The following is a 57671-nucleotide window of genomic DNA, read 5'->3' as shown; positions in this document are numbered from 1 at the left end:
CCTGGTCGCACATGGCGAAGGCTTCTTGCTGATCGTGAGTGACCAGAATAGCGCTGATTCCCAGGGTCTTCAGAATCTCACGAACATCGAGACTCAGTCTTCGGCGGAGATCGGTGTCCAGGTTGGAGAAAGGCTCGTCGAGCAGAATAAGTGTTGGTTCAGGCGCGAGCGCCCGAGCCAGAGCAACCCGCTGTTGTTGGCCGCCTGACAGCTCGTGAGGATAGTTGTCTGCCAGGTCCTGCAGGTGAACCACGTGCAGCAGTTCCATCACTCTGTTGCGCTTCTCGGTCTTATCCAGCCCACGCAAACCGAATCCTACGTTGTCGGCAATGCTTAAGTGCGGAAACAGGGCGTAGTCCTGAAATACCATGCCAATGCGGCGTTTCTCAGGCGCGAGCGTGCGGCCAGGGAGGCTGATAGGGTGAGACTGCAACCGTATCTCGCCGCTGGTCAGTGGAAGAAAACCGGCCAGAGCGCGCAAAATTGTGCTTTTCCCGCAACCGCTAGGCCCGAGCAGGCAGCCGATATCCCCATGGCTGAGCGCGAAATTGACGTCTTTTACAACGGCATCCCCTCCATAGCCACAGGTCAAATTGTCTACTTCAAGCAACCAGGTGTCCGCAGTCGTTATCGGCGCGCTCATAAATCTTAGTCCAGGCGGTTCAGAATCAGGAATTCCAGCAGGGCTTTCTGAGCGTGAAGCCGGTTCTCAGCTTCGTCCCAGATGACGGACCCCGGGTGCTCTATCATATCAGCTGCGATTTCTTCACCGCGATGAGCGGGCAGGCAGTGCATGAGGAGCGCGTCCTTTGCTGCCATGTCCATCAATGCCTTGTTGATCTGGTATTTGCTGAACGCCTTCTCACGGGCTTTCTGTTCGTCTTCCTGACCCATGGATGCCCACACATCGGTGACCAGGAGGTTTGCGTTGCGTGCCGCCTCCTCTGGTTCACGCATTAACGTGATGCGTGAACTGTGGGCCTTTACCAGTTCCGGATCCGGCTCGTAACCCTCGGGGGTTGCCACGTTCAGGTGAAAATCGAACTGGGTGGCGGCATTGATGTAAGAGTGGCACATGTTGTTGCCATCCCCGATCCAGGCCACTGTAGCGCCCCGGATGCTGCCGCGATGCTCGCGATAGGTTTGCATGTCGGCCAGCAGTTGGCACGGGTGGAAGTCATCAGTGAGCGCGTTGATAACCGGTGCCCGCGAAGCACGGGCAAACGTTTCAACGGTTTCGTGGGCGAACGTGCGAATCATCACCGCATCAACCATGCTGGAGATGACAATGGCAGAGTCCTCTATGGGTTCGCCGCGGCCAAGTTGCGTGTCTCGCGGGGAAAGGAACATCGCTGAGCCCCCCAGCTGAGCCATGCCTGCCTCAAAGGAAACCCGGGTACGGGTTGAGGACTTTTCAAAAATCATCGCCAAAACACGGTTTTTGAGTGAATCCCTGACCTTGCCTTGGCGCCATTCGTTCCGGAGCCTGGTGCCATGATCCACCAGATCTTCCAGTTCGGTTGTGGACATGTCATTCAGTGTCAGAAAATGCCTTACTGCCATGGGGTGGCCCTTACTAGATGAAGCCCTGGATGAGTATAAGTACTGGTGAAAAAAACGGGGGGATCAAGTCTAGCCCTTCGCGCGTTTGATGACAACGCTGCGGGTATTAGGCTTGCTCTGTATCAAATTACACGGTTTGTTGAGTAGCCTGCCCGACGTGTACAATAGGCGCCAGTCAAGGCAGGTGCAATAGCGCAAACCGGCGCGGCAGACTGTTCTGTTTTCAACCAGAGGTGAATGTTCATGGATATTAACGAAACCATTAAAAATCAGCTCGCAGAAAATCCGATTATTCTTTACATGAAAGGGTCTCCTCAAGCTCCGCAGTGTGGCTTTTCTGCTAAAACATCGCAGGCTTTGATGGCGTGTGGCGAGCGCTTTGCGTTTGTGAATATTCTTGATAACCAGGAACTGCGCGAAGGCCTGAAAGTCTACTCAAGCTGGCCTACATACCCGCAGCTGTATGTTAACGGCGAGCTGGTTGGCGGTTGTGACATCATTATGGAGATGTCAGAAAATGGCGAACTGGCTACTTTGGTAAAAGGTGCTGCAAAACAGGCTGAGGCCTGATCTCACCTGCCCCTGCCTGAAGCGCGGGCCTTCAATCAGAGCCGCGACGGAGAAAACACCAGTTTTACTTCGAAGCGGCTTTTGCTTCTCTGGTCAGGCGGCGGCTCCGGGTAAGGGCTCGCTGAAAGCGCGGCTTGGTAGGCTGCAAGATCTATTTGTTCAATGCCTGTCGATTTGACCACTCTCGCCCGTGTTAACGCCCCATTGCTCAGTAGCTGAAGCTCTAATGCCATGGTGCTTGTATTCGTCAGCTTCTTGATGGCGGGTATCCTCAATGTTTCAAGTTTCGTTGCCAGATGCGTTGCCAGCTTTATCAGGTAAGGATCCTGTTCGCTGGGCGACAGAGTGATTTTGGTGTCATCTTCTGTTGTTTCCTTGTTCGAAACCTGAGTGCGGACACCGGATTTGGACGGTGTCCCTGAAGGAGATGGAACAGAAGCGACTTGGGTCGGGCCAGCTTCATTCTTTGTGGCAGCAGCTTGCTTGTTGTCACTGGCAGCCGTTTTTTGTTGAGAGGTGGTTGTTGTGAGCGCAGGTGTTGCCAGCCCGGGGTTGTTGTCGGGCGGCACCTCAAAAGGCGGGTTGCGGATGATGGGCGCTTCGTTTGACCGCTGTGTGTCTGCAGATGCAGGTGCTCCCTGAGCGCTGTCGGCTGCCACCAATTCCAGATTCATTTGCTGTCGATGCCGGGCGGGGGGATCAGGAAGGATAGCTGGAAATCCAGATAATAGCAGCGTATGAATCAGGAAGGCGGTTGATAAGGCCAGGGCGATCCGATGCTTCGCCGGAAGGCTGTTGTTGCTGCCATGCTCCAGCATTGAACTCAGGTATCTCCTTTACTGCCAGATGAACACTGCGCTAGAGGCGCTGGACCCGCATGGTAATTGCGGGCCCAGGCCAGGTCAGGCAGTTTTACTACGAAGGGATCCGACGACGGCGTCCAGTGCCCGATCGATGAGGGCCCCTTGTTCAAGCCGTGTCATTCTTCCGCGTCGCATTTCATGGGCAAGGTCAGTGCGGGTTTTTTCGATGACCTTTAGCCCCATACGATTTACAAAGACAAAGCAGTCCGCTTCGTCAATGATGGCGGAAAGCTTGCAGCGGAAGCTTGCACCATTAACCAGTCTGAACTCAACCCAATGACCAATTTCCAGCATATCAATCTGGGCCATGAACTCGGCAATCACCGCATCTTCAGGCTGGGGCTCAGTTTGGTTCTTTGTTTCACTCAGGGTCTCTTCATGAGCAGGTGGCGCTTCGGCTGCTTCCATGTTGGAGCTTGCGCGGAAAGCTTCTGCCAGCTCATGCTTGAGTAAACTCATTGTGTCGTCAAGCTTGGTGGCGTTATAGGAAACTTCTTCCAGCCCCGCCCTAAGCGATTTGAGAAGGCCGGGTACCACGCGAACCCACTGATCTCTTTCAATGTCTTCCTGGTGCGGATGGAGGCACCAGATAAGATCATCAACAACTTTGACGCTTTCTTGCCAGCGATGTTCTACATCGTCCCGCAGATAAGCGAGGAACATGAATCGGCTCCAGCCATTGATAAGAATGGTATGGACAGATTCCGGGAGACGGTAACGCGCTACGCGTTCTTTTATGACCCGGTCGACCATTTCCTGGGCTTTCTGGGACTTGATGCGGCCACGCTCCGATTCACGGGTACGTTGCTCTACCAGAGACGATTTCCGGTTTTCTCTGGCAAGGAACTCCTCAAACTCTTCGTTCAGAGTTTCGAAAAGTGCAATATCGCCATCAAATTCACACAGGATTCGCTGCACAATGCTGTGAATCTTTTCGTACAGCTTGTCCCGCGCCTTTTCGTCGCTGTTGCTCCAGCCGATGCCTGCGCGGGCCAAACCATTGAGCAGTTTGCGCGCAGGGTGTGTTGTCTTGCTGAAAAAGCTCTTGTCTTTGATAACAACTTTCAGAATCGGAATCTGCAGCCGGCTGATCAGAACCTGAACCGGTGCTGACAAGTTGTAATCGTCAAGAATGAACTCAAATAACATGGATACGAGGTTGATCAGATCCTCATCCATTTCCTCCAGCGCAGGCTTTTTGCCGTCGTTTGTTTTGGCTTGGGCCAGGATCTGTTGCACGACACTAAGGAGATCGATGGTAAGCGGATCGCCCTCGCTGAGGTTGAGCTGAGAGTCTGCCTGGGTATTTAGGGGTAGTGCGGCCAGCAGACTGATCAGTTCATTGCCGCCGACAACGCGTATGTCTGAGCTGTACTGGCGTGATGGTATGCCGGCATTGGCCCTCTGGCGAGCCAGTAACTGATGGATTTGCTCGAAGACGGCGTTGCTGCCTTGGTCGTCACTCGACTGGCTATCATGGGAAGCGCCGTTATCCGCGCTCTCGGAAGACGCTTGGCTCTCCGTAGGGCTGCTGTGCTGCTGCCCGGTTTTCCCGTGATAGCGGAAATTGGGAATAATCCCTGCTTGAACGAGAATTCTGTTGGCTTCATCCAGAAGCATGCCCAGATTGGAAACAACGTAGCGGTCAAACTGCTTAAGCAGAATCAATCGCTCCCGGATTTGAATTTCCAGAGCCTGAATCGCTTCAGTAAATGCGCTGCAAAGATGTTCCGGGGCCATGGGGTTGACCGGTGACTCGTCAGAAGCGCCGTCATAGACATGACTAAAGCGAGTCTGAAGCTGGATGAGCGGTCCCTGGAAGTGCGCTTTAGCTTTGGTGATCATGGCATTCAGAGCTACTTGCTCTTCAAGATCGTCGTTGCCCACCAGTGCCAGATTGTCCGCGTTTGCTTGCCGTCCCAGAGTGTCTTCGTGCAGTTGAATGGTATGGGGGGGATTTGCAAAAAACTGCGCAACAGTATTCTGGAAGTGGCGCTCCACGCCTTTACGCTTGATGCGGATTTCCCGCATGGCTTCAAAATAGCGGTTTTGCTCGTTGTTGCTGCGGGCATTGTTTGCCAGTTCGAACAGCGAATCATCAACGGCATCAAACGCGCCCTGCAATAGATCTCCGAGCCCGGCGACAACTGTGTCGCGGATGCGGGTGACCTCCACAGGAACCGGCTCGCTGCTTCCCGCTTCCCTGTGCTCGCGGAGGTAATGTATGCCGGACTGCTTGTTCATGGCCGACTCCTGTTTGCGGCTCAACCGGGTACATGACCGAGTTATACTATCTGTTTTTTAGTTATAGGCTAAATTTACCGCATTTTCCGCCTGGTTAACATGAATAAAATCTAACCAGTGCGCTTATCTGCAAAAAAAAGGGTGTCCCAATGGAGCACCCTTGGTTGTTTCATGGACATGTAGATATGGAGTAAGCCTGACCCTCAGCTTACATACACCGGACCAATGCCGACGCTCCAGATTACGACACTGATGGCAAGAAGGGCGACAAACATGACCAGCCCAACCGTCAGCACCGCTGTGGCAAACATGAATCCACGGTCTTCGGGGATTTTCATGAGTATGGGGAGCCCTTCATAAAGAAGGTACACCGCATACGCAATGGCAACGAGTCCTGCCAGCATGTTTACCCAGATATTAGGGTAGGCTGCTATAACGCCGATCAGGAACATAGGGGTGGCGGTGTAAGCCGCCATCGCCACGCCTCTCGGCACTCTATCTACCGCATCGTAAGTTGCTGCAAAGAAATCAATGAATTTTCCGAGAATGAATATGCCTGCCAGCATGGCGGCATAGAACAGTACGGACAGGCTTAGCGCGCTGTTTACGGACAGGCGTGTAACCTGTCCGTCACCAATCTGCCAGCCTACCTGGGTGGTTCCAAAGAACCCGGCCAAGGCGGGAATAAGAGCGAGAAGTAGTACGTGCCCTAGATAAAGTTGGGAAATGGACTCGGAATCGTTCCGAATGGCTTTCCATTGCTGATCGGGGTGGGTCAGAAGACCAAAAGTGTTCGACAAGCTCATGGATAAACTCCTTAGCATTATTATTGTTCGGTGTTCCTAATGAGTGTTGGCGGTAGATTGATATGCGTCAAGGGGCTGGTTACATTTTGATCTTTCAAGAAAGGGCACCGCTATAACTGGAACGTCTATAGCGAAGTGAGGGCAAGCTGGGTTAAACGATGGAAAGTGCGCGTTTTTTGCGCTTCTTGGGGTGTACAATAGCGGCCTTCACAACGTTGTCCTTGATCTGGAGGACCTCTACCCGGTGGCCGTCGACCTTTAGGCAAACGTTGGTGTCCGGGATGTTTTCAAGGGTTTCGGTGATCAGGCCGTTGAGGGTTTTCGGGCCGTCGGTGGGTAGTTTCCAGCCCAGGGATTTGTTGATTGTGCGCACGGATGCGGTGCCGTCAATAATAAACGTGCCATCTTCCTGGGGGATGATGTCCGGGCTAGCTGCAGCGTAATCCGTTGTGAATTCGCCAACGATCTCTTCCAGAATGTCCTCAAGGGTAGCGAGTCCAAGTACATCACCATACTCATCGACCACAATGCCAAACCGGCGCTTTCCTTTCTGGAAGTTGATGAGCTGTGTATTCAGAGGTGTGCTTTCGGGAACGAAGTAGGGCTCTTGGCAAAGCTGCATGATCATGGGTTTGCTGATCTCGTCTTGCTGGAGCAGTTTCGTTGCGCTGCGCAGGTGCAGGATGCCCTGAATGTTATTAATGTCGCCTTTGAACACCGGCAGGCGAGTGTGCTGGCTATTTCTTAACTGGCGCAAAATGGTGTCGGTGTCATCATCCAGATCGATGCCGGAAACTTCGTTGCGGGGCACCATGATGTCGTTCACAGTGACCTTTTCGAGATCAAGGATGCTGACCAGCATATCCTTGTGTTTGGTTGGAATGAGGGCGCCAGCTTCGTTTACCAGGGTCCTGAGTTCTTCGCGACTCAGGTGATCGCTGGCGGAGTCGCTGGGAGAGATTCCGAGGATCCAGAGTATCGCACCGGTAAACAGGTTTACTGCCCATACGATCGGATAAAGTACTTTCAGTAGAGGCCCGAGAATATAGCTCGCGGGGAAGGCTATTTTTTCCGGAAAAAGGGAGGCCAGAGTCTTTGGGGTGACCTCGGCAAAAATCAGGATGACGATGGTCAGTAGTAGCGTGGCGATGGCGATGCCGGCATCGCCCCAGATGCGTATGGCTATAACTGTGGCTATAGACGACGCCAGAATGTTGACGAAATTATTGCCTATCAGAATGATGCCGATAAGCTGGTCTGTGCGCTTCAACAATCCTTGTGCCCGTTTAGCGCCTTTGTGGCCGGTTTTGGCCATATGTTTGAGGCGATACCGGTTAAGAGACATCATTCCGGTTTCAGAGCTGGAAAAGAATGCCGACAGCATGATCAGCCCGACGAGAATAATCGACAGCGCAGTAAGCGATGTACCGTCCAAACCAGAGGTGTCCTTATATTGCTGACAAGTAGCGAAAATAGGTTGTGATTGTGCTCGGTGTCAAGAGGTTGTGGCGCAGATGTCAGCCGCCCCTCTGGAATACCAGCTCAAGGGCGAATTTGCTGCCGTAAAAGGCCACCATAAGGAGGGCGCAACCGGCCAGTGTCCAGCGACTTGCTGTCATTCCGCGCCAGCCTTTGGTATAGCGGCCCACGAGCAGAGCTATAAAGACCAGCAATGAAAGTATGGAGAATAGAGTTTTATGGGCCAGGTTTTGGGCAAAAAGATTTTCTATGAATACGGCCCCGGTGACGATGGCCAGGGTTAGCATGACAACGCCTGCCCAGACCATTTCGAAAAGTAGCGATTCCATGGTTTGGAGGGGGGGCAAATTACGGATCAGCGGGCTGTTATAGTTTTGTTTGAGCTGCCGGTTCTGAAAGTAAAGTAAGATTGCTTGTATAGCCGCGAGAGAAAACAGGCTGTAGGCTGTGACGGACAGTGCGATGTGAGACAGTACGCCGTAGCTTTCATCAGATACCAGTCGTGACGGCGTATGCGTAATCAGGGTCATTATGATGGTGAGTGCTGCCAGTGGGTAAACGCCGAGAAACAGGCTTTGAACAGGCTTTCTCAGATTCAGGCCCAGCAGTAAAAATACGATTAGCCAAGAGATCAGCACCGAGCTTTTAAAGAAACCCAGGTCGACACCGCCATCATGGTAGAGGGTCTGCGAGATCAAAAGCCCGTGAGACGTTAGCGCCAGCATGCCGATAAGGGTGGTTATCGCTATGTTGCTTTGCACGCGACCACGGAAGTGGAGCGCCTGCAAAGCGGTGCCGACGCTGTACAGAAAAAGAGAGGTGACCGCGAGAATCAGCGTTCCCATAACTTCCTTTATTAACCGCTGTGCTGGCTGGGGATCAACAGATGTGTCTGTCGATTTGACCGGGTTGGTCGTTTCAGAGCGATAGTCTGGTTATAATGTCGCGATTATGCAACAGGAATCAAGGAGCCGAAGCTGGCTCTGAGGTTTGTGCACTCAATTTATCCGGGGAACGGAAGAGCAACATGTTTGAGAACCTCCAAGACCGACTTTCCGGTAGCCTGCGCAAGATTTCCGGTCAGGCGCGGCTCACCGAAGACAATATAAAGGACACTCTCCGGGAAGTGCGTATGGCACTGCTGGAGGCAGACGTCGCCCTGCCGGTGGTGAAGGACTTTGTTGAGGGTGTCCGTCAGCGCGCTATCGGGCAGGAAGTTCAGCGCAGCCTTTCCCCGGGCCAGGTCTTCATCAAGGTTGTTCAGCAGGAGCTGGAGCGAGTTATGGGCGAGGGGAATGAAACCCTCAATCTTGCCGTTCAGCCTCCCGCCGTGATCATGATGGCTGGCCTTCAGGGTGCTGGTAAAACCACCACAGTTGCCAAGTTGTCGCGTTTCCTTAAAGAGCGCCACAAAAAGACCGTCATGGTGGTGAGTGCTGACGTCTACCGGCCGGCTGCGATCAAGCAGTTGGAGACGTTAGCGGGTGAAGTGGGTGTTGAGTTTTTCCCCAGTACCGCCGATCAAGACCCCGTTGCCATTGCGGAAGGTGCGGTAGCAGCTGCCCGCAAGAAGCATATCGATGTGGTTATTCTCGACACTGCGGGCCGCCTGCACGTTGATGAGCAGATGATGGGCGAGATTGGCCGGCTACATAAGTCTGTTAAGCCGGTAGAGACCCTTTTCGTGGTTGACGCCATGACGGGGCAGGATGCCGCTAATACGGCCAAGGCGTTTAACGATGCCTTGCCATTGACTGGTGTGGTGCTAACCAAAACCGACGGCGACGCTCGCGGTGGTGCGGCGCTTTCGGTCAGGCATATTACGGGCAAACCAATCAAGTTTCTGGGTGTTGGTGAAAAGTCGGATGCCCTGGAACCGTTCTATCCGGATCGGGTCGCCTCCCGGATTTTGGGTATGGGCGATGTGCTCTCTCTTATAGAGGAAGCCGAGCGCAAGCTCGATCAGAAGAAAGCAGAGAAGCTCACCAAAAAGATCAAGAAAGGCAAAAGTTTTGATCTGGAAGATTTCCGCGACCAGCTGCAGCAAATGAAGAATATGGGTGGTATCGGTGGCTTGATGGATAAGTTGCCGGGCATGGGGCAGATGGCTCAAGCGGCGCAACAACAGGTTAACGATAAGTCGATGGGGCAGTTGGAAGCGATCATTTGTTCGATGACTCCGAAAGAGCGTCGCTACCCGGACGTAATCAACAACTCCCGCAAGCGTCGCATTGCCGCCGGCTCGGGAACGCAGATACAGGATGTGAATCGTTTGCTTAAGCAGCACAAGCAGATGCAAAAAATGATGAAAAAGTTTAGCAAAAAGGGCGGGATGGCGAATATGATGCGCGGTCTTGGTGGTATGATGCCGCCGGGCGGTGGCGGCGGTGGAATGCCTCCGTTTGGTCGTATGTAAAAAGCCTTACATCGAAAACATGCAAACAGTCAGTTTGCCTGTTTTCTTTGGCGCTTATTTAGCATAGAATAGCGCCCCTTTCGAGTATGGGTCTCCGCGTCAGCCACTCTAGTGGTCGACGTGAAACGTACAAAGTTCGTATAACAGAACAGGATATTGGTTAAATGGTAACAATCCGTTTGGCTCGCGGCGGCTCCAAGAAGCGCCCGTTCTATCATCTGACAGTCACTGACAGCCGTAATTCACGTGACGGCGCTTTCATTGAACGCGTTGGTTTTTTCAACCCGATCGCCCGCGGTCAGGAAGAGCGTCTGCGTGTTGATCGCGACCGTGTAAACTACTGGGTTGGCCAGGGTGCACAGACCAGCGATCGCGTTGCGCAGCTGCTTAAGACTGCTGAGTAAGCTTTTACTGACTGCCGAGGTTGTTGTATGACGCAGAATTCGCAGGAAACTGTGATCGGTCGGATTACCTCGGTATTTGGGGTTAAAGGGTGGCTCAAGGTTTATTCCTTCACCGACCCCATTGACGGAATACTTGGCTATACCAACTGGGTTCTTGATCTGGACGGTAAGCGCATTCCGGCAAAGCTTGAAGAGGGTCGCCGGCAAGGCAAGGCGATTGTTGTCAGGCTTAAAGGTATTAATGACCGTGATCTGGCGCGCACATACTGTGGTGCCGAGGTTAAAGTTCCCACTGCTGAGTTGCCTGAGCTTCCCGAAGGGGATTTTTATTGGCGCCAGCTGCAGGGGCTTGACGTGTTTACGGTTGAGGGTGAATGCCTCGGACGAGTGGATCATCTCATAGAAACCGGCTCCAATGATGTTCTGGTGGTGCATGCAACTGCGGGCTCCATCGATCAGCGCGAGCGCCTGATTCCTTACCTTCCTGGCCAAGTGGTCCGAGAAGTTAATCTGGCAGAGCACAAGCTGATCGCAGACTGGGATCCGGAGTTCTGACGGGTGTGGATTGGCGCAGTCAGTCTGTTTCCTGAGATGTTCCAGGCGGTAACGGATTACGGGATAACGAGCAGGGCAGTACGCGATGGTCTTTTGACCTTCGAGAGCTGGAACCCTCGCGACTTTACCCAGGATCGACACCGCACCGTTGATGACCGTCCCTACGGTGGTGGCCCCGGTATGCTGATGAAAATTCAGCCGCTAAGGGATGCCATTCACGCAGCGCGGAAATCGGCGCCAGGCAAAGCCTGTGTGGTTTATCTTTCACCTCAGGGTGAAACGCTGAGCCAAGCTGTTGTTGAGTCACTTGCTGCAGAAGAACGTTTGATTCTGGTAGCAGGGCGTTATGAAGGTGTTGATGAACGCCTGATAGCAACAGAAGTCGACCGGGAAATATCACTGGGCGATTTTGTACTGTCTGGTGGTGAACTGGCAGCGATGACTGTTATTGATGCGGTTACACGCCTCATCCCCGGAGCGCTGGGTCATGCGCAGTCGGCAGAGCAGGATTCTTTTGCTGACGGTTTGCTGGATTGTCCGCACTACACCCGGCCCGAAGTTTACGAAGGTCAGGCGGTGCCGGATATTTTGTTGGGCGGTCACCATGATCAGATCCGGCGTTGGCGGCTTAAACAGTCGCTGAGGCGAACCCGGGAACGACGCCCCGATCTGCTTGAAAAGCGGGTGCTTACGGATGAAGAGCGTGAGTTGCTGGGTGAGATTTTAAACGAACCGTGTGCCTCTGAATAATCAGGGCATTAAAAGATTGGGTATCAGGAGCATTACGATGAGCGGCAAGAACAACATCATCAATCAACTTGAAACAGAGCAGATGACCAAGGAAGTCCCCGCGTTTGCGCCGGGTGATACCGTGGTTGTTCAGGTTCGTGTAACTGAAGGCAACCGTGAGCGTCTGCAGGCGTTCGAAGGCGTTGTTATCGGTAAGCGTAACCGTGGCATGAACTCGGCATTCACCGTACGGAAGATTTCCTACGGCGTAGGCGTTGAGCGTACTTTCCAGACCTTCTCCAAGCTGGTCGACAGCGTTGCTGTGAAGCGTCGCGGTGAAGTGCGTCAGGCCAAGCTTTACTACCTGCGCGAGCTCTCGGGCAAGGCAGCACGTATCAAAGAAAAGCTGGGCTGATCAGCTATTTGCTGAGCAACCTTGCAGTGAAAAAGGCAGCCTGACGGCTGCCTTTTTCGTTTCTGGCGAGTCAGAATGCCTTCTTGTGCATGGCGAGGCTGTTAGAGGGTTAGGGTGTGAGAGCCGAAGATGAAACAATAGTTGTCCAGTTTGTTGATGCAGTCTGGCTTGAAGACGGGTTGGGAGAGCAAACCCGCCAAGCTTACCGCAACGATTTGCAGCGCCTGGCTGCATGGCTGGAAGCTCAGCCGGGGCAGCTATTGCTAACGGAGGTGCGGCGAACAGATTTGCTTGCCTGGATGGCCAATGGATTCGCTCAGGGGCTGAAAACGTCTACTGCGGCTCGTCGTCTTTCGGGTATTCGTCGGTTTTATCGCTATCTCCTTCGCGAGCGGCTGATTTCTGAAGATCCTACCTTACGCATCGATAGCCCCCGCCTGCCCCGTCGCCTACCGGACTCGTTAACAGAAGGTGAAGTGGATGCACTTTTGGCTGAGCCGGATCCGGGTTTGCCCATTGAGCAGCGAGACAAGGCTATGCTGGAAATTCTGTATGGCTGTGGCTTACGTGTATCTGAGCTCACCAGTTTGCGTGTGGATCAGGTAAATCTGCGGCAAGGGGTTGTTCGTGTGACCGGCAAAGGCGACAAAGAACGCCTGGTTCCGCTGGGCGAGGAGGCCATAGACTGGCTTGTCCTGTATATGAAAGAAGGTCGCCCGGAGCTTCTGAAAGGGCGTGCCAGTGATGCGCTTTTTCCAGGAAACCGCGCTGCGCCCATGACGCGCCAGACGTTTTGGCACAGAGTTCGCCATTACGCCACGCGCACAGGCATTCGCAAGCACCTGTCGCCCCATACGCTCCGTCATGCCTTTGCAACACATCTGCTTAATCATGGAGCGGATTTGCGTGTGGTTCAGATGCTGCTGGGCCACTCTGATCTTTCCACGACCCAGATCTACACTCACGTCGCGCGCCAGCGTTTACAATCCTTGCATAAGACCCATCATCCTCGTGGCTGACATTGTGATTTTTAGGTAAGGTGGCGTTTTGAACTTTATTGGCAAGCCGGTGTCGCACGGTTTTGATTAAAAGAACTTTTTCATGGCTTGTGAGCTCAGTTTCGCAAGCATCATAAGTACCCTGCTATATAGGTGTGTTTTCCAGAATGAATGTAAAACAATGGTTTATGTTGGTGTCAATGACGGTTGGGGTTCTGGGATCACCCTTCAGTGTGGCAGGTGATGTTGAAGACAAAATTAGCGAGCGCCTATCCAGTGCGGTACCCGGGCTGGAAATATTGTCGATTCGCGAATCCGAAGCCAAGGGGCTTTATGAGATTCAGGCTGCTAGCGGTGAGACCGTTTATACAACCCAGGATGGTCAGTATCTGCTCACCGGTGATCTGTTGAAGGTTACGAGCACGGGCATCGCCAATGTTACGACAGAGGCCAAGGCAGCTGCTCGGCACAAGGCATTAACAGGCTTCGGGAAGAGCGGTGTTATCAGCTACAAGGCTGACGATGAGCGGGCGGTGGTTAGCGTATTTACCGACATTGATTGCCCCTATTGCCGTAAGCTCCATGGCGAGGTGCCAAAGCTCAACGACTACGGCATTACCGTCAATTATTACGCTTTCCCACGGTCCCAGCCGGGTTCCCCATCTTTTGTAAAATACGTTTCAGTTTGGTGTGCCGAGGATCAGCAGTCCGCAATGAATGCTGCCAAGGCTGGTAAAACCGTTCCTGCGGCTACCTGTGATAATCCCGTGCTGAAGCAGTATGAGCTTGGGCAGCGTGTTGGTGTGACAGGCACTCCGGCCATTGTTCTGGAGGACGGCAATATCGTGCCTGGCTACGTGCCGGCCAATAAGCTTGCCGAGGGGTTGGGGCTGCTTTAATCCATTACAGGTCGCGGCTTCCTTCGGGTGGGCGTCGTTATGTGACAGGCTTTTGGTTCAGGGCTTATTCAGCAGGTCCCGAACCGGTATACTATGCGGCACTTTCAGTGTCGCAGAATCAATATGCTGCACTATTACAATACATCAGGACCCCTTCGGGATCAGAGGTGAGAGCTTGAAAGACGTCAGTGTCGGAATCTGCGGACTGGGAACCGTTGGCGGCGGTACATTCAATGTATTGACTCGCAACGCCGCACTTATTGCGGGCCGTGCGGGCTGCAATATCCGGATTACCCGGGTAGCCAGTCGGCGCAACCGTGATGATATAGATCTTGGTGGCGTTGCCTTCAGTACCGAGATCTTTGACGTGGTGAATGATCCCGCGGTTGATGTGGTGGTTGAGCTTATCGGCGGGTACGACACGGCGCGTGAGCTTGTAATGACAGCCATCGCTAATGGCAAACATGTAGTCACTGCCAACAAAGCTCTGATTGCAGTACATGGAAATGAGATATTTGCTGCAGCGGAAAAGGCCGGCGTTGTCGTTGCCTACGAAGCCGGTGTCGCCGGTGGTATTCCCGTAATGAAGGCCATTCGCGAAGGTTTGGCAGGGAACCGTATCGACTGGATCGCGGGCATCATCAATGGCACGGGCAACTATATTCTTACCGAAATGCGTGCTGGCCGCGCGTTTGCTGATGTGCTCAAAGAGGCGCAGGATCTGGGTTATGCAGAAGCCGACCCCACGTTTGATGTGGAAGGTATTGATGCGGCCCATAAATTGACCATTCTGGCTTCTGCCGGCTTTGGTGTTCCGCTTCAGTTCGAAAAAGCCTTCACCGAAGGCATTTCTTCGATCACACCTTACGATATCGCTCACGCCGAGCAGCTTGGCTATCGCATCAAGCATCTGGGCATTGCTCGTCGCCGGGATGACGGCATTGAGCTTCGCGTGCATCCGACACTGGTTCCTCAAAGTCACCTGATTGCTCAGGTAGATGGTGTGCTGAACGCCGTTCTTGTGGAAGGTGATGCAGTGGGTCAGACCATGTATTACGGGCCAGGCGCCGGTGACGAAGCAACGGCTTCCGCTGTAATTGCCGATATTGTCGATGTTGCCCGTATTGTGGCGAGCGGAAGTTCGCTGCGAGTGCCGCATCTCGGGTTTGCTCCGGAAGCTCTGGAAAATCTCGACGTACTGTCGATGGAAGACATCCAGTCAGCTTATTACCTGCGCATAACCGCTCTTGATCGCCCGGGTGTTCTGGCCAAAATCGCCTCGATTCTGAGCGAGCATGGCATCAACATCGAGTCGATCATGCAGAAAGAGTCTGAGGTACAGGATGGCCGCATACCGGTCATTATCCTGACTCACACAGTGCAGGAACGACAGGTAAACCGTGCTATCGAAGAGCTGGAGGCCCTGGCTGATACAGATGGTCCGGTTGTGCGTATTCGCGCCGAAAATTTTAACTGAGAACACCCTAACTAACAGGTACTCACGTGAGATACATCAGTACGCGGGGAGAAGCACCCGCACTGGGCTTTGAAGACGTTCTATTAACAGGGCTGGCTCCCGATGGTGGGCTTTATGTGCCCGAGGCGCTCCCACACTTCAGCCTGGAAGAAATTCGCTGTTGGCGTGGACTTCCTTACACCCAGCTCGCATTCAATATCATGTACCCGTTTGTGGAAGAAGCCATCCCCGAGGCTGAATTCCGGCGGATGCTGGATGAGACATACGCAGCGTTTGCCCATAAGGCGGTCGCCCCATTGGTTCAGCTTGATGCCAATGAGTGGGTGATGGAGCTGTTCCGCGGACCAACCTTGGCATTCAAGGATTTCGCACTTCAATTGCTGGGCCGCTTGCTGGACTACGTACTGGAAAAACGTCAGGAGCACGCTGTAATTATGGGCGCGACTTCTGGCGATACGGGGTCTGCCGCTATTGAAGGCTGCCGCCACTGCGAGCACGTGGATATCTTCATCCTGCACCCATACCAGCGTGTGTCGGAAGTGCAGCGCCGTCAGATGACAACGGTCCTGGGGGACAACGTTCACAATATTGCCATCAAGGGCAATTTTGATGACTGTCAGCGCATGGTGAAAGAGAGCTTCGGCGACCAGTCTTTCCTTGGTGGCAAGGCCAGGTTGGCCGCGGTTAACTCTATCAACTGGGCCCGGATCATGGCTCAGATTGTTTATTACTTCCATGCATCCCTGGCCCTTGGTGGCCCGGATCGCAGCATGGCGTTTTCTGTACCTACCGGGAACTTCGGCGATATCTTCGCGGGCTATCTTGCCAAGAAAATGGGCTTGCCGATTTCGCAGCTGGTTATTGCTACCAACCGGAACGACATTCTTCATCGCTTCATGAGTGGCAATAAATACGAGCAGCATCAGCTTGAGCATACGCTGTCGCCAAGCATGGACATTATGGTTTCGAGCAACTTTGAGCGCTTGCTGTTTGATCTCCATGGTCGCGATGGGCTGGCTGTGAAAGAATTGCTGGAAAACGCAGCCAAAGGTCCGGTCAGCATTGAAGATTACCGCTGGAAGCAGGCTCGCAAGCTGTTCGATAGCGCCGCGGTTGATGATAAGGCTACGTGCGCCACCATTCGTGAAGTGTACGAACAGAATGAATACCTTCTGGACCCACACACCGCCATTGGCGTACGCGCAGCCAGAACCTGTCGCCGGGATGTTGAGATACCAATGATTACCCTTGGTACTGCCCACCCGGCCAAGTTCCCGGATGCCATTACTGAATCCGGTCTTACGGTTAAGCCTGAACTGCCTGCCCATATGGCCGATCTGTTTGAGCGGGAAGAGCGCTACACAGTGCTTGATAATGACCGCGCCGGCGTGCAGGATTTCATAGCTAAACACTGGAAGAATGCCTGATACGGTATGACACCAAAAAAGATCCTGCGTCGCCCCCAGCCGGACAATACTCCAGGCTGGGGGCAAGATCTCCCTCCCATACTCCGCCGTTTGTACTCTGCGCGGGGTGTAACCTCCGATGCACAGCTAAGCTATACCCTTAAACATCTGGCCTCGCCATTTGAGTTACGCGGTATTGATCGAGCGGTAGAACTGCTGGCAGACGCCATCGCGCAGAATCAGCGAGTACTGGTACTCGGGGATTTTGATGCCGATGGAGCTACCAGCACCGCTGTCGCGATGCTTGGTCTCTCCATGCTCGGGCTGAAAAGTATAGATTTTCGGGTGCCAAGCCGCTTTGCAGATGGCTACGGTTTGACTCCGGGAATCATTGAACGCCTGCAAGATGAGGGCGAGTTGCCCGATCTTTTGGTGACGGTAGACAACGGTATTTCTGCGATCGAAGGGGTAAGCGCAGCGAAGAAACTGGGCATTAAGGTGGTGGTTACGGACCATCACCTTGCGGGTGAAAGGCTGCCGGATGCCGACGCCATCGTGAATCCCAATCAGCCCGGCTGTGCCTTCCTGAGCAAAAATGCCGCCGGTGTAGGTGTGATGTTTTATGTGCTCACGGCTCTGCGCAAAAAGCTGAGAGACGCTGGCCGGCTGCCGCAGCCAGAGCCCAATCTGGGCAACCTTCTGGATTTGGTGGCCTTGGGTACAGTGGCTGATGTTGTACCGCTGGATCACAACAATCGTATCTTTGTCGAGCAGGGTCTGCGCCGCATCCGACAGGGCGAAGCTCGTCCGGGAATACTCGCGTTGCTGGAAGTGGCTGGCCGCGAACACGGTAACATCAGCTCAACCGATTTGGGCTTCGTGGTTGGCCCGCGCCTCAATGCCGCAGGCCGGCTGGATGATATGAGCGTTGGCATAGCCTGTCTGTTGGCTGGCAGCCCGGATGAAGCGCGGCGCCTTGCCCGTGAACTGGATACGTTCAACCGTGAGCGGCGCACCATTGAAAAAGACATGAAAACCCAGGCTCAGGATTTGCTGGCCTCCATGTCGCTGGATCTGGAAGGGTTACCCTGGGGTTTAGCGTTGTTTGATAAGGATTGGCACCAGGGCGTAATCGGGATTCTTGCGGCCCGAATCCGTGAGCAGACCCATCGGCCTACCATAGCTTTTGCCCCAGACGAAAACGGCGTGGATATAAAGGGCTCCGCCCGTTCAATTCCGGGCTTGCATATCCGTGATGTTCTGGCGGTTGTGGATGCCCGTCATCCTGGTGTGATGCACAAATACGGTGGCCACGCTATGGCGGCTGGTATGACACTGGCACAGAGCGATCTTGATACTTTCTCCGATGCTTTTGATCAGGCTGTGCGGGATACTTTGACTGCAGAAGACCTTGAGGCAGCCATCACTACTGATGGGCCATTGAGTGCTGATGAGTTGTCGCTGGAAACTGCAGCCTTGTTGAAGCGCGCCGGCCCTTGGGGGCAGCATTTCCCGGAGCCGCTTTTTGATGGCGAGTTCCGGGTGGTAAGCCAGCGTATTGTTGGCGAAAATCATTTGAAGTTGGTTTTGCAGCCGGTGGATGGTAGCGGCATCATTGACGGTATTGCGTTTAATACCGGGCCGGAGGTGCCTGATTACACGCGCACCGGGGCTCGGGTGGTTTATAAGCCAGATTCGAATACGTTTCGTGGGCGGACTAATTTGCAGCTTTTGGTGGATTATCTGGAGCCGCTTTCTTAGCTTTGCCTGCCTGCTTGCACCCATGCCGAAGTTCGGTTTCCCACGGCTGATTTACAGCTGGAATTCCGGTAGAATCCCGCGTCTGTTTTACGCATCATTTTCCAACATTGAGTATTGGTCTTATGGAAGTTAATCCCATTGTGACGAAGATTAAAGAGCTTCGTGAGCGTACTGAGACGCTCAGGGGGTATCTTTGACTACGATCAGCGTAGTGAGCGGCTGGTCGAAGTAGAACGTGAATTGGAAATGCCCACCGTGTGGGATGATCCTGAGCGCGCCCAAGCGTTGGGCAAGGAGCGTTCTGATCTTGATTTGATTGTTAGCACCATCGATAACCTCACATCCGGCCTTTCTGATGCAGAAGGCCTGCTGGAAATGGCTGTTGAGGAAGATGATGCCGACACGGTTGATGAGATTGTGTCGGATCTTGAAGCTCTGGAAGCCGAGCTTGAAAAGCTTGAATTCCGCCGGATGTTTTCCGGTGAGATGGACCCCAACAACGCCTATCTGGAAATTCAGGCAGGGTCGGGCGGAACTGAGGCTCAGGACTGGGCTAATATGCTTCTGCGCATGTACCTGCGCTGGGCCGAGAGCCGGGGTTTCAAGACTGAGATTGTAGAGCTTCAGGAAGGTGAAGTGGCAGGCGTGAAAAGTGCCACCGTTCACATTCAGGGCGAGTATGCGTTCGGCTGGGCGCGCACGGAGACCGGTGTTCATCGTCTGGTTCGCAAGTCGCCTTTTGACTCAGGTAACCGTCGTCATACGTCTTTCTCGTCGGTGGTTGTTACTCCGGAAGTGGATGACAGTTTCGAGATTGAGATCAACCCGGCAGATTTGCGGGTGGATGTTTACCGTGCCTCTGGTGCGGGTGGTCAGCACGTTAACCGAACAGAATCTGCGGTACGTTTGACCCACAACCCGACCGGCATTGTTGTTGCCTGTCAGGCCGGCCGAAGCCAGCATCAGAACAAAGATCAGGCGATGAAGCAGCTGAAGGCCAAGCTGTATGAGCATGAGATGCAGGCACGCAACGCCGAGAAACAGAAAGCAGAAGACGCAAAGTCCGATATTGGATGGGGCAGTCAGATTCGCTCCTACGTGCTGGACGATGGTCGTATTAAGGATTTGCGTACCAAAATTGAAACCAGCAACACTCAATCGGTGTTGGATGGTGATATTGATAAGTTCATTGAAGCCAGCCTGAAGATGGCGCTGTAATCAGCGCCATTGCCAAGCCAACTCCGGACACCCCTGATTTTTAGTGAGCCAACATGACTGAACACGCCAAGAATGCCCCCCAAGAGGACAACAAGCTGATTGCCGAGCGTCGCGCCAAGCTGGCCGAGCTTCGTGAAAATGGCAATCCGTTCCCTAACGACTTCCGTCGTGACGCCACCGCCGCCGAGCTGCAGGCAAAATACGGCGATCATGGTAAGGAAGAGCTTGAGACTCTAGGTATACAGGTGGCTATTGCAGGCCGCATGATGCTGGATCGCAAGGCATTCAAGGTGGTTCAGGACATGACGGGCCGCATTCAGATTTATGCCACCAAAGATGTGCAAAAAGATACCAAGCACTGGGATCTGGGAGACATTGTTGGTGTGCGCGGTACCTTGTGCAAATCAGGTAAAGGCGATCTCTATGTGGCTATGGATGAGTATGTGTTGCTCACCAAGTCTCTGCGACCGTTGCCCGAGAAGCATAAAGGCCTGACCGATACTGAATCACGCTACCGCCACCGTTATGTGGATTTGATGGTTAACGAAGACAGCCGTCGGGTGTTCCTTGCGCGCTCGAAAATCATCACCTCCATGCGCCAGTTTTTCGCAGATCGGGATTTCATCGAGGTGGAAACGCCCATGCTGCAGGTGATTCCAGGTGGCGCCACTGCGCGGCCGTTCGTTACCCATCACAACGCACTGGGTATGGATATGTACCTGCGCATTGCTCCGGAACTGTACCTCAAGCGGCTGGTTGTGGGTGGCTTTGAGCGGGTGTTCGAGATTAACCGGAACTTTCGGAACGAAGGTCTTTCAACCCGCCATAACCCCGAATTTACCATGGTCGAGTTCTATCAGGCCTATGCCGATTACAACGACCTGATGGACCTTACCGAGGACATGCTGCGCACCATCGCGCAGAATGTTCTGGGCAGCACCACTGTAGTGAACACACGTATGCTGGCCGACGGCACTGAAGAGCGCATCGAATACGACTTCGGCAAGTCCTTCGAGCGCTTGACCGTTGTGGATGCCATCCTGCGTTACGCTCCGGATGTAACCGCCGAGCAGTTGGCGGATGAGGCGTCTGCGCGTCAGGTAGCAAAAGACCTGGGCATTCATGTGAAATCCGGTTGGGGCTTGGGCAGGGTTCAAATCGAAATTTTCGAAGCAACGGCAGAACACCGCCTGATGCAGCCAACGTTTATTACTGAATACCCGAAAGAAGTGTCACCGCTGGCGCGCAGCAAGGACAGCAACCCGTTTGTGACCGAACGTTTTGAGTTCTTTGTGGGTGGCCGTGAAATTGCCAACGGCTTCTCCGAGCTTAACGACGCGGAAGATCAAGCCGAGCGCTTCCGGGCGCAGGTTGCCGAGAAAGATGCCGGCGACGACGAAGCCATGTTCTACGACGAAGACTACGTGATGGCACTGGAATACGGCTTGCCGCCGACGGCGGGTGAGGGCATCGGCATTGACCGGCTGGCCATGCTGCTGACCAACTCGCCGTCCATTCGCGACGTAATCCTGTTCCCGGCCATGCGCCCTGAGCACAAAGCTGAGAGTTCAAAAGACGAGGAATAACCATGCACCCGGTTGAGGCACTGGCAAACACACTCAGGCCCGACCGGGGCTGGAAAGAACATCTTACAGGCGAATTCCGTCAGCCCTACATGCAGGCGCTGGCGGAATTTCTCGCCGAAGAAGAAAGCGCCGGCAAGGTTCTCTTCCCGGACAGAAAACACTGCTTTAATGCCCTTAACAGCACGCCTCTGGACCAGGTGCGTGTTGTCATTCTGGGGCAAGATCCCTATCACGGCCCCGGCCAGGCCAACGGTTTATCGTTTTCTGTGAGGCCGGGGGTTCGTACACCACCTTCTCTGGTGAATATATTCAAGGAAATGCAGACGGATCTCGGCATTGAGCCACCAGATCACGGTTGCCTTCAGCCTTGGGCAGAGCAGGGTGTATTATTGCTCAACAGCGTACTTACGGTTGCTCAGGGGCAGGCTGGCGCCCATCAGGGGAAAGGTTGGGAGACGTTTACCGACCGGGTGATTGAAACGGTAAATCGTGAATGCGAAGGTGTGGTATTTCTGCTTTGGGGCAGTTATGCCCGAAAGAAGGGTCAGCACATTGATCGCAGTCGGCATCTTGTGCTCGAAGGGCCGCACCCGTCACCGCTCAGTTCTTACCGTGGGTTCTTTGGTTGCAAGCATTTCTCCCGGGCCAATGACTGGCTCCGGGAGCAAGGGCGTTCGCCAGTACGTTGGGCGCTACCTTCGGAAGAAGATTTGGATGCGGGTTATTGAAGCAACGCCATCGCCGCTTCCATCTGAGCGTTAAGGTCTTCTTCTTCGCTCATGTCGATGTTCGGGTCCAGGCCCAGGCGGTCAAACGCTGAAATGGCAGTCCAGTCCATCTGTGCCCAAGGATGCTCCGACCCTGAAATAAGCTGCAAGTTAGCGATCATAACCAGGTCGGCGTAGTCGGCTGAAGGTACTTCTCTCTGGAATTTGGCGAATTCCAGAGGAACATTCACCAGATCCTTCGGGAAGTCCCACTTTTTCAGAATGGCTGCGCCGATTCTAGGGTGCAATTCTTCAATAACGCTGTCGAGCATGGCGCCACTGATTTGTATGTCCTCATCTTCCACATAGCGCAAAATGGGTAGCACACCAATCAGGTGAACCAGCCCGGCCAAGGTAGCCTGGTCCGGTTTCAGTTTCGTGTAGTGCTGGGCAAGTACATGACAAATGCCGGCTACTTCGGTGCTCGCTTGCCAGGTAGCGCGCAAGCGCTTGTCGATCATGTCGGAGGTCGCCTGGAACATCTGCTGCATCGCCAGGCCCATGGCCAGGCTGCTTGTGTAAGCCATGCCGAGGCGGCTCACAGCCATGTTCAGGTTCTCTATCGCACGATTGCCTCTGAAGAGAGGGCTGTTACATACGCGAATGATGCGGGCAGAGAGGGCGGTGTCATTGCTGATGACCTTTACCAGATCTGCGATGGCAGAGTCTTCGGACTCGGCAATTTCCCTCACCTGAAGCGCAGCTTCCGGCAGTGTTGGGAGTAAGAGCTTGTCTTCTTCGATCGCGGTAATAAGATCCGCTTTGATGGTTTCAGCAATGTTTGACATGGTTTCGTATGGATCCGCTTGTCAGTTCAGATCGCCCGTTACCTTGTGGGGTGGGCAATCTGAAGGCCAGAAGTTTAAACCCTATTTATAGCAAATTTCGACAGTCTTGCCTGTCAACTTATGTATCCTTTGGTTCACTTCCCTCGCGCTCGGTAACGGAATAAGGCAGCGGTCTTTGCTCCAGAACCGCTTGTGGCAGGCCTTCTGCTAAGAGTTCGCTGTTCGCTGCGTCGTGCCGAATCACGGCAAGCAGTTCGCAAGAGCCGTCAGTAAAGCCCACTGCGTTGACGATTTCTCCTACTGATCGCTCGCCCGCCATGATTGAGGTTCCCGGTGCAGGTAGCGAGCTGGCCTCCGCAATACGGAAGCGAAACAGGCTTTTTTTAAGTTGTCCGAGAAAATGCATTCTGGCGATAATTTCCTGACCGGTGTAGCAGCCTTTCTTGAAATGCACACCGCCCAGATGCTGCCAATTCAGCATTTGCGGCACATAGGCCTCGCTGGAAGCTGTGCTCAGCATGGGCACGCCCGCAGCAATTTCCGAGGCTTGCCAGTCGGAAAGGGTCTTCTCAGGAATGTTGCCCAGATCTACATCACTTGCGCTGGCTTGCCACAGTTCATAACGAGATACGCCGTCTGCTGTGTTTTCTGTGCGAATCAGCAACCCGCAATCCAGCGCAAGGGTGTCCCCTGCAGCTTCCAGGCTGTTCAGTTGCTCGCCTGCAAGGCGTGAGGCGGCATCAGTACCCAGCAGCCCGGTGATTCTTCCGCCGGTGTGCTCGGTCATGGTGGTTCCACGGAACAGCATCATGTATTTGCGCAGGTGTGCCATGGTTGCTTCTGCCAGCTCGGAAGGTAGGTCCATGAGCACGTCGTCACCATCGCGTACCAGTCGAGTCAGGCAGTATGCCCGGCCTTTTGGAGTAGCGCCTGCTGCGCGAGGCGAGAAGCCCGTTTTGACGTCACCTAGGTCCTGGCTCAACTGCCCCTGCAGGAATTTGTCGGTGCCTGGTCCGGATATACGAACCAACACACGATTGGACAGCAGGATGCGGCCTGAGGTTGGCAGAGGTACTTCGGCAGATGCGTAAACAGGCGTGGCTGAAACAGGTGTTTCTGTACCAGTCATGGAAAAACTCCGGGCAGAATGCTAGTCAAAGGAATGTTGAGTGCGGCCCAGTCTGAGCCACAATCTCAGGCGACGAAATTGCTCTTCGGGCAGGTTACCGGTAATCCGTTGGCCCGAGAGTATCACAACCGGATATGAAGAAGATTTGGAGGCGACAGGCTGTAGTTTCAAGAGCGCCAGCTTGGAGCTTAGACGGCTTGAGCGGCACGCACTCACAGCTTCGGCTTGCCCGCTGCCGAGTCGCGCGTAGAGCGTGTTGTTTTCCAGGTACAGTCCAAGAACCGCAGAAGGCCCTATCAGCAGGCCATTGAGGCGGTACTGGAATACAGCGCCCGCGAGGGTCAGTGGCGCTAGCGCGTACAACCAGCTTTTGCCGGCAGTAGCGGCAATGAGTACGAAGGCGCTGGCTACCAGCCAAGGCGTGGCGGCCAGGCAACCAGTCGCAACGCTGGGTGACAGCGTCAGGTCAATCCGGCTGGACACGGGAGAGAATGATGTCAACGATGCGCTGCAGATCTGCGTCGTCTGGGCGGCTGCGCTGCATGAACCACTCGAACATATCGGTGTCTTCACACGTCAGGAGCTTCTCGTAGCGCTTCTGATCCTCTTCATCAAGGTCCAGATAAGCCTCTTCCAGAAAGGGAAGCAGCAGGACATCCAACTCCAGCATACCGCGGCGACTGTGCCACCATAGGCGTTTGAACTTGGGGCTGTCAGAAGTGCTTCGGGTGTCTTGCATAATTAATCTCTTGGTCATCCCCCTTACGGCGAAGGGGTTCTGTAAGTGGTTGGTATGAGCACGGTATCACGGGCTTCTGGCAGTAGTCCTGGGTAATCCAGCGTGTAGTGCAGGCCTCGGCTTTCTTTGCGTTGCAGGGCTGAGCAGATGATCAGATCCGATATGGTTACCAGGTTGCGCAATTCCAGAAGATCGTTGGTTACCCGATAGTTGCTGTAAAACTCGCTGATCTCTGCGGACAAAAGATCAGCCCGGTGTTTGGCTCTTTGCAGGCGTTTGGTTGTTCTCACTATGCCCACGTAGTCCCACATAAAATGTCGTAGCTCATCCCAGTTGTGGGAGATTACAACATCTTCGTCGGAATCCCGCACCTGGCTTTCGTCCCATGCCGGAGCTTCTGGCGGGGGCGGAATGTCTGCTTCCCGGCGTGCAATGTCGGCCGCAGCAGCCCGGCCATACACCAAGCATTCAAGTAGTGAGTTGCTGGCCATGCGATTGGCGCCATGAAGCCCGGTAAACCCGGCTTCACCCACCACATACAGTTGGTTGATATCGGTTCTTGCCCGCTGATCACTGACAATGCCGCCACAGGTGTAGTGCGCTGCTGGCACCACCGGGATTGGGTCGCGCGTAATGTCGATGCCAAATTCCAGACATTTCTCGTAGATAGTAGGAAAGTGGTGCCGAATGAAATCGTCAGATTTGTGGCTAATATCCAGGTACAGGTGGTCGGCACCCAGTCGCTTCATTTCATGGTCGATGGCGCGGGCCACTATGTCCCGGGGCGCCAGCTCTCCGCGTTTGTCGAAGCGATCCATAAAACGGGAGCCATCAGGCAATTTCAGCAATCCACCTTCGCCTCTTACCGCTTCAGTAATCAGGAATGATTTGGCGTGAGGATGGTACAGGCAGGTCGGGTGGAACTGATTAAATTCCATATTAGCCACGCGGCAGCCTGCCCGCCAGGCCATGGCAATGCCATCTCCGGACGCACCGTCAGGGTTGGTGGTGTATCGGTACGCCTTCGATGCGCCGCCGGTTGCAATTACGGTGAAGCGGGCCCGGAACAGTTCCACGTGGTTGTCTTCAAGATTCAGTATGTAGGCACCAACGCAGCGGTTGCCGGGCAGGGCCAGCTTGCGATTGGTAATCAGATCAACCGCAACACGCCCTGATTTTAGCTCGATGTTGTGCCGGGCCTGTGCTTGCGCGGTCAAGGTTGTGGATACAGCGTGCCCGGTGGCATCAGCGGCGTGGATAATACGCCGGTGGCTATGCCCGCCTTCCCGGGTGAGGTGAAGCTGGGCGTCTGTATCCCGGGTAAAATCAACGCCGGTGCCGATAAGCCAGTCTATGCTTTCTTTACTGTTTTCAACGGTGAAGCGCACGGCGTCTTCGTTACAAAGACCACCGCCTGCGACGAGAGTGTCCTGCACATGATTTTCGGTACAGTCCTGGTCATCCAAAACGGCCGCTATGCCGCCCTGGGCCCAGAGTGTTGCGCCGCTGCTGATGTCGGCCTTGCTCACAACACAGACCTTCAAGTGTTCCGGCAGATTTAAAGCAACGGTCAGGCCGGCAGCGCCGCTGCCAATAATAAGTACATCGTATTCGTGGGACTGTGGCATCGGGTCGTTGTCGCGGGCCATAATGTAGACGTGTATTGAACTAAACTTTACGCTTGCTGTCTATTTGGCCTAACGGATAACAGACCTTACAGGCAGGGTTGTCCATTCTTGAAACGGGCGCCGGATAGAGCGTATGAATCACCAGAAACTCGTATCGGCCGAAATACTGGCCATGAAACCGGAGAGTACCGGCACGTCTACCATGGCCCCAAATGATCAAAAACAGGCTGAGCAGTCAGACCGCCAGACCGATCTGCAACTTGTTCGCAAAGTCCGGGGCGGGGATCGTGGAGCCTTTGACTTGCTGGTAGTTAAATACCAGTCAAGGGTGGCATCTATTATCAGCCGATATGTATATGACAGCCAGGAAGTCATGGATCTTACCCAGGAAGCGTTCATCAAGGCATATCGTGCTATTGACCGCTTCCGCGGGGACAGCGCCTTTTATACCTGGCTGTATCGTATCGCGGTGAACACCGCGAAAAACCATCTTGAATCCCGTAGTCGAAGGCCCCAGGGCAGTGCTGATTCAGGGGAGGCCGAGAACTTTGATGATGGGCGGCGGCTACGAGACATTGCCTCGCCCGAACGCCTGCTTCAGCGAGAGCAGTTACAGAAAGAGCTGAGTAATGCCATAGCCAATCTTCCAGAGGAACTGCGTTCAGCATTCTTGTTGCGGGAGTATGACGGTCTTAGTTATGAAGATATAGCACGGATTCTGGAATGTCCTATCGGAACTGTGCGCTCGCGTATTTTTCGGGCCAGGGATGCTGTTGACAAGCATTTGGGGCCTTTGCTTAATCATTCGGTGACGTAATTGAAGGTGCATCCTATGGATGATCGTCTCAGAGAAACGCTGTCGGCCATGATGGACGATGAAGCTGATGAACTGTCGGTTCGGCGTCTGCTGTCCCATGAAAATCAAGCCGATGTTTGCGCCCAGTGGCAGCGGTGGCAAGGTGTGCATGATTTGATGCACCGGGGCAGCTCACCGGCGGAAGGCGTTGATGTCAGTGCCGCCGTACGTGAGGTGCTCGATGGGCGAGCCAGGCCGCAAAGGCCTGCCGAAGTGCGGCAACGCGAGTCACAGAGAGTCTGGCAATGGCCGGCAGCAGTGGCCATGGTTGCGGCAGCTTTGCTGGTTGGCTTTGGTGCGGGCACAGGCTGGGAGTCCGATGCGGTTGCTCCCGGTACGTTGGCGTCTGCAGCCGCAACGGCAGCGCCTGAAAATGAATCGTCTACCAATGCCGGGCCGGTTCAGGAGGTTGCTTTACAGGGGCTCGATGAGAAGCAGTGGGAGCACATGAGCCGCTATCTGTTGGAACATGCGCAGCACAATAGTGTGGGTGCAGGGCAAGGCTCGGTGGGCTATGCCCGACTTGTCAGCGCAAGCGGCGGCTATTGATAGCAAGTGATGAAGGTATCCATGAGCAAAGCCCGTTATTTTGGCCTGAGTTTGAATGATCTGACCGTGCGAAGCATCCTCGCGTTTATATTTGTGATCATGCCGGTGCACACATTTGCAGGTGATAAAACGGCAGCAGGCTGGCTTGAGCAGCTAGGGCCTGCCCTTAATATGACCTCTTACCGGGGTGTGTTTGTATATGCCAGAGGCGCCAACGTCCACTCAATGCAAATTGCCCACCGCTATCACAACGGCATAGTTGAAGAGCGGCTGGTGTTGCAGGACGGCGGTACTGGTGAGATTGTGCGCCGGGATATGAAAGTCGTCTGCGTGCTTCCGGAACAGGGTAAGGTACAGCTGGATCAAATCATACCCTCCGGCCCCTTTGCTGAAGCCTTTACAAACCAACTGATCCCCGTAAATCGCTGGTACACTGCCGAGCTGAAAGGCGAGGATCGCGTAGCGGGTTATGAGGTGGTTACTGTCGCGTTGACGGCAAACGATCAGCACAGGTACAGCCACAGCCTTTGGCTGGAAAAATCGACGGGACTTCTGGTAAAAAGCCACGTGCGCACGTCTAAAGGGGAGGTGTTGGAGCACTTCCAATTTACCAGCCTGGAGATTACTGAGGATATCTCGGACAGTGAGTTTGAGATCCGCTCCAAAGGTCGAGAGATCTCCCGCACGCTCGGTGGCCCAAACCCGGAGGGAAGAGCCTCAAAAGCACCCCGTATGCTTGGGTGGCATTTGGGCTGGCGGCCGGAAGGATTTGAGCCGGCTGCTGCACCAGGGTCCGGCAAGGGGCAGGCAGTTGCATTTTCGGATGGGTTGGCAGCATTCTCGGTCTTTGTTGAACCTGCCGGCAGGATCAGCATGCCTACAGGGGCCTCTCGTATCGGAGCAACAACCGTCTATATGCGTCAGTTGGAAAGTGGGAACAAAATGTTTTTAGTGACTGTGGTCGGTGAGTTGCCACCGGCCTCTGCACGTCAGGTTGCAGAGTCAGTGCGGATTGATGAGACGTTTGTGCTGGGTGTGAAAGAGCCGTGATTACCGAGACAGGCAAAGTGGTTGCTCTTTCAGGTGAGTATGCCTGGGTTCAAACCATTCGTACCCGTGCCTGTCAGAGCTGCTCGGCTCGCAACGGTTGCGGGCAGAAGCTGCTGGCTACCGCGACTGGTGGGCGTGCCAACCAGGTTCGGGTTGTGAATTCCGTGAATGCTTGTGTTGGTCAGGACGTGACGCTCGGTATTGATGAAGATGCGCTCCTGGGAGCCTCGATGCTGGTTTATGCGCTTCCGCTACTGCTTATGGTGGTTCTCAGTGTGGCCGGTCATCAGGTGTCCGGTGGCAATGATTTTGTTTCCATGGTCGGTGCGGCGGCCGGCCTGGCATCCGGCTTTTATGCAAGCCGTAAATTACAGCACCGGAAAGCCGGTCGCTATGAACCCAGGCTGCTCCGGATCAACCGTATCCCGGCCGGAGTAGTTTCACATACAGACTCGCTAACATGACTTACAGGGGATCCTGATATGCTGAGAAATGCACCAGCAGTTACCCGGTTTTCCCCGGCATCACTCACTCAGAGGGTGCCGGCTTCTGTGCTGATGATACTACTGGCCTTTGTGTTGGTGGTCTGGAGTGTGCCTGGCGCGGCACGAAGCTTGCCAGATTTTACTGAGCTGGTTGAAGAAAATGCAGACGCAGTAGTCAATATAAGTACTACCAGTACTCCAGCAGCGGGCAATGCACGTTTTCACGGTATGCCTTTTGATGAGCGCCAGCTCGATCAGCTGCCCGAGTTTTTCCAGGAGTTCTTCCGTAGCCCGCAATCTCCGTTTGGTGGTGCACCGGGCAGCTCGCAACCACGTCGCTCTATGGGATCCGGGTTTATCGTGTCTGCTGATGGATACGTGCTGACCAATAATCACGTGGTTGAAGGGGCTGATGAGATTATTGTGCGACTCAATGATCGTCGTGAGCTGCCAGCAACACTGGTTGGCACCGACCCCCGCTCGGATATGGCCGTGTTGAAGATCGAGAATGGGGATGACTTGCCCGTCGTAAAAACAGGGCGATCCAAAGATCTCAAAGTGGGTGAGTGGGTGTTTGCAATAGGCTCACCGTTTGGCTTTGACTACACCGTCACGGCTGGAATTGTCAGTGCTCTGGGCCGTTCACTGCCGTCAGAAAACTATGTGCCATTTATCCAGACGGACGTGGCCATTAACCCGGGTAACTCTGGTGGCCCGCTGTTCAACATGGACGGTGAGGTTATCGGTATCAACTCACAAATCTACACTCGCTCGGGTGGCTTTATGGGGGTTTCGTTTGCTATCCCTATTGATGATGCCATGAGTGTGTTTCGCCAGATTCGCGATAAAGGCGTGGTTTCCCGGGGCTGGCTGGGTGTGTTGATTCAGGAAGTGAATCGCGATTTGGCTGAGTCGTTTGGTCTCAAGCGCCCAAGGGGTGCGCTGATTGCTGAGGTGATGGCTGGTTCGCCGGCCGAGGCTGGCGGTTTGCAGTCTGGTGATATTGTTCTTGAATACGATGGTGAGGACATTCATTTGTCGTCTGACCTCCCGCCTATGGTAGGTCGTACCCCGGTAGGAGAGTCGGCACGCCTGACGGTTCTTCGCGGTGGGAAGGAAATTACTCTGGATGTGGAAATCGGTCAGTTGCCCGATGAGCGTGGCGCTCAGCAGGCGGCGCCTTCCGACAGCAATCCGACGACTGCGCCACTGGGGTTGACGGTTGAGCCGTTGCCAACGGATCTGGCGGACTCTATAGGTGTGTCAGGCGGCGTTGTTGTAACGGACGTTGGCAGAGGCCCGGCTTACAATGCAGGTATTCGCGCCCGGGACGTGATCACTGAAATCAACAGGAAAGCGGTGTCGTCGGTTGAGGATTTCCGCAAGGTGGTCAGAGCATTGCCGGAAGGACGTGCGGTTTCTGTTCGTGTGGTACGCCAAGGGCGGGCAATTTATCTGGTTATGAAACCCTGATTGATCTGACGGGTCGCATACTGTGACTGAAAGCCTCCAGACCTGATGTAAAAAACGACAGGCCTGGGGGCTTTTGTTATACTGCCGAGCATTAATAATAAGTGCGGCCACGGAATGGACCAGGTCAGATTATGATGAACAGAAAGGCTCTCCCTCTCCTGCAGCTTCTGAAACTCCGTAACGCTTGGCTTGCCTGGTTGCTTCTAGTCGTGGCGATTGCTGTCACCCTTGTATCTTGGCAGTTTTCCATCCGCTTGGTTGAAGATCGCACAGAAGCCAGGTTCCGAACCCAATCACTGCAATTAAAAACGGCTATTGAAGAGCGTCTGATCAATTACGAGCAGGTTCTGGCCGGCAGTGCTGGGCTCTTTGCTGTTGCGGGTGATGTGTCCCGCGATCAGTGGCAAGAGTACGTGCACAATGTAGATATAAATCGTTATTACCCCGGCATCCAGGGCATAGGCTTTGTTGAACGCATTGAAGTGCGTGACATGGCGGACCACATTGCGTCAGTGCGTGCAGAAGGTGTGCACAACTATTTGGTGAAGCCGCTAGGGGTGGGGCCTTTTTACTATCCCATGGTGTATCTGGAGCCAGGAACGGTAAGCAACCGGCGAGCCCTTGGCTACGATGCCTTCAGCGACCCGGTTCACCGCAAGGCCATGGAGCAGTCCCGCGACAATGCCATTCCCACGGTAACAGGCAAGGTGGTATTGATACAGGAAGAATTGGAAGAGGGCCAGGCCAGCTTCCTTATGTATTACCCGGTATATCAGGGTGGGGAAGTGCCTGAAATACGGGCTGAGCGGCGCATGATGCTGGCGGGCTTTGTGTTCAGCGCCTTCCGAATGAACAACCTTCTTGATGGCATTGTTGGTCTTATCTCGCCATTTCTTGATGTTCGTATTTACGATAATGCTGTGGCGGTCCGCGAAAACCTCATGTACGGCTCGAACCTCGGCTCTCTGGATGATCAATTCAGTTTCGAAATGAGCCAGACCGTAAGCCATGGTGGGCGGGAGTGGCTTCTGCAAACCCGCTCAACTCCTGCATTCGATTACCTGGCGTCTGATCCGCGTCCAGGCATCGTGCTTGGCAGTGGCATTGCGATAAGCCTGCTGCTGTTCATCGTGGGTTTGGTATTGATCCGTTCCCGCCTTATGGCACAAATCAGCGAAGGGCGTTATCGCGCCATTACCGAGGGAGCCGCCAACGTAACCCTGGTTATGGACGAAACGGGCAAGCCTCTTTATGCCAGCCCCTCCAGCTTCGATATTCTCGGGTTTAACCCCGGTGAAATAGAGGCGTTGGCACTGGAGAATCTTGTTCATGCAGACGACTGGCCGCTGTTGAAACAGGGGTTTGAGGACGCAGTTCAGGCGCCGGGCAAGCAGATGCCGGTTGTCCGGGCACGTATCTACGATGCAGAACACAACTGGCGCGATATGGAAGGCACCTACACTGCCATGCTGACCGTGCCTGGCGTGGATGGTGTGGTTCTCAGCCTCCGTGACCTCACTCAGTTGAAAGCCGCCCAGACCGAGCTGCACCGGTTGGCGTTCTACGACCCGCTAACCGGATTGGCCAACCGGCAGCTATTTCGTGATCGCTTGAATAGCGTGGTGAATCGGAGCCGCCGTAGTGGCGAGCCTGCTGCCCTGATGTTCCTTGATCTCGATGGTTTCAAACGCATCAATGACACTCTTGGACATGATGCGGGTGATGAATTATTGAGCCAGGTGGCAACCTGGCTTGAGGGCTGTGTGCGAGAAGAGGACTCTGTAGCAAGGCTCGGTGGTGATGAATTTGTGGTGTTGTTGTCGCAGATCAGTGGCGCCGAGGCAGCCGGCAAGGTTGCTGAAACCATTCTACGCAGGCTGTGCCAGCGGATTCGCCTGAACGACCATGAGGTGGGGATTACTGTCAGCATTGGTGTCACCATGATCCCCCACGACAGCGAAGACCCCGGAACTTTGATGAAATTTGCCGATCTGGCAATGTATCGCGCCAAAGAAATGGGCCGGAACACTTACCAGTTCTTCACTCCTGCAATGAATATCAAAGCTGCCCGTCGCTTGCTGCAGCAGGAAGAGCTGGCGAGTGCGTTGGAAGAAGAGCGGTTTGTTCTGCACTACCAGCCCAAGATAGATCTGGCTACGGAGCGGGTAATCGGTGTTGAGGCCTTCCTGCGCTGGCATCATCCGGAAAAAGGTCTGGTATCGGCGCAGCAGTTTATAGGGCTGGCTGAGGAAACCGGCCTGATTGTGAGGTTGGGTGAGATGGCCCTGCGTCAGGCCTGTATTCAGGTTCAGGCCCTGGAGCGTGCGGGCTTCGAAGACCTGAAAATGGCGGTTAACCTTTCCGTGAGGCAAGTAACGGATTCGCGCTTCCTCGATATGGTTCGTCAGGTGATTACAGAAACAGGCGTCTCCCCCGAGAAGCTTGAGCTCGAAATGCCGGTGGAGCTGTTGAATGAGGACTCGCGGACGGTGCGTGAGCTTCTTGTATCGCTCAATGATCTTGGCGTGTGCCTGATTCTGGACGATTTTGGGGCGGGTTCCTGCTCTCTGGTTGCGCTGCAGCAGTTGCCGCTTGACGTTATCAAAATAGATCACCGTTTTATTCGCGATATTCCGTACAATGTGAGCGCAACCGACGTGGCCTCTGCGGTCATTGCGCTTGCGCACAAGCTTCACCTGACTGTGGTTGCCGAAGGAGTGGAAACGCCGCAGCAGCTGAGTTTCCTGAAATCTGCCGGGTGTACTCAGTGTCAGGGTAATCTGTTCAGTTATCCGCTGGACGAGGATGCGTTGATTGGCTTCCTTGTTCGGCAGTATGAACGGCCGGTTATTTCCTGATCATGGCAATGCCGGCCGGTTACCGGTAAAATCACGCCGGTCCCGGATCCTGTTACTGGCCTCTCCGGGCTCAATCCTTCGTCTTTTTATGAGTATTCATTGTCTGTGACTGAACTGAGCCGAATCCGTAACTTCTCCATTATTGCCCACATTGACCATGGCAAATCTACCCTTGCTGACCGTTTTATCCAGATATGCGGCGGTTTGACCCAAAGGGAAATGGCCGAACAAGTACTGGACTCCATGGATCTGGAACGGGAGCGGGGCATTACCATCAAGGCCCAGAGCGTTACGCTGCACTACACGGCCCGGGATGGCGAAACCTACAAGCTGAACCTTATTGACACGCCGGGGCACGTGGATTTTTCCTACGAAGTGTCGCGCTCACTGTATGCCTGTGAAGGCGCGCTGTTGGTTGTAGATGCGGGACAGGGCGTTGAAGCCCAGTCGGTCGCTAACTGCTATACGGCCATCGAGCAGGGCCTGGAAGTCGTCCCGGTTCTGAACAAGATGGACTTGCCTCAGGCTGAGCCGGAGCGGGTTGCGGCGGAAATAGAAGACATTATCGGTATTGATGCAACCGATGCCGTGCGCTGCTCAGCCAAGAGTGGAATGGGCGTAGAAGATGTTCTTGAAGACCTTATCAAGAAAATACCACCACCCCAGGGTGATCGTTCCGCGCCCTTGCAGGCGCTGATTATTGATTCCTGGTTCGATAACTATCTGGGCGTTGTTTCTCTTGTTCGGGTTACTCAGGGCGTGCTGAAAAAAGGCGACAAGATTGTTCTCAAGTCGACGGGCAAAGCCTGGAATGCCGACAAAGTAGGGATTTTCAAACCCAAACCCCACGACACCAACATACTGGAAGCAGGTGAAGTTGGCTTTGTAGTTGCCGGTATCAAGGATATTCACGGCGCGCCGGTTGGCGACACCATCGTGCACCATAAATTCGCTGAAGAAACGCCAATGCTGCCGGGGTTCAAGAAGGTTCAGCCTCAGGTATATGCTGGCCTGTTCCCGGTGAGTGCGGATGACTACAACGATTTCCGTGATGCCCTGGAAAAGCTCACCCTGAATGACGCTTCACTATTCTATGAGCCTGAAAGCTCTGATGCTTTGGGCTTCGGCTTCCGCTGTGGTTTCCTTGGCATGCTGCACATGGAAATCATTCAGGAACGGCTGGAACGTGAATACGACATTAACCTGATCACCACCGCGCCGACAGTTATATACGAAGTGCTGACCAAGCAGGGTGAGACCCTGACTGTGGATAGCCCTTCAAAGTTGCCGGATACAGGCTCGATCGAGGAAATGCGCGAGCCTATTGTTGAAGCCAACATTCTGGTGCCGCAAGAGCATTTGGGTAACGTTATTGCCCTGTGTGAAGAGAAGCGGGGCGTTCAGAAGAATATGCACTTTACGACCAATCAGGTGCAGCTGACCTATGAGCTGCCGATGGCAGAAGTGGTGCTCGATTTCTTTGATCGAATCAAATCTGCGAGCCGGGGCTTCGCCTCCCTGGATTATCACTTTGTTCGCTTCCAGCAGGCGAACCTTGTACGTCTTGATGTGCTGATAAACGGAGAGCGCGTAGATGCTCTGGCGTTGATCGTCCATAAAGATCAGTCACATTATAAAGGGCGGCAACTCATTGAAAAAATGAAAGAGCTGATTCCCCGGCAGATGTTCGATATAGCCATTCAGGCAGCCATCGGCAATCAGGTGGTGTCCAGGGTCAGCGTGAAAGCACTGCGCAAAAACGTAACGGCAAAATGCTACGGCGGTGATGTCAGTCGAAAGAAAAAGCTGCTCCAGAAGCAGAAAGAAGGCAAGAAGCGCATGAAGCAGGTAGGCAATGTTGAAGTGCCTCAAGAAGCGTTTCTTGCCGTGTTGAAAGTCGATAATTAGAAGGCATCTTGATGGATATTGATTTTCCTCTGGTTCTGGTTGTTTTGACCCTGGTGTCAGGGTTGATCTGGCTGGCAGACATACTGTTTTTGCGTAAGCGTCGTCTTGCGGAATCCCCGGTGGGCCATGGTGAAGGTGAAGACCTTCCTAAGGAGCCATACCTGGTTGATCTCAGCCGCTCATTTTTCCCGGTGCTGGCGGTCGTGCTCATCCTCAGGTCATTTTTGGTTGAGCCCTTTCAAATACCCTCGGGTTCCATGTTGCCAACCCTGGAGGTGGGCGACTTTATTCTGGTTAACAAGTACGCCTATGGCCTGCGCTTGCCCGTAGCCGGAACCAAGATACTGAGCATAGGAGAGCCCGAAAGAGGCGATGTAATGGTGTTCCGCTATCCGGAAGACGGGAAAACCAACTACATCAAGCGGGTGATTGGCTTGCCTGGCGATACGGTGCGTTATAGCAACAAGCAGTTGTTTATCAACGGCGAAAAAGTAGAAAGTGAGTTTGTTGTGCGCCTACCGCCGGTAGAAGTGCGCCGTGAGGACCTGGGTACTGTAGAGCATGACATTTTCTTGACCATGGGGCGCACGGGTGCTGCCGGAGAGGGTGAGTGGAAAATCCCCGAGGGTGAGTACTTCATGATGGGTGACAATCGCGACAACAGTAACGATAGCCGATACTGGGGCACGGTTCCCGATGAGTTGATTGTAGGCAAAGCTTTCGCGATCTGGATGCACTGGAAATCCCTCACCAGTCTGCCATCCTTCAAGCGTGTGGGTGGAATTGAGTAATTTTGACTATTCTGGAGTCCAGTTTTAATGAAACAAAATAATCTGTCCGCCATGGGTCGCCAAGGCGGCGCGTCAGCGCTTGTCATTCTAATTATGGTCCTGTTTTTTGGTAGTTTGCTCACGTTGGTGATCAAGGTTGGGCCAGCATACATGGACGATTACACCATCCAGGAAGCGCTTCAAGGCCTGGATGGCACAGAAGGGTTGTCGCAGATGGGGCCCGCTCAGATACTTACGCTGATCAATAAGCGCCTGAGCGTGAATAGTATCCGGGGTTTTGATACCAAAAATATTTCGGTTGAGAAAGACGGCGAGCTTGTTGTGATCGCTGTGGATTACGAAGTCCGTAATAACATTTTCCGCAACATCGATACCGTTGTTCACTTTCAGCACAGTTACGAGATGAAGGGTAAGTGAGTTCGCAACCAGACCTCGATCAGCTACAGCGACGGATTGGTTACCAGTTCAAGTCGCCAGAGCGTCTTATGCTGGCGCTTACGCACCGGAGTTACGGGAATCAGAACAATGAGCGACTTGAGTTTCTTGGCGACTCCATTGTGAATATGGTGATTGCCGAGTACCTGTTCCAGAGTTTTGATAAAGCCCGGGAAGGCCACTTGAGCCGGTTACGAGCTCGCATGGTGAAAGGGGTAACCCTGGCGGAGATTGGGCGAGAGTTTGATCTTGGAAGCTATATGCGACTGGGTTCCGGTGAGTTGAAAAGCGGCGGCTTCCGCCGTGAATCCATTCTTGCAGATGCAGTGGAATCGGTAATCGGCGCGATTTACCTCGATAGCGACTTTTACACCTGTCGCGAACAGGTGCTGCGCTGGTTTGAGGCACGCCTGCAGAAGCTGGATCTTCAGGACACTCAGAAAGATCCGAAAACCCGTTTGCAGGAATATTTGCAGTCCCGACAGTTCCCCTTGCCGAGATACGATGTTATTTCGGTTGATGGAGAAGCTCATAACCAGACATTTCATGTGTCCTGTGTGCTGCCATCGCTGGATCGAAAAACCAGTGGAGTTGGCAGTAGTCGCCGTGTGGCGGAGCAGGAAGCGGCCCGTAGCGCGCTGAAACAACTTGGCGTGGAGACACCCTGATGAATGATATTACTCGTCCTGAAAACCCCGACAGCCGTTGTGGTTTTGTTGCTATTGTCGGCCGCCCGAACGTGGGCAAATCAACGCTGCTAAACCATATTCTGGGGCAGAAACTAAGCATTACCTCCCGTAAGCCGCAAACCACGCGCCATAAGGTGCTGGGGATTAAAACCGAGGGGCCGGTGCAGGCGATTTATGTGGATACGCCCGGGATGCATGTGGAAGAGCCCCGTGCACTCAACCGTTATATGAACAAGGCCGCTACCTCTGCACTTTCAGGCGTAGATGTGGTGGTGTTTGTGGTGGATCAACTCGCCTGGACCACTGCGGATGAAATGGTGCTCGAAAAACTGAGTAAGCTCGATTGCCCGGTTATTCTGGCGGTAAATAAGGTTGACCGGATAGAAAAGCGGGAAAGCCTGTTGCCGCATCTGGATATGCTTTCCAGAAAGCGGGACTTTGCCGAGATTATTCCCATGTCGGCATTGAAGGAAACCAACCTGGCACCATTGGAAGAAGCGGTGAGCCGCTTCCTGCCTGAGAGCGTCCACTTCTATCCCGATGATCAGATTACCGATCGCAGCGAACGTTTTATGGCGTCGGAAATGGTGCGCGAGAAAATCACTCGCCAACTGGGCGCCGAACTGCCGTACTCCGTTGCCGTGGAAATTGAAGAGTTCAAGCATGATGGCAAGACCCTCCATATATCCGCGTTGATCCTTGTGGAGCGCGAAGGTCAGAAAAAAATCATGATTGGTGATAAAGGCGACCGGCTGCGTAGCATTGGTCAGGATGCCCGAGCGGATATGGAACGCATGTTCGACTGCAAGGTTATGCTCAAGTTGTGGGTTAAGGTAAAGCGCGGCTGGGCCGACAGTGACCGTGCGCTAAAAAGCCTGGGCATGAACGACCTCTGAGGCTGTCACGCCCCCCTGAGGCACTATGAGAAAAGACGCGCAACAACAGGAGCCCGCTTATGTAATCCATAGGCGGCCCTGGCGGGAAACCAGCCTCATGGTTGACCTTTTCACTCTGAATCACGGCCGTTTGAGTGTGGTCGCTCGGGGTGCTAGCGGTAATAAAAGCCCACTGAAAGCTCAGCTTCAGCCTTTTCAGCCACTGATGTTGAGCTGGGTAGGGCGCGGCGACCTGAAAACCCTGACTGATGTGGATGTACGTGATGGCCAAGCCTTGCACCGCACAGTTTCCCTCTATAGTGGTCTGTATCTGAACGAGCTGATACAACGGGTACTGCCCGAGGCCGATCCTCACCCCACACTCTTTGCGGCTTACATTGAAGCGTTGGATCAGCTTGCACAGACATCGGATGTAGAGCCGGTATTGCGAAAGTTTGAGCAGGCGTTTGCCGCTGCCCTGGGGTACGATTTTCGCTGGGATGAGGTGATGGACACGGGCCAGCCTGTCCATACCGCACAGGTTTATTGCTACGATCCGGAACAGGGTATTGTTGCTGCAGTGTCTGCAGGTGTGCGTTTGCAAAATCTGCCCGGGGAAACGCTGTTGGCGCTTGCCAGTGGAGATTATGAATCTACCGCGAGCCGCCGAGTGTCAAAGCGGGTTATGCGCGTTTTGACGGATTATCTGCTTCAGGGTCGCCCGCTGAACAGCCGCAGTCTTTTTAACCACCTTTCTATTCGCTCATCATAAGGGAGAACGACATGAATCCTAGAGTATTGCTTGGTGTGAATATCGATCACATTGCCACCTTGCGTGAGGCCCGGGGAACACGTTATCCCGATCCTGTCCAAGCGGCACTGATAGCAGAAGAAGCCGGTGCAGATGGCATTACCATCCACCCCAGAGAAGATCGGCGTCACATTCAGGATCGCGATGTGTTGCTGCTTAAAGAAGTGCTGCAAACCAAAATGAACCTCGAGATGGCGGTGACCGATGCCATGCTGGAATTCGCCGAGAAAGTCCGCCCTGAGTGTGTTTGCCTGGTTCCCGAGAAGCGGGAGGAGCTGACAACCGAGGGTGGGCTGGATGTGGTTGGCCAGGAGAAGCGCGTGGCGAATGCTTGTGCGCGCCTTGCCAGGCTCGGTGCGGAAGTCTCGCTCTTTATTGATCCAGACCCTGCACAGATTGATGCAGCGGTGCGTTGCGGTGCACCGGTTATTGAGTTGCACACCGGGGAGTATGCGGAAGCGGTTGGTGCTGAAGCTCAAGATGCGACGTTCAGAGCGTTGTCAGACGCCGTCAGTTACGCCCGCAAAAAAGGGCTGATTGTGAATGCGGGGCATGGCTTGCATTATCATAACACTGAACGGATTGCGGCTATCCCCGGTATCAATGAGCTGAACATTGGCCACGCGATTATAGCCAGAGCCTTATTCACTGGCCTCAAAGAGGCTGTTAAGGATATGAAAGCCATTCTTGATCGGGTGAGCAGGCAAGCCTGAGCCGTTCTTACTGGTGTGCTGACACATCATCAGTTGGTTTCGGCCTGCTGATGATGTGCCCGGAACATTTGCTGCCAGTCTGTTTGCTCGCTCCAGATCTGCAGGCGCTCAATTGCTGACATAAGCTGGCTTTTCTGTAATTCCATGTCGGGTGCTGAGCATTTGAGAGCGGTTTCAAAGTGGTTTGCGGCAGAGCGCAGCTCCGGAACGCCGCAGTATCGTGTGGCTCCGTGCAACTTGTGCACGCACTCCAGAAGGCCTTCCAGGTCGCCAGTGTTCCAGAGCTGGTCGATGTTCGTGAAATCGGCTGGCAACTGTTCCAGCAACATGCTGAACAACTCTTCCGCCAAATCTGTTTTCCCGGCAGCCAGCTGGATCCCCTCATCCACGCTTACGCACTCCCGTTGCATTTTCCGCGTAGAAGGTCTCAGAGCGCGTCTGGTGTCTCGCACTTCGGGTACAGGAATCCGGCCCGCTTCACCGGGGCTTTGATAACGGTAACCGGTACACTCAAAGATGGTATCTGCAAGCTGTCCGCTGCTAATGGGCTTGGGCATATAGCCATCAAACCCCTGCCGGGTAAGGCGTTCCTGCTCGTCTGCCAAGGCGTGTGCGGTGAGGGCAATAATGGCTGTTCTGTGATTGCTGTTGTCCATATCACGGATTCGGGCGGTTGTTTCTACGCCGTCCATGCCGGGCATCTGAAGATCCATGAATACCAAGTCAAACGACTTTTGTCGGGCTTTGCTTAAGGCCTCAAAGCCACTTGAAGCGCCTTCCGCATCAATCTGATAGTCCTGCAGCAGGGTCATGACAAGCTTCAGATTGGCATCGTTGTCGTCCACTGCCAGCACTCGCGGCACGTTCACCGGAGCCGGCAGTCGAGCGGTGTAGTCCTGGCGTGAAATGCCTTGCCCGGATGTATTAATGCCGTGTACCAGGAGCAATAACTCATCGTACAGGGCGTCTCTGCAGATGGGCTTTGTCAGGTGGCCGCTGGCCAGACCTGCAAGCGGGGTGTCGTGGACGTCCAGAGTGGGTGTAAGGAGCAGTGTGCGGCAATCCCGCTCGATCTCCACGGTCCGCACCAGCCCGCAGTACTGGCTGGAGTTGAGTAGGTGCCGGGTAATGCCGATGATGGCCACCGCATACCCCGACTGGCTCTTCTGGGCCTCTTCAATCTTCTCCTGCATGGCGCTTGGGCAGGTAACCCGATCAACTGTCATGCCCCACTCACGTAATAGATGTTCAACCGCAAGGCCGCAGGTTTTCTGGTGCTCCAGATAGATAGCCCTCTCTCCCCGCAGTGCATCTCGGGGGGCGACGGCCTCACCGCTTGAGGACAGTTCAGGCGTCAGGGTAAACCAGAAGGTGGAGCCTTTGCCCAGTTCACTTTGCAAGCCAATCTGGCCGCCCATTTCTTCCACCAGGCGCTTGGAAATAGCCAGCCCAAGGCCCGTGCCGCCATATTGCCTTGCGGTAGATGCATCGGCCTGGCTGAATGCATTGAACAGCGACTGTTGCTGGGCCCGCGATAGGCCTACTCCGGAATCGGTAATGCTCAGGCGCAGGGTGACCCGGTTACCTTCTTTGTCTTCGTCTTCCAGGCTCGCCCGCAGGACGACTTCACCGGTCTGGGTGAACTTGATGGCGTTGTTGACCAGATTGGTAATTACCTGTTTTACCCGCAAAGGGTCGCCCATGATGTTATCGGGCACATCGTTGTATACCAACGGGACCAAATCGAGATTTTTGTTATGGGCCGCGGGGGCCAGCATTACCATCACTTCTTCCACAATATCCCTGAGCTGGAAGGGGACGCGGTCAAGGATCAGCTTGCCGGCTTCAATCTTGGAGAAATCCAGAATGTCGTTAATGATGGTGAGCAGAATTTCGGATGATTTGCGAATAGTGCTCAAATGATCCCTCTGCTGGCGGGGCAGAGGGCTTTTGAGCAGCAGCTCGGTAAAGCCGATAATGCCGTTGAGCGGCGTGCGGATTTCGTGGGACATATTTGCCAGGAATTCAGATTTTATGCGGCTGGCCTCCAAGGCTTCTTTGCGCGCGAAATCCAGCTCAATATTTTGAATTTCAATGGTTTCCAGAGTCTCGCGCAGGTCTTCGGTGGCCTGATCAATGTTTTGCTGCATTTCAGCCTGGGCTTTGCTCAGCTCCTCCGCCATGGCATTGAGGCCAGATTCCAGTTGCTCAAATTCCGGGCCAGCTTTGGTATGAATGCGGGTGTCCAGCTTGCCTTCCTTCAGCTTTGCTACGGCCTCGTTAAGTTCGAACACTGGCCCGGTGAAGGCGCGGCTCAGGCGCAGCGCGATCAGCAAACTGAAAATAACCCCGCCAAGAACCAGCAGAAGGGAAATCAGTAAGGCTTTGTAGGTCTCTTTTTCGGTGCGGATATGAGACATCTCCACAGCCACCCAGCCGAGAGGTTGCCTTTGCTCGGAAGAGGGTTGCTGTGAGCCCTGATCGTGGATGGACTGAATGATCAGATCCTGGAGAAAAACAGGGTTTACAAAACGGGTACTGGTCTTGCGGGTAATCCGGCTTGCCTCTTCGCTGACCAGTTCTTTGCTGTCGAGGTTGTCTGAACTGCCGGGCCCGGAGTGAAGCAAACGACGCCGGTTGCTGTCGAAAAAGGTGATTGAGCGAACATCCTGCTCTTCCAGCAGGGCGTTGGAAAGGTTGCTTAACAGGCTTCGGTTAGCCGTAAACAGCCCGTATTCCGAGCCGGCCGCGAGCTGGCGTGAAAGTGACTCGCCACGATCCCTCAGAAGGCTTTCAATATTGTTAACCCAGCTATAGGTAAAAAACATCCCAAGCATAAGGGTGGTGATAAGGGTGGGAACCAGAGTAACCACCAGCACCTTTTTGCGAATGCCCCAACGTCGCATACGATATTCCTGAAAAATAACTTAACGCCGCCTGTCTGGGCGGGTTACGTCCTTGTAATAGTAGGCCATCCGGGCGCGGATGATTTGATTATCCAAGCCGGCGGAGCCGAAAAATACGTTGCTTATATAGCCTTCAGTCATGGTTTTAGCGAGAAGCTGTATTGGGCGACTGGGGCCATAAGGCGTATCATGCCACGCAAAAGTGTACCACAGGGTTCTCATATGCATTTTCCAACAGTTGAAGATTATGTCGGGCATACGCCTCTGGTTCGATTACAGCGTCTTCCTGGCGAGACCAGTAATGTAATTCTGGCAAAGCTCGAAGGCAATAACCCGGCGGGTTCTGTAAAAGATCGGCCAGCCCTGGGGATGATTCAGGAGGCGGAGCGTCGTGGCGAGATTCAGCCCGGGGATACGCTGATTGAGGCGACCAGCGGTAATACCGGTATTGCTCTGGCAATGGCAGCCGCCATCAAGGGTTACCGGCTGGTACTCATTATGCCTGCCAATATGAGCGAAGAGCGCCGTGCATCCATGAGAGCCTACGGTGCCAAGATCATTACCGTAAGCCAGCAAGAAGGCATGGAAGCAGCCCGAGACATGGCGTTGAAAATGCAGGCAGAAGGCAAGGGTAAGGTGTTGGACCAATTCAGCAACCAGGACAACCCGCTGTCGCACTATCGCACCACAGGCCCTGAAATCTGGGAACAGACAGCGGGGCGGGTAACGCACTTTGTCAGTTCCATGGGTACCACCGGTACGATTATGGGCGTGTCCCGTTATCTGAAAGAGCGCAATCCCGATATCAACATTATTGGCTTGCAGCCTAAAGAGGGCGCCTCCATACCAGGCATCCGCCGTTGGCCGGAAGCCTACCTGCCCAGCATATACGATGCGGCTCGGGTGGATCAGGTGCTCGATATTGGCCAGCAAGAAGCCGAGGACACCATGCGCGCCATGGCTGAACGAGAAGGGATTTTCTGTGGCGTATCATCTGGCGGATCCATCGCCGCTGCACTTCGACTGTCTGCCCAGGTTGAAAACGCCATTATCGTAGCCATTATCTGTGACCGCGGCGACCGCTACTTATCCACGGGTGTGTTCCCGAACACCTGAACCTGACTGACGACACCAAGAGAACAGATTATGAGCAGACGACGCAGGAAGGTACTTCCTACGGAACCCGTACGCTGTGAAGTGGAAAAGCTTAGCCATGATGGCCGTGGCATAGCGCGTCAGGATGGCAAAATCCTGTTTGTCGATGGCGCCTTGCCAGGCGAAACAGTGATGGCCAAAGTGGTATCTAGCCGAAGCAAATTTGATGAGCTGCGCACCCTTGAAGTGTTGGAGTCAGCTCCTGACCGTCAAACACCTCCATGCGAGTTCGCAGACCTGTGCGGTGGTTGCAGTCTTCAGCATATGAGCAGCGCCGCCCAGATCCGCTTCAAGGAAGACACGCTGCGCGAGCAGTTCGCGCACTTTGGCGGTATAGAGCCTGAGGAGTGGATCGAGCCATTACGCCCGGACAGCACTTTGGCCTATCGGCGCAAGGCGCGCATGGGTGTGCGCTACGTGAAAGCCCGAGAATCGGTATTGGTTGGTTTCCGGGAGAAGCGCAACAGCTTTCTTACGGATATTGATCGGTGCGTGGTGCTGGATCCGCGCATTGGTGAGCGCGTTGTTCCGCTGCGCGAGTTACTGCACAGCATGGATGCCTATGCCCGCATTCCTCAGGTAGAGATTGCCTGTGGCGACGACACAGCGGCCATGGTTTTCCGCAATATGGATGAGCTGAGCACCGGCGACCGGGAAAAGCTGATTGCGTTCGGGCAGGCCCACGAGCTGCATATTTATCTGCAGCCGAAAGGGCCGGATACCGTTCACCGCATCTGGCCGGAATCGACAGGCCGGCAGGATGAACGGCTCAGCTACCGGCTTGACGCGTTCGACCTGACCATGAAGTTCCATCCCATGGACTTTACGCAAGTCAATGCGGATATCAATAAAGCCATGGTACACAGGGCCGTGGAGTGGTTGGATGTACAGCCCGGCGAACGGATTCTGGATTTGTTCTGTGGGCTGGGGAACTTTACGCTTCCCCTTGCGCGCAAGGGTGGCCAAGTGATTGGCGTTGAAGGCGACGATGCGATGGTTGTGCGGGGCCGGGAGAATGCGGAACTGAACGGGCTTACGAACGTTGCGTTCCACGGCGCGGATCTGCACGGTGACTTCACAGGCCAGAGTTGGGCGCAGGAGGGGTTTGATAAAATCCTGATCGACCCGCCAAGGTCGGGGGCAGAAGAGATCTGCAAGTACCTGACTGCGTTTGGTGCCAAGACTATTGTGTATGTGTCCTGCAACCCCGCCACCCTGGCTCGTGATGCGGGCGTAATGGCCCGAAATGGATACAGGTTGGTACGTGCGGGAGTGATGGATATGTTTCCTCATACCACGCATGTGGAGTCGATTGCGCTGTTTGAGCGCGGCTGACAATGAATGTCGTTGTGCGCAGCAAAGGATGGCTGTGTGAACCACCAGGAATAACAAAACAGATATGGTAAAAGTTCGCGAAGACTATGCAGTGGATGGCGATGGCCAGATTGATATCGATGGCTGGGTACAGCAGATATCCTCGCAGACCCATCTGGATGATGTGGCGCAATTCCGCAGGGCTTGTGAAAAAGCTGCTGAAATAGATCTACAGGCCTACCGTGAAGATCGTCTGTGGGCGGCTGGTTCCAGCAGTTTTCGCATCGGCATAGAAATGGCTCAGGTGCTCGCAGAGCTGCGTTTGGATCAAACCAGCCTGGTTGCCGCCATTCTCTACCGGGCGGTGCGGGAGGAGCGGGTCGCGCTGGAGGTTATCCGCAAGGAATTCGGCGACGAAGTGGCCATGCTGATCAACGGTGTTCAGCAGATGGCGGCCATTTCCTCCATACACCACCCTCTCAAAGGCAATGTGCTTGGGCAAAGTGAGGGCCAGCTGGACAACGTCCGCAAAATGCTGGTCACCATGATTGATGATGTCCGGGTGGCGTTGATCAAGCTTGCGGAACGCACCTGTGCTATTCGCGGCGTCAAGAATGCACCTGAAGAAAAACGCATGCGGGTGGCCCGTGAAGTATTTGATATATACGCGCCCCTGGCCCATCGCCTGGGTATCGGGCATATCAAGTGGGAACTGGAAGATCTTTCCTTTCGCTACCTCCATGAGACTGCGTACAAGAAAATTGCAAAGCTTCTGGATGAAAAGCGCCTTGATCGCGAGGGGTATATTCGCCGTGTTATCAGCACGCTTCAGGGGGAATTGAAAGCGTCTGGTATCGACGCCGAGCTTTCCGGTCGTGCCAAGCATATCTACAGCATCTGGCGGAAAATGCGCATTAAGGGCATCGACTTCTCGCAGGTGTATGACATCAGAGCTGTGCGCATTTTGGTGCCGGAGGTCAAAGACTGCTACGCGGCGCTTGGGATTGTGCATGCACTTTGGCGTCACATTCCTAATGAATTTGATGACTACGTGGCCAACCCCAAGGAAAATGGTTACCAGTCTCTGCACACGGCGGTTATTGGGCCTGATGGCAAGGTAATGGAAGTTCAGATTCGCACCCACGACATGCACGAAGATGCCGAGCTGGGTGTGTGTGCGCACTGGTTGTACAAGGGCACGGATAAAAACCAGAAAGCCTCCGGCTATGAAGCCAAGATCAACTGGCTTCGTCAGGTGCTGGAGTGGCAGGAAGAATTGGGCGATCTCTCCGGCCTGGCTGATCACCTTAAAACGGACGTTGTATCAGACCGGATATACGTCTTCACGCCCGATGGGCACGTGGTTGATTTGCCACAGGGCGCTACTCCTGTGGACTTTGCTTACCGGGTGCATACCGAGATCGGCCATGCTTGTCGGGGTGCAAGGGTAGACAGCCGGATAGTGCCGCTGACCTATCCCCTGAAAACCGGGGAGCAGGTATTCGTGCTCACGTCGAAGAACAATCCCTCTCCCAGCCGGGACTGGTTGAACCCCAGCCTGGGCTATCTTCAGACCTCCCGCGCAAGGGCCAAGGTAACGCACTGGTTCAAACAGCAGAACCGCGAACGCAACGTTACTGATGGGCGCGCCATTATTGAAGACGAGCTCAGGCGCTTGTCGTTGCACGACGTGGATTTCAGCCAGGTGGCGGTAAAAGTAAATTATCACAACGCCGAAGATATGTTTGCGGCGGTGGGAGCGGGTGACCTGCGCCCGGCGCATGTGGCTAATGTTGCCCAGCAAATGCTGGAACCGAAATCCGAACAGCTTGATCTGAAGCTGACGGCCCAGCGCCGCAAGCCATACGATACTGAGTCGGATATTCACATACTGGGTGTGGGCAAGCTGAAGACCCAGGTGGCGAAATGCTGCAAACCACTGCCGGGGGATGCCATAGGTGGCTATATCACCGTCGGGCGGGGTGTGACGGTGCATCGCCAGGACTGCCTTACATTCCTGAACTTGCGGGAATTCGAGCCGAACCGGATTATTGAGGTGAGTTGGGGTGGTCAGCAGGCGTCTGTTTACCCGGTGGATATCGAAATTGAAGCCTACGACCGGTCGGGTCTGCTGCGCGATATTACCCAGGTGTTGTCGCTATCAAAGAGTGATGTTTTATCGCTCCACACCATGACCAACCGGGATGACAACACTGCAACCATGATAGTAACGGTGGAAATCTCCAGTCTGGATCAGTTGGCGCGGTTGCTGGCCCAGATCCGCAACCTGCCCAACATTATCGACGTAAGGCGTAAGCGCTCATGACTTACTCCATTGACGATCTGAAAGTGTTGATGGCTCGGCTGCGCGATCCTGAAACCGGCTGCCCCTGGGATGCGAAGCAAACTTTCAGAAGCATTGTTCCGCATACGCTGGAAGAGGCCCACGAAGTGGCAGATGCCATAGAGCGGGAGGATTTTCGAAACCTTGAGGATGAGCTGGGCGATCTGCTGTTTCAGGTAATTTTCTACTCGCAGATCGGGGCGGAAGAAAGCCGTTTCAGTTTTGATTCCGTGGTCGATAATCTGGTGCGCAAGCTTATTCGGCGCCACCCTCACGTGTTCCCCGAAGGTACGCTGGAAAGCCGTATTGACCCGGATAACCGGCCTGACGAAGCCTGGATCAAAGAGAGCTGGGAACGCATCAAAGCGGAAGAGCGGGCGCAGGAGCAAGAAGCAGCTTCAACGGATGCGCCATCGCCAAGCCGGCTTGATGGAATTGCACGGGCACTGCCTGCAATGGTCCGTGCGGAGAAATTGCAAAAGCGGGCGGCAAGGCACGGGTTTGATTGGCCGAATATAGACCCGGTTTTTGACAAACTCCATGAAGAGATTGATGAGCTGAAAGAAGCCTGGCAGGCTGCCGGGTTGGGTGAAGGCGATCGCGACGCGGTTGAGGATGAACTGGGCGACGTGCTCTTTGTGTGTGTGAACCTTGCGCGTTTTATGAAGGTTAATCCTGAGCAGGCGATTGGGCGCACCAACCACAAGTTCGAGGCACGGTTCAGGGCGATTGAGCAGGCGTTGGTTCGGGAAGGCCGCGACTTCGACGAGCAAACACTTGAAGCGCTCGATGACATCTGGCAGTCAGTCAAGGGTGTGGAAAAGAAGAGTTGATCCTTAGCTTCGTCTACACTGGGTGAAGCAGGAGCTCAGTTGGGGCTCTGGATGTCACCAACAGGATGCGGGAGTCAGGTTCGATGAAAATCAAAGATCTGGTCAGTTACTGGGATAAGCACGCAAGCCGAAAGCTTACCCGTGATGCCCATGCTGTGGCTTTGTCTGATTTGCACCATCAGCAACTAGAAGCTTTGTCTGCACTTTATCCTTTGAAATCGCCTCAGGATCTGTTGCGCGACCTGATAACGGTGACGCTGGATGAGGTTGAAGCCGAATTCCCCTATGTGCAGGGAGATCAGGTAGTCGCCTTTGATGAAGAGGGCTTTGAAATGTATGAGGATAAGGGGCTTACACCGGAGTTTGTGCGCCTTAGCCAAAAGCATATCAAGCGACTTAAGGCTCGCCAGCTCGAATCAGTTGCCTGATTACGAGTCTTCCGGCAATTGTCTGGAATCGATGAGTTATTCTTTACGTTTGCCCAGCTTTTCGTCCAGCGGGCTACGGCTGGTCAGCTCGTCCAGTGCCGCGGCCACCATATCATTGAGAATGTCGCTTTCGCTGCGGTCCGGGTAAAGCTCGGCCAGAGCTGAAACCCTTGCAGCGTCTCCAAGAGGAAGCCTCAGGTTGTACTCGTGAGTGCGCTCTGCAAGCTCTTTCTTTTGCTCCCATTGCTTGGGCAGATCTGTGACTTTCATGGTCGCTCCTTAGGCACCTAAACGCCAATAGACTTTTCCAGTCGTTCCTTAGTATCGTTAGTTTACTTTGTCTCCGTCAATCCATAAGGACGCCAATGTGACCGAGCTACACCCTGATCTCCGAGAAAATGTCCGTATGCTGGGCGAACTGTTGGGCCAGAGCATACAGCGCCACCCCGGCCAGGAATGCTATGAGCTTATTGAGGAAATCCGGGCTGCCGCCAAAGCTGATCGCCGGCAGGAAAGCGGCTCTGGCCAGCGTCTGGTCAGCCTTCTTGGCAAATTGAGCGATGATGAGCTGCTGCCGGTCACGAGAGCCTTTAATCAGTTCCTCAACCTTGCGAACCTGGCGGAGCAGTACCACGGAATTCGCCGCAAGCGTGGGCATCAGTCGGATCTCATGGTTGAACCATTGGCGGGTGTGTTTGATCGACTGAAAGCTAGCGGAGTGAGTGCTGATGCACTGCATAAATGCGTGTCGGATATGCGCGTGGAGTTTGTGCTAACGGCGCACCCCACAGAAGTCGCCCGCCGCACATTGATCATGAAATACGATGAAATGTCGGATTGCCTGGCTAGTCTGGATCACGATGACTTGTTGCCGGCGGAGCGATATGCCATCACCGAGCGCTTGTCCCGGCTTGTGGCAGAAGCCTGGCATACCGATGAGATACGCCATGAGCGACCCACGGCAGTTGATGAAGCCAAGTGGGGGTTTGCGGTTATCGAAAATAGCCTTTGGCAAGCGTTGCCCCGGTTTCTTGCCGATCTTGATGCGTCACTTCAGGATGCAACGGGCAAAGGGCTACCATTGCAGGCAACGCCCGTGCGCATTGCGTCCTGGATGGGTGGCGACCGCGATGGCAACCCAAACGTTACGCACCAGGTAACCCAAAAGGTATTCCTGCTCGGGCGCTGGATGGCCGCAGATCTGTTTCTCCGCGACATCAAATCGCTGCGGGCTGAGCTTTCCATGTGGCAGGCGAACGATGAACTGCGTGGCTTTGCCGGCGATTCCCGGGAACCCTACCGACATGTGCTGGCGGAACTACGTGACCGGCTGATTAAAACCCGTGATTGGGCAGAGGCCTGCATTAATGGCGAACCTGCCAACAGCAATGGCATTCTGTTTGAAAATGAAGATCTCACGGCCCCGCTTGAGCTTTGTTATCGATCAATGGTGGAGTGCGGGCTTGAACACATAGCCAAAGGTGCCTTGCTGGATACCATTCGCCGCGCCCATACGTTTGGCCTGCCTTTGATTCGTCTCGATATCCGTCAGGAAGCCACCCGACACGCGGAAGCGGTTGCCGAAATGGTGGAGTATCTTGGTTTGGGTGATTATCTTTCCTGGCCCGAAGAAGACCGGCAGGCCTTTCTGGTTCGGGAGCTGCAAGGGCGCCGCCCGCTGGTTCCCCGGAACTGGGAACCTTCCGAACCAGTGCGCGAAGTTTTGGACACCTGTGAGGTGGTGGCGCAGCAAACGCCGGAAGCGTTAGGCTCTTACGTAATCTCTATGGCAAGCAAGCCATCTGATGTATTGAGCGTTATTTTACTGCTGCGTGAATCCGGCATGAAATTCCCCATGCGTGTTGTGCCGTTGTTTGAAACACTGGACGACCTGCGCGGCGCGCCTGAAAGCATGGCCGCCTTATACGAAGTGGAGTGGTACCGGGACTATTGTCAGGGGCGCCAGGAGGTCATGATTGGCTACTCGGATTCGTCCAAGGATGCCGGCCAGCTAATGGCTGCTTGGGCGCAGTATCAGGCCCAGGAGAAGCTTACTCAGGTGGCCGGCCGGTACGGTGTGCACCTTACCCTGTTCCATGGCCGTGGCGGCACCGTTGGCCGTGGCGGCGGCCCAGCCAACCGGGCGATTCTTTCCCAGCCTCCTGGGTCAGTAAATGGCAGCTTCCGCATAACGGAACAGGGCGAAATGATCCGGTTCAAGTTTGGCTTGCCCCAGCTTGCGGTGCAAAGTTTGACGCTATACACCACGGCGGTGATCGAGGCGACTCTGGCACCACCGCCTGAGCCTGAAGATGCATGGCGAGACACCATGGATTGGCTGACGGAGCGTTCGCTCAGGGCTTACCGGGAAGTAGTTCGGGAAAATCCGGATTTTGTGCCTTACTTCCGCCAGGTAACCCCGGAACAGGCGCTGGGTAAATTGGCGCTGGGCAGCCGCCCTGCGCGGCGTAAAGCCAGTGGCGGAGTGGAAAGCTTGCGGGCCATTCCCTGGATTTTTGCCTGGACACAAATGCGGTTGATGTTGCCCAGTTGGCTGGGTAGTGATGTGGCGCTGGAAGATGCAGCTAAAGAGGGGCGCTTGCCTGCCTTGCGTGAGATGATGCAGGGCTGGCCGTTCTTCCGTACCTATGTCGACATGCTTGAAATGGTGCTGGCCAAGGCGGATCTACGCATTGCCAGTTACTATGAGAAAACCCTGCTGGACGACGATAAGCTCCGAACACTCGGCGTAAGCTTGGGTGCACGGCTTGAGGGTTGCGTTCAGCGCCTGCTGGAGCTCAAGGAACAGGATGAACTGTTGGAAGACGAGCCGGTATTTGCCCACTCGATGCGGGTGCGCAACCCCTACACAGATCCGTTGCATTATCTTCAGGCAGAGTTACTGAGGCGTGACCGGGAGAGTGAAGGTAAGGGTGAGGTTCCTGAGCTGGTAGAACGCGCGCTTAAGGTTACAATGGCGGGGATTTCCGCCGGAATGCGCAACACCGGCTAAATCGACCGGGAACGGATATGGGGCCTGAGTGGCCCTGCCATAGATAACAGGAGTAGTGTTTTTGGCTCTCGCAGCGCGACTGGAGCGTTTTTTTAATCAACAAGGTATAGCTTATCGGGAGCTGCCCATCGACCGGGCTACCAGCCTGGATGAGGCGGTATCTGCGTTGGGCGAATCCCGGGTGAACGCCATTAAAGCAACACTGCTGATTGATATCAGTGGCATTGTTATGGCTGTGCATAAATACGACAGTGCGCTTGATACAGAAGCTCTGCGCCAATTAACGGGGCGCTATTTGCAACCCCTGACGGCGCAGCAGACCATACGACTGTTTGGTGATTGTGATCCCGGGTTTACCCCACCAGTTGGCAGTGCCTACGAGTTACCGGTGTTGCTGGATGAGAGTATTGCTCGGGCTGAGCGGGTGGTGTTTTCCAGTGGTACAGATCACTCCTTGGTAGAGTTGGATGGACCCTCGTTGCGATTGGCTATGGCTGGTAGCCGGGAAGGAAACTTGGCTATTCGCGGGCCAGGCAATAACGGTGGCCGGGATGCGCTGACGCTGGCAGAAGTGGCCAGTAAACTGAAAAAGCTGTACCGCCTGCCGCCGATGCCGGCACTGGCATTGCGTATTCTGCGCCTGACCTCCAACACCGAGGCCACGGCGCGGGAGCTGGCGGAGCTGATTGAGTTTGACCCTAGCTTGACCGCACAAGTAATGCGCTATGCCCGGTCGGCCCTGTTTCATTACCCCGGCCAGATTAACTCTGTTCAGGATGCTGTAACACGCGTACTGGGTTTTGACCGGGTTGCCCACATAGCACTGGGCATTGCTTCAGTGCGGGCGTTCGATGTGCCCAAGGCGGGCATTCTGGGCATGGACAATTTCTGGCGCCACTCGCTGTATTGCGCATTTGTGGCCCAGCGCATGGCGCCCCACTGTGGTGCAGACAAAGGTTTGGCCTATTTGTGTGGTTTGTTGCATAACTTTGGCTTGCTACTGGTGGGGCACCTGTTCCCAGCGGAATTCAAAGAACTTAACAAGCTGCGAGAAGCCAATCCAGAAACCAGCATGCAGTCTTTGGAGCAACAGGTTTTCGGGCAGGGCAGTGAACAGGAAATTATATCGGTCGGCCATGGTGCCATTGGTGGCATTCTGCACCGGCTTTGGGAGCTGCCTGATCCGGTCATCAAAGCCGCAGGTGTGCACCAGCAGCCAGGCTACCAAGGCGAGCACCAAAACTACGTGATGATGGTTCAGCTGGCCAACGCGTTGCTGAAAGAGCGGGGTATTGGCGACGAGTTTAATTCAGATGATCTTCCCTCGTTGCTGCATGGCTTGGGACTGGAGCCTGGATTCGTGGATGAGTTGAATGCCGAAATCGATCAGGTTGCCCCTGAACTGGATGCTCTGGCATCGTCACTCAACACCTGATAATGGTCTTCTGCGCCTCCGTTATACGTCAGTTTTCTGAAGATGATACGGAGGTCGACTTTCTCTGAAGTGCCTGACTTCGTATAATGCGCGATCATCGAACTTGATCAACATCGGTTTCGACGGGAGAGGTTGTCGCAAAGGCTCAGGTTTTTGCCACAGTTTTTCAAACTTTAATAACGAAAATGGGAGCACAGCTGTATGCGAATCATCATGTTAGGCGCACCAGGCGCTGGGAAGGGGACGCAAGCCCAATTCATTACTGAGCGTTTTAGTATTCCCCAGATTTCCACTGGCGATATGCTGCGGGCAGCTGTAAAAGCGGAATCCGAACTTGGGCTACAGGTCAAAGAAGTCATGGCGACCGGTGGTTTGGTATCTGACGACATCATTATTGCGCTGATTGAAGAACGGATTAAGCAGCCAGATTGCAAAAACGGTTATCTGCTGGATGGTTTTCCCCGCACAATTCCCCAGGCCGAGGCCTTGAAAGACCAGGGTATTGTGATCGACTACGTTGTCGAAATCGCTGTGGACGATGAAGAGATTGTTAGCCGTTTGTCTGGCCGCCGCGTGCATGAGGGCAGTGGCCGCATTTATCACGTCAAGTACGATCCACCCAAAGTGGAAGGTAAAGACGATGAGACAGGTGAGCCGCTGATGCAGCGTGCAGACGACAAGGAAGAAACCGTTCGCAAGCGCTTGAAGATCTACCACGATCAGACCGCGCCGTTGATCGGCTACTACCAGGATCTGGCTAAGACACAGCCGGAAGCGGCGCCAGAGTATGTGAGTGTTAAAGGCGTAGGCAGCCTGGACAGTATTCGCGAACAGATTAGTGCTCGCCTCAAATAATCCACTGATGTTCTACCGAGGCCATTCACGCCTGTGAAACTTTTGGCACTGGACACCTCCTCAGAGGGCTGCTCTGCAGCCCTTTTTGTTGATGGTGAGGTTATCGAGAAGTTTGAGATTGCACCCAGAGGCCATACACGCCTTCTGATGCCAATGCTGCGAGAGTTATTGGCGGAACAAGGGCTCAAACCAGCCAATCTCGATGCCTTGGCATTTGCCCGTGGCCCAGGATCCTTTACCGGCGTTCGTATCGCCACGGGTGTGATTCAAGGATTGGCATGGGGACTAGACCTCCCTGTTGTGCCTGTATCTTCGCTCGAAACGGTTGCTCTTGGTGCCATTGAAACCCTGCAGTTAACTGAAGGCAATGGCGTAGCTGTGGCCTTTGATGCCCGTATGAGCGAAGTCTATTGGGGCTGCTTCCTGAATCGTTCGGGCCTACCAGAGTTGGTGGGCGAGGAGCGAGTTTGTTCACCTTCGAAGATTGCTCTGGAGCCCGGCGTTGTGGAGTGGGCTGGCGCAGGCCAGGGTTGGGCTTTTCGCGACAAGATGCCCCCCGTGGTTTCAAACCTGATCACTGCGGTGGATGAATCTCTCATTCCCCGAGCCGCCTGGGTAGCACGCCTGGCCGCTTTGAAGTTTAGTCAGGGCTTGGCTGTGCCGGCAGAACAGGCGCAACCGGTGTACATCCGCGATGAAATCACCTGGAAGAAATTACCGGGTCGTGAATAAGGTTTTTATCTGATGTCACGCCCTAAGGCTTCAAGCGCCTCCTCTGAAAACGCGATTATTCCTCTGGCAGTTGCCCGAAGCCCACTAGGTGATGAGCACAAAGCCAAGCTGCTCAGTTCTGAATTGTCCCTGCCATACCTCGGCGCCGTGCGGCCCAAAGACGTGCGGCATGCCAGCGCCTTGCTGTTTCTGGATGAGAACGGCTTGTGTCTCCAAGTGGCCGGGAAGGGTGCGCCAGGCCCTGTGAGGGCAGAGTTTGTAACCGGTAAGATGGGCTATCGTCGCGAGCATGGTGGTGGTTCAGGCCAGCTTGTTGCTCGCGCTGTCGGCTTGCAGAAAGCCAAAGCAGGCCTGCATGTTCTGGATGCGACAGCAGGTTTGGGTCAGGACGCGTTTGTGCTGGCCAGCCTCGGTTGTCGGGTTAGCCTGTTTGAGCGTAACCCCGTGATTCATGCGTTGCTGGCGGATGGTTTGGCCCGGGCAGCTCTTAATATGGATTGCGCACCTATCATCGCCCGAATGACGCTCAAGGCTGGTAGCAGCATTGACTGGCTGACGAGCGCCGAAGAGGCCTCAGAGACGCCTGATGTGGCCGACGTTATCTACCTCGACCCCATGTTTCCCCACAGGGACAAATCTGCGCTGGTGAAGAAAGAAATGCAGGTGTTCCGAACGGTAGTGGGCGATGACGACGACTCAGAAGCTTTGTTGAACGCTGCACTGGCCACCGCAACCTATCGTGTGGTGGTTAAACGCCCGCGGAAGGCACCGGCGATCCCCGGGCCTGAGCCCAGCACCCGGGTAGAGGGTAAGAGTAGCCGTTACGATATCTACTCAATCCGCGCGTTACCCTCACGCTAGCCCGCTAGTCGATCCTTTGCCCACTGACGCTCCGCGTTACGAGGCCATTACAAGCCCTGCCTGACCTCCTTAGACACATTTGGGCCTAACCTGGCCGCCAGGTTTGGAGCTGGTGGGGTTGTAGTTCCCATGATATTCGAAGATCCGAATCTAACCAGCGCAGGCGCGCATGCTGCAGGAGTTATACGAACGCGTTCGCAAAACGCCAAAACTCTCCAGAGAAAAGAAGGTAACTATCTGATAGGGTTGGAAAGTTGAAGCAGGAAGGGTGGAGTTATACGCCCGTGGTGGGAGCAGGAGTGGCTCGAAATAGGGCGTATAACTCCGGCGGTAGCCGTGGTAGTTGGTGCTCAAGAATTTGTTTTTATTTGGAAAATCGTGTTTTCTTGAGTGTGTTTGAATGGAGTTTTACGAATGAGTGATATACGAACTCGTTCGTATAATTAGCTGTTATATTTTTCTAGGGAGTTTCCATGGGCCTGTTTAGCTTTTACAAAGGTCGGAAAGTTGGCAGTCCTGCAAAGGTCGAGGCTCTACAGAAAGGGCCGGTGAGGCAACGAATTGATGTTGTGGAGCTGGCACTAGAAAATGGAGATAAAGGCGTGGGGTTGAAAGTGGTCGCCACGAGCTTTTTATCCTATCAAGCACTGCCGGTTTCGCTGAATAAAGAGCAGGCCGTGGAGCTTGCCCAGCGGATACTTAAGGCGGTGGATGAGGACTAAATATAACCAATGCAGGCACGGCGACGTCTACTACATTGCGGCTTCGCCTTCATTTCGTAGCCGCGCATGCTGCAGGCGTTAAACCTCTATGAAAATTGAGCCATACAATATAGTCGGTGATGTGAGCTTGGATATTCGAGATAGCGAACTCTTGAATCACCTTGGTGACCCAGAGCGCCAATCAACGAATAGTGTCGGTCTTCTCGAATTCGACTTTGGGTCTCGAGTATTTCGTTTCGACTCAACTGGCACATTGAACGAAGTTACTATTGAGTCTGAGGTAATTGAAGTTGAGGGTGTGGCAATACCGTTTAAGTATCTTGCTTCACACATTAATGCTGAAGACGAAGGGGCATTTGTAAAGTATGGCTTTATTGTCAGCCCTGCATTTGGTATGGCTTTTGACCCAGAACATAGTCCATGGGTCACTGTACTTACAAAAACAGGTTTGGCAGCATGGGAAACGGTTTAACAAGGCCAAGCAACCTCAGCCACTTCGTGGCTTGGACAGCCTTGCAGCCGTGCTTTTTGTGCATGGCTACGCCATTGTTGCACAAAAATCACAACTACAAGTCTGCCGTTGTTGGCAACGTTACAAATACGGTAGGAGTTGAGTATGGCTAGGCTAACTTTCATCTTTTTATTGGTTTTTGCGCCGCCCCTACTCGCGGATTGGTCCACCGTACCAGATCTTGAGTCACGCACCCTCTGGCAACTGGTTGCAGAAAACCGGGCCGAGGTGGTTTCCAGTGTCGGTTTCGGGAGTCCCGAAAGCAGTCACTCCAAACAAACTGTTTTCAGAATTCTTAAAGCAGATAAGTCCGATGGCGATATACGCTGGGCAGTCGATCCTGATGGAGGCTTCCGGCCAGTCATGTGCACCGAGTCTTGGCAAAATAGATTTCAATACCGAGGATCGTCTTGCTCCATTCCTGGGTGCGAGCCTGATACTAAAGAGTGTTTGGATTCAGTGACGAAAAACTTGTAACAAGGTGGTCAACGGGACGCCAACTACGCTGTGCTCCGTCGGCACCCATTACCACTGGCGTTAGGCAGAAAACATGGTCGAGCATGAAGACCTCAAAACTAGAAAAGTTCTCGCTGAGATATCGCTATTTCCGATGGTGATATCAGGTAGGT

54 protein-coding genes (1 of these 54 running past the window's edge) are annotated in these 57671 nt (G+C 54.2%); 39 read left to right on the top strand and 15 right to left on the bottom strand.

The genetic code is table 11. The annotated features are described in order from the left end of the window. Positions 1-643 carry the 5' portion of an ABC transporter ATP-binding protein gene (locus RG807_RS10135; RefSeq protein WP_309044816.1) on the bottom strand. 431 nt of this gene lie to the left of the window's left edge, so the window shows 643 of its 1074 coding nt (coding positions 1-643); it begins with the start codon at positions 641-643; its stop codon lies off the left edge, out of view. 5 nt (positions 644-648) lie between these two features. Next, entirely contained in the window at positions 649-1563 is a 915-nt protein-coding gene (argF, locus tag RG807_RS10130) for an ornithine carbamoyltransferase (RefSeq protein ID WP_309044815.1), read from the bottom strand. A 243-nt stretch (positions 1564-1806) separates the two neighbouring features. Here argF and grxD point away from each other — a divergent pair, with 243 nt between their 5' ends. Beyond that, positions 1807-2133, top strand: coding sequence for a Grx4 family monothiol glutaredoxin (gene grxD, locus RG807_RS10125; protein ID WP_309044814.1), 327 nt, complete (start codon positions 1807-1809; stop codon positions 2131-2133). A gap of 35 nt (positions 2134-2168) precedes the next feature. On the opposite strand, the gene RG807_RS10120 is transcribed toward grxD, so the two are convergent. The 5 genes from RG807_RS10120 to RG807_RS10100 all read right to left on the bottom strand — a co-directional run bounded on the left by RG807_RS10120 (position 2169) and on the right by RG807_RS10100 (position 8370). Then, a complete protein-coding gene (locus RG807_RS10120; protein WP_309044813.1) occupies positions 2169-2951 on the bottom strand; it encodes an energy transducer TonB family protein in 783 nt (260 codons plus the stop codon). A gap of 84 nt (positions 2952-3035) precedes the next feature. Then, positions 3036-5240 carry a DUF1631 domain-containing protein gene (locus RG807_RS10115; RefSeq protein ID WP_309044812.1) on the bottom strand — a complete coding sequence of 735 codons (2205 nt, stop codon included), beginning with the start codon at positions 5238-5240 and terminating at the stop codon, positions 3036-3038. A gap of 203 nt (positions 5241-5443) precedes the next feature. After that, positions 5444-6046, bottom strand: coding sequence for a Yip1 family protein (locus RG807_RS10110; protein WP_309044811.1), 603 nt, complete (start codon positions 6044-6046; stop codon positions 5444-5446). Positions 6047-6197: 151 nt separating this feature from the next. Next, complete coding sequence (locus RG807_RS10105; RefSeq protein WP_309044810.1) at positions 6198-7481, bottom strand: HlyC/CorC family transporter; 1284 nt, start codon at positions 7479-7481, stop codon at positions 6198-6200. Positions 7482-7563: 82 nt separating this feature from the next. Further along, positions 7564-8370 carry a cytochrome C assembly family protein gene (locus RG807_RS10100; protein ID WP_309044809.1) on the bottom strand — a complete coding sequence of 269 codons (807 nt, stop codon included), beginning with the start codon at positions 8368-8370 and terminating at the stop codon, positions 7564-7566. Between the two features lie 182 nt (positions 8371-8552). On the opposite strand from RG807_RS10100, the gene ffh reads away from it, so the two are divergent. From ffh to ung, 13 genes are all read left to right on the top strand, one after another. Beyond that, the gene (gene ffh / locus RG807_RS10095; RefSeq protein WP_298449889.1) at positions 8553-9941 is read left to right on the top strand and encodes a signal recognition particle protein; all 1389 of its coding nucleotides are present in this window, start codon (positions 8553-8555) and stop codon (positions 9939-9941) included. 164 nt (positions 9942-10105) lie between these two features. Next, positions 10106-10345 (top strand): 30S ribosomal protein S16, encoded by a 240-nt coding sequence (gene rpsP / locus RG807_RS10090; RefSeq protein WP_200361794.1) that lies wholly within the window; start codon positions 10106-10108, stop codon positions 10343-10345. A gap of 27 nt (positions 10346-10372) precedes the next feature. Beyond that, positions 10373-10900: a ribosome maturation factor RimM gene (gene rimM / locus RG807_RS10085; protein WP_309044808.1), complete on the top strand. Its 528-nt coding sequence runs from the start codon at positions 10373-10375 to the stop codon at positions 10898-10900. 3 nt (positions 10901-10903) lie between these two features. Next, positions 10904-11650 (top strand): tRNA (guanosine(37)-N1)-methyltransferase TrmD, encoded by a 747-nt coding sequence (gene trmD / locus RG807_RS10080; protein WP_309044807.1) that lies wholly within the window; start codon positions 10904-10906, stop codon positions 11648-11650. A 37-nt stretch (positions 11651-11687) separates the two neighbouring features. After that, a complete protein-coding gene (rplS, locus tag RG807_RS10075) occupies positions 11688-12044 on the top strand; it encodes a 50S ribosomal protein L19 (RefSeq protein WP_298449895.1) in 357 nt (118 codons plus the stop codon). A 116-nt stretch (positions 12045-12160) separates the two neighbouring features. Next, positions 12161-13063 carry a site-specific tyrosine recombinase XerD gene (gene xerD, locus RG807_RS10070; protein WP_309044806.1) on the top strand — a complete coding sequence of 301 codons (903 nt, stop codon included), beginning with the start codon at positions 12161-12163 and terminating at the stop codon, positions 13061-13063. 146 nt (positions 13064-13209) lie between these two features. Beyond that, on the top strand, positions 13210-13941 hold the full coding sequence (locus RG807_RS10065) for a DsbC family protein (RefSeq protein ID WP_309044805.1): 732 nt from the start codon (positions 13210-13212) through the stop codon (positions 13939-13941). Positions 13942-14116: 175 nt separating this feature from the next. Further along, the gene (locus tag RG807_RS10060; RefSeq protein WP_309044804.1) at positions 14117-15418 is read left to right on the top strand and encodes a homoserine dehydrogenase; all 1302 of its coding nucleotides are present in this window, start codon (positions 14117-14119) and stop codon (positions 15416-15418) included. Between the two features lie 26 nt (positions 15419-15444). Then, complete coding sequence (gene thrC, locus RG807_RS10055) at positions 15445-16845, top strand: threonine synthase (protein WP_309044803.1); 1401 nt, start codon at positions 15445-15447, stop codon at positions 16843-16845. A gap of 6 nt (positions 16846-16851) precedes the next feature. Beyond that, positions 16852-18585 (top strand): single-stranded-DNA-specific exonuclease RecJ, encoded by a 1734-nt coding sequence (gene recJ, locus RG807_RS10050; RefSeq protein WP_309044802.1) that lies wholly within the window; start codon positions 16852-16854, stop codon positions 18583-18585. Positions 18586-18707: 122 nt separating this feature from the next. Continuing rightward, positions 18708-19803, top strand: a protein-coding gene (gene prfB, locus RG807_RS10045) for a peptide chain release factor 2 (RefSeq protein ID WP_200201913.1) whose coding sequence is annotated in 2 segments (ribosomal slippage) — positions 18708-18779 and positions 18781-19803 — 1095 coding nt in all. Because the reading frame shifts where the segments join, the coding sequence is not laid out codon by codon here. A 53-nt stretch (positions 19804-19856) separates the two neighbouring features. Then, positions 19857-21389: a lysine--tRNA ligase gene (gene lysS / locus RG807_RS10040; RefSeq protein WP_309044801.1), complete on the top strand. Its 1533-nt coding sequence runs from the start codon at positions 19857-19859 to the stop codon at positions 21387-21389. A 2-nt stretch (positions 21390-21391) separates the two neighbouring features. Next, positions 21392-22117 carry a uracil-DNA glycosylase gene (gene ung, locus RG807_RS10035; protein ID WP_309044800.1) on the top strand — a complete coding sequence of 242 codons (726 nt, stop codon included), beginning with the start codon at positions 21392-21394 and terminating at the stop codon, positions 22115-22117. Here the strand turns inward: ung and RG807_RS10030 are convergent. The 5 genes from RG807_RS10030 to nadB form a co-directional block, all read right to left on the bottom strand. Further along, a complete protein-coding gene (locus RG807_RS10030) occupies positions 22111-22944 on the bottom strand; it encodes an HDOD domain-containing protein (RefSeq protein WP_309044799.1) in 834 nt (277 codons plus the stop codon). The two genes, ung and RG807_RS10030, sit on opposite strands and share 7 nt — an antisense overlap. Before the next feature lie 118 nt (positions 22945-23062). Continuing rightward, the gene (gene ygfZ, locus RG807_RS10025) at positions 23063-24073 is read right to left on the bottom strand and encodes a CAF17-like 4Fe-4S cluster assembly/insertion protein YgfZ (RefSeq protein WP_309044798.1); all 1011 of its coding nucleotides are present in this window, start codon (positions 24071-24073) and stop codon (positions 23063-23065) included. A 21-nt stretch (positions 24074-24094) separates the two neighbouring features. After that, positions 24095-24574 carry a hypothetical protein gene (locus RG807_RS10020; protein ID WP_309044797.1) on the bottom strand — a complete coding sequence of 160 codons (480 nt, stop codon included), beginning with the start codon at positions 24572-24574 and terminating at the stop codon, positions 24095-24097. Continuing rightward, entirely contained in the window at positions 24540-24812 is a 273-nt protein-coding gene (locus RG807_RS10015; RefSeq protein ID WP_309044796.1) for an FAD assembly factor SdhE, read from the bottom strand. The genes RG807_RS10020 and RG807_RS10015 overlap by 35 nt, the downstream gene beginning before the upstream one ends. Positions 24813-24835: 23 nt before the next feature. After that, on the bottom strand, positions 24836-26440 hold the full coding sequence (gene nadB, locus RG807_RS10010) for an L-aspartate oxidase (RefSeq protein WP_309044940.1): 1605 nt from the start codon (positions 26438-26440) through the stop codon (positions 24836-24838). A gap of 202 nt (positions 26441-26642) precedes the next feature. Here nadB and rpoE point away from each other — a divergent pair, with 202 nt between their 5' ends. From rpoE to pdxJ, 13 genes are all read left to right on the top strand, one after another. Then, on the top strand, positions 26643-27257 hold the full coding sequence (gene rpoE / locus RG807_RS10005) for an RNA polymerase sigma factor RpoE (RefSeq protein ID WP_494337498.1): 615 nt from the start codon (positions 26643-26645) through the stop codon (positions 27255-27257). Positions 27258-27272: 15 nt separating this feature from the next. Next, a complete protein-coding gene (locus tag RG807_RS10000; RefSeq protein WP_309044794.1) occupies positions 27273-27845 on the top strand; it encodes an RseA family anti-sigma factor in 573 nt (190 codons plus the stop codon). Positions 27846-27944: 99 nt separating this feature from the next. Beyond that, the gene (locus tag RG807_RS09995; RefSeq protein WP_309044939.1) at positions 27945-28895 is read left to right on the top strand and encodes a MucB/RseB C-terminal domain-containing protein; all 951 of its coding nucleotides are present in this window, start codon (positions 27945-27947) and stop codon (positions 28893-28895) included. After that, positions 28892-29359 carry a SoxR reducing system RseC family protein gene (locus RG807_RS09990; RefSeq protein WP_309044793.1) on the top strand — a complete coding sequence of 156 codons (468 nt, stop codon included), beginning with the start codon at positions 28892-28894 and terminating at the stop codon, positions 29357-29359. The genes RG807_RS09995 and RG807_RS09990 overlap by 4 nt, the downstream gene beginning before the upstream one ends. Positions 29360-29452: 93 nt before the next feature. Further along, complete coding sequence (locus RG807_RS09985; protein WP_309044938.1) at positions 29453-30853, top strand: DegQ family serine endoprotease; 1401 nt, start codon at positions 29453-29455, stop codon at positions 30851-30853. Positions 30854-30984: 131 nt separating this feature from the next. Then, positions 30985-33711, top strand: a complete 2727-nt coding sequence (locus RG807_RS09980) for a bifunctional diguanylate cyclase/phosphodiesterase (RefSeq protein ID WP_309044792.1) — start codon at positions 30985-30987, stop codon at positions 33709-33711. Between the two features lie 105 nt (positions 33712-33816). Beyond that, positions 33817-35619: a translation elongation factor 4 gene (gene lepA / locus RG807_RS09975; protein ID WP_309044791.1), complete on the top strand. Its 1803-nt coding sequence runs from the start codon at positions 33817-33819 to the stop codon at positions 35617-35619. 11 nt (positions 35620-35630) lie between these two features. Then, positions 35631-36410 carry a signal peptidase I gene (gene lepB, locus RG807_RS09970; protein WP_309044790.1) on the top strand — a complete coding sequence of 260 codons (780 nt, stop codon included), beginning with the start codon at positions 35631-35633 and terminating at the stop codon, positions 36408-36410. Positions 36411-36437: 27 nt separating this feature from the next. Beyond that, positions 36438-36827: a DUF4845 domain-containing protein gene (locus RG807_RS09965; protein WP_298449934.1), complete on the top strand. Its 390-nt coding sequence runs from the start codon at positions 36438-36440 to the stop codon at positions 36825-36827. Continuing rightward, positions 36824-37513 carry a ribonuclease III gene (rnc, locus tag RG807_RS09960; RefSeq protein ID WP_298449935.1) on the top strand — a complete coding sequence of 230 codons (690 nt, stop codon included), beginning with the start codon at positions 36824-36826 and terminating at the stop codon, positions 37511-37513. The genes RG807_RS09965 and rnc overlap by 4 nt, the downstream gene beginning before the upstream one ends. Further along, positions 37513-38430, top strand: coding sequence for a GTPase Era (gene era, locus RG807_RS09955; RefSeq protein WP_309044789.1), 918 nt, complete (start codon positions 37513-37515; stop codon positions 38428-38430). Before rnc ends, era begins: the two co-directional genes overlap by 1 nt. A gap of 25 nt (positions 38431-38455) precedes the next feature. After that, complete coding sequence (recO, locus tag RG807_RS09950; RefSeq protein ID WP_435404667.1) at positions 38456-39181, top strand: DNA repair protein RecO; 726 nt, start codon at positions 38456-38458, stop codon at positions 39179-39181. An 11-nt stretch (positions 39182-39192) separates the two neighbouring features. Next, positions 39193-39933, top strand: a complete 741-nt coding sequence (pdxJ, locus tag RG807_RS09945; RefSeq protein WP_309044787.1) for a pyridoxine 5'-phosphate synthase — start codon at positions 39193-39195, stop codon at positions 39931-39933. A 29-nt stretch (positions 39934-39962) separates the two neighbouring features. On the opposite strand, the gene RG807_RS09940 is transcribed toward pdxJ, so the two are convergent. After that, positions 39963-42839: an ATP-binding protein gene (locus tag RG807_RS09940; protein WP_309044786.1), complete on the bottom strand. Its 2877-nt coding sequence runs from the start codon at positions 42837-42839 to the stop codon at positions 39963-39965. Between the two features lie 21 nt (positions 42840-42860). Beyond that, positions 42861-43061, bottom strand: a complete 201-nt coding sequence (locus tag RG807_RS09935) for a hypothetical protein (RefSeq protein ID WP_309044785.1) — start codon at positions 43059-43061, stop codon at positions 42861-42863. Here RG807_RS09935 and cysM point away from each other — a divergent pair, their 5' ends adjacent. From cysM to RG807_RS09910, 5 genes are all read left to right on the top strand, one after another. Next, positions 43062-43955 carry a cysteine synthase CysM gene (gene cysM, locus RG807_RS09930; protein ID WP_309044784.1) on the top strand — a complete coding sequence of 298 codons (894 nt, stop codon included), beginning with the start codon at positions 43062-43064 and terminating at the stop codon, positions 43953-43955. Positions 43956-43985: 30 nt separating this feature from the next. Next, positions 43986-45329: a 23S rRNA (uracil(1939)-C(5))-methyltransferase RlmD gene (rlmD, locus tag RG807_RS09925; RefSeq protein WP_309044783.1), complete on the top strand. Its 1344-nt coding sequence runs from the start codon at positions 43986-43988 to the stop codon at positions 45327-45329. Between the two features lie 64 nt (positions 45330-45393). After that, positions 45394-47634: a GTP diphosphokinase gene (relA, locus tag RG807_RS09920; RefSeq protein WP_309044782.1), complete on the top strand. Its 2241-nt coding sequence runs from the start codon at positions 45394-45396 to the stop codon at positions 47632-47634. Then, positions 47631-48485, top strand: a complete 855-nt coding sequence (gene mazG, locus RG807_RS09915; RefSeq protein ID WP_309044781.1) for a nucleoside triphosphate pyrophosphohydrolase — start codon at positions 47631-47633, stop codon at positions 48483-48485. Before relA ends, mazG begins: the two co-directional genes overlap by 4 nt. An 83-nt stretch (positions 48486-48568) precedes the next feature. Next, on the top strand, positions 48569-48913 hold the full coding sequence (locus tag RG807_RS09910; RefSeq protein ID WP_309044780.1) for a pilin assembly protein: 345 nt from the start codon (positions 48569-48571) through the stop codon (positions 48911-48913). 36 nt (positions 48914-48949) lie between these two features. On the opposite strand, the gene RG807_RS09905 is transcribed toward RG807_RS09910, so the two are convergent. Continuing rightward, on the bottom strand, positions 48950-49183 hold the full coding sequence (locus RG807_RS09905) for a hypothetical protein (protein WP_309044779.1): 234 nt from the start codon (positions 49181-49183) through the stop codon (positions 48950-48952). A 97-nt stretch (positions 49184-49280) separates the two neighbouring features. Here RG807_RS09905 and ppc point away from each other — a divergent pair, with 97 nt between their 5' ends. The 7 genes from ppc (at position 49281) to RG807_RS09870 (ending at position 57003) form a co-directional block, all read left to right on the top strand. Next, positions 49281-51926 (top strand): phosphoenolpyruvate carboxylase, encoded by a 2646-nt coding sequence (gene ppc / locus RG807_RS09900; RefSeq protein ID WP_309044778.1) that lies wholly within the window; start codon positions 49281-49283, stop codon positions 51924-51926. Between the two features lie 61 nt (positions 51927-51987). Beyond that, on the top strand, positions 51988-53361 hold the full coding sequence (locus RG807_RS09895; protein WP_309044777.1) for an HDOD domain-containing protein: 1374 nt from the start codon (positions 51988-51990) through the stop codon (positions 53359-53361). Positions 53362-53562: 201 nt separating this feature from the next. Next, positions 53563-54216 (top strand): adenylate kinase, encoded by a 654-nt coding sequence (gene adk, locus RG807_RS09890; RefSeq protein WP_309044776.1) that lies wholly within the window; start codon positions 53563-53565, stop codon positions 54214-54216. A 33-nt stretch (positions 54217-54249) separates the two neighbouring features. Continuing rightward, positions 54250-54948 carry a tRNA (adenosine(37)-N6)-threonylcarbamoyltransferase complex dimerization subunit type 1 TsaB gene (tsaB, locus tag RG807_RS09885; RefSeq protein WP_309044775.1) on the top strand — a complete coding sequence of 233 codons (699 nt, stop codon included), beginning with the start codon at positions 54250-54252 and terminating at the stop codon, positions 54946-54948. A 12-nt stretch (positions 54949-54960) separates the two neighbouring features. Then, positions 54961-55809: a class I SAM-dependent methyltransferase gene (locus tag RG807_RS09880; RefSeq protein ID WP_309044774.1), complete on the top strand. Its 849-nt coding sequence runs from the start codon at positions 54961-54963 to the stop codon at positions 55807-55809. Positions 55810-56282: 473 nt separating this feature from the next. Then, positions 56283-56531: a hypothetical protein gene (locus RG807_RS09875; protein WP_216007354.1), complete on the top strand. Its 249-nt coding sequence runs from the start codon at positions 56283-56285 to the stop codon at positions 56529-56531. 88 nt (positions 56532-56619) lie between these two features. Then, on the top strand, positions 56620-57003 hold the full coding sequence (locus tag RG807_RS09870; protein WP_309044773.1) for a hypothetical protein: 384 nt from the start codon (positions 56620-56622) through the stop codon (positions 57001-57003). Positions 57004-57671 lie beyond the last annotated feature (668 nt).

Origin of the sequence: Marinobacter sediminicola (assembly GCF_031157525.1) — a bacterium.
Classification (GTDB): Bacteria; Pseudomonadota; Gammaproteobacteria; order Pseudomonadales; family Oleiphilaceae; genus Marinobacter; species Marinobacter sediminicola.
This window is presented reverse-complemented; position numbering and strand designations above follow the sequence as displayed.

Coding starts and splice junctions, on each gene's coding strand:
- argF (WP_309044815.1), bottom strand. CDS start 1,563: ATGGCAGTAAGGCATTTTCTGACACTGAATGACATGTCCACAACCGAA.
- grxD (WP_309044814.1), top strand. CDS start 1,807: ATGGATATTAACGAAACCATTAAAAATCAGCTCGCAGAAAATCCGATT.
- RG807_RS10120 (WP_309044813.1), bottom strand. CDS start 2,951: ATGCTGGAGCATGGCAGCAACAACAGCCTTCCGGCGAAGCATCGGATC.
- RG807_RS10115 (WP_309044812.1), bottom strand. CDS start 5,240: ATGAACAAGCAGTCCGGCATACATTACCTCCGCGAGCACAGGGAAGCG.
- RG807_RS10110 (WP_309044811.1), bottom strand. CDS start 6,046: ATGAGCTTGTCGAACACTTTTGGTCTTCTGACCCACCCCGATCAGCAA.
- RG807_RS10100 (WP_309044809.1), bottom strand. CDS start 8,370: ATGGGAACGCTGATTCTCGCGGTCACCTCTCTTTTTCTGTACAGCGTC.
- ffh (WP_298449889.1), top strand. CDS start 8,553: ATGTTTGAGAACCTCCAAGACCGACTTTCCGGTAGCCTGCGCAAGATT.
- rpsP (WP_200361794.1), top strand. CDS start 10,106: ATGGTAACAATCCGTTTGGCTCGCGGCGGCTCCAAGAAGCGCCCGTTC.
- rimM (WP_309044808.1), top strand. CDS start 10,373: ATGACGCAGAATTCGCAGGAAACTGTGATCGGTCGGATTACCTCGGTA.
- rplS (WP_298449895.1), top strand. CDS start 11,688: ATGAGCGGCAAGAACAACATCATCAATCAACTTGAAACAGAGCAGATG.
- RG807_RS10065 (WP_309044805.1), top strand. CDS start 13,210: ATGAATGTAAAACAATGGTTTATGTTGGTGTCAATGACGGTTGGGGTT.
- recJ (WP_309044802.1), top strand. CDS start 16,852: ATGACACCAAAAAAGATCCTGCGTCGCCCCCAGCCGGACAATACTCCA.
- lysS (WP_309044801.1), top strand. CDS start 19,857: ATGACTGAACACGCCAAGAATGCCCCCCAAGAGGACAACAAGCTGATT.
- ung (WP_309044800.1), top strand. CDS start 21,392: ATGCACCCGGTTGAGGCACTGGCAAACACACTCAGGCCCGACCGGGGC.
- RG807_RS10030 (WP_309044799.1), bottom strand. CDS start 22,944: ATGTCAAACATTGCTGAAACCATCAAAGCGGATCTTATTACCGCGATC.
- ygfZ (WP_309044798.1), bottom strand. CDS start 24,073: ATGACTGGTACAGAAACACCTGTTTCAGCCACGCCTGTTTACGCATCT.
- RG807_RS10015 (WP_309044796.1), bottom strand. CDS start 24,812: ATGCAAGACACCCGAAGCACTTCTGACAGCCCCAAGTTCAAACGCCTA.
- nadB (WP_309044940.1), bottom strand. CDS start 26,440: ATGCCACAGTCCCACGAATACGATGTACTTATTATTGGCAGCGGCGCT.
- rpoE (WP_494337498.1), top strand. CDS start 26,643: ATGGCCCCAAATGATCAAAAACAGGCTGAGCAGTCAGACCGCCAGACC.
- RG807_RS10000 (WP_309044794.1), top strand. CDS start 27,273: ATGGATGATCGTCTCAGAGAAACGCTGTCGGCCATGATGGACGATGAA.
- RG807_RS09995 (WP_309044939.1), top strand. CDS start 27,945: ATGCCGGTGCACACATTTGCAGGTGATAAAACGGCAGCAGGCTGGCTT.
- RG807_RS09985 (WP_309044938.1), top strand. CDS start 29,453: ATGATACTACTGGCCTTTGTGTTGGTGGTCTGGAGTGTGCCTGGCGCG.
- RG807_RS09980 (WP_309044792.1), top strand. CDS start 30,985: ATGATGAACAGAAAGGCTCTCCCTCTCCTGCAGCTTCTGAAACTCCGT.
- lepB (WP_309044790.1), top strand. CDS start 35,631: ATGGATATTGATTTTCCTCTGGTTCTGGTTGTTTTGACCCTGGTGTCA.
- RG807_RS09965 (WP_298449934.1), top strand. CDS start 36,438: ATGAAACAAAATAATCTGTCCGCCATGGGTCGCCAAGGCGGCGCGTCA.
- era (WP_309044789.1), top strand. CDS start 37,513: ATGAATGATATTACTCGTCCTGAAAACCCCGACAGCCGTTGTGGTTTT.
- recO (WP_435404667.1), top strand. CDS start 38,456: ATGAGAAAAGACGCGCAACAACAGGAGCCCGCTTATGTAATCCATAGG.
- pdxJ (WP_309044787.1), top strand. CDS start 39,193: ATGAATCCTAGAGTATTGCTTGGTGTGAATATCGATCACATTGCCACC.
- RG807_RS09940 (WP_309044786.1), bottom strand. CDS start 42,839: ATGCGACGTTGGGGCATTCGCAAAAAGGTGCTGGTGGTTACTCTGGTT.
- RG807_RS09935 (WP_309044785.1), bottom strand. CDS start 43,061: ATGAGAACCCTGTGGTACACTTTTGCGTGGCATGATACGCCTTATGGC.
- cysM (WP_309044784.1), top strand. CDS start 43,062: ATGCATTTTCCAACAGTTGAAGATTATGTCGGGCATACGCCTCTGGTT.
- rlmD (WP_309044783.1), top strand. CDS start 43,986: ATGAGCAGACGACGCAGGAAGGTACTTCCTACGGAACCCGTACGCTGT.
- relA (WP_309044782.1), top strand. CDS start 45,394: ATGGTAAAAGTTCGCGAAGACTATGCAGTGGATGGCGATGGCCAGATT.
- mazG (WP_309044781.1), top strand. CDS start 47,631: ATGACTTACTCCATTGACGATCTGAAAGTGTTGATGGCTCGGCTGCGC.
- RG807_RS09910 (WP_309044780.1), top strand. CDS start 48,569: ATGAAAATCAAAGATCTGGTCAGTTACTGGGATAAGCACGCAAGCCGA.
- RG807_RS09905 (WP_309044779.1), bottom strand. CDS start 49,183: ATGAAAGTCACAGATCTGCCCAAGCAATGGGAGCAAAAGAAAGAGCTT.
- adk (WP_309044776.1), top strand. CDS start 53,563: ATGCGAATCATCATGTTAGGCGCACCAGGCGCTGGGAAGGGGACGCAA.
- RG807_RS09880 (WP_309044774.1), top strand. CDS start 54,961: ATGTCACGCCCTAAGGCTTCAAGCGCCTCCTCTGAAAACGCGATTATT.
- RG807_RS09875 (WP_216007354.1), top strand. CDS start 56,283: ATGGGCCTGTTTAGCTTTTACAAAGGTCGGAAAGTTGGCAGTCCTGCA.
- RG807_RS09870 (WP_309044773.1), top strand. CDS start 56,620: ATGAAAATTGAGCCATACAATATAGTCGGTGATGTGAGCTTGGATATT.